The 46,142-nt window shown below is 74.0% G+C and carries 28 protein-coding genes (1 of these 28 running past the window's edge); 4 read left to right on the plus strand and 24 right to left on the minus strand.

The annotated features are described in order from the left end of the window. From ACZ5Y0_RS27585 to ACZ5Y0_RS27605, 5 genes are all read right to left on the minus strand, one after another. A protein-coding gene (locus ACZ5Y0_RS27585) for an SIS domain-containing protein (RefSeq protein WP_469131379.1) crosses the window boundary here: on the minus strand, positions 1-138 show its beginning. The gene continues 981 nt to the left of window position 1, outside the view; only the first 138 of its 1,119 coding nucleotides appear in the window; its start codon is at positions 136-138; its stop codon lies off the left edge, out of view. A gap of 62 nt (positions 139-200) precedes the next feature. Continuing rightward, entirely contained in the window at positions 201-1,007 is an 807-nt protein-coding gene (locus ACZ5Y0_RS27590) for a BtpA/SgcQ family protein (protein WP_469131380.1), read from the minus strand. Between the two features lie 26 nt (positions 1,008-1,033). Beyond that, entirely contained in the window at positions 1,034-2,605 is a 1,572-nt protein-coding gene (locus ACZ5Y0_RS27595) for a pyridoxal phosphate-dependent aminotransferase (RefSeq protein WP_469131381.1), read from the minus strand. 56 nt (positions 2,606-2,661) lie between these two features. Next, a complete protein-coding gene (locus tag ACZ5Y0_RS27600) occupies positions 2,662-3,600 on the minus strand; it encodes a TauD/TfdA family dioxygenase (protein ID WP_469131382.1) in 939 nt (312 codons plus the stop codon). A gap of 20 nt (positions 3,601-3,620) precedes the next feature. Continuing rightward, positions 3,621-4,853 carry an MFS transporter gene (locus tag ACZ5Y0_RS27605; protein ID WP_469131383.1) on the minus strand — a complete coding sequence of 411 codons (1,233 nt, stop codon included), beginning with the start codon at positions 4,851-4,853 and terminating at the stop codon, positions 3,621-3,623. A gap of 374 nt (positions 4,854-5,227) precedes the next feature. Between ACZ5Y0_RS27605 and ACZ5Y0_RS27610 the strand changes: the two genes are divergently transcribed. Then, positions 5,228-5,830, plus strand: a complete 603-nt coding sequence (locus ACZ5Y0_RS27610; protein ID WP_469131384.1) for an NUDIX domain-containing protein — start codon at positions 5,228-5,230, stop codon at positions 5,828-5,830. On the opposite strand, the gene ACZ5Y0_RS27615 is transcribed toward ACZ5Y0_RS27610, so the two are convergent. From ACZ5Y0_RS27615 to ACZ5Y0_RS27655, 9 genes are all read right to left on the minus strand, one after another. After that, the gene (locus tag ACZ5Y0_RS27615) at positions 5,800-7,395 is read right to left on the minus strand and encodes a BTAD domain-containing putative transcriptional regulator (RefSeq protein WP_469131385.1); all 1,596 of its coding nucleotides are present in this window, start codon (positions 7,393-7,395) and stop codon (positions 5,800-5,802) included. The two genes, ACZ5Y0_RS27610 and ACZ5Y0_RS27615, sit on opposite strands and share 31 nt — an antisense overlap. Positions 7,396-7,401: 6 nt before the next feature. Next, complete coding sequence (locus ACZ5Y0_RS27620; RefSeq protein ID WP_469131386.1) at positions 7,402-7,782, minus strand: response regulator transcription factor; 381 nt, start codon at positions 7,780-7,782, stop codon at positions 7,402-7,404. Between the two features lie 37 nt (positions 7,783-7,819). Further along, the gene (locus ACZ5Y0_RS27625; protein WP_469131387.1) at positions 7,820-8,008 is read right to left on the minus strand and encodes a hypothetical protein; all 189 of its coding nucleotides are present in this window, start codon (positions 8,006-8,008) and stop codon (positions 7,820-7,822) included. 213 nt (positions 8,009-8,221) lie between these two features. Beyond that, positions 8,222-8,797 (minus strand): hypothetical protein, encoded by a 576-nt coding sequence (locus ACZ5Y0_RS27630; protein ID WP_469131388.1) that lies wholly within the window; start codon positions 8,795-8,797, stop codon positions 8,222-8,224. Between the two features lie 359 nt (positions 8,798-9,156). After that, complete coding sequence (locus ACZ5Y0_RS27635; protein WP_469131389.1) at positions 9,157-10,188, minus strand: helix-turn-helix transcriptional regulator; 1,032 nt, start codon at positions 10,186-10,188, stop codon at positions 9,157-9,159. Positions 10,189-11,510: 1,322 nt separating this feature from the next. Next, positions 11,511-12,524, minus strand: a complete 1,014-nt coding sequence (gene sbnB, locus ACZ5Y0_RS27640; protein WP_469131390.1) for a 2,3-diaminopropionate biosynthesis protein SbnB — start codon at positions 12,522-12,524, stop codon at positions 11,511-11,513. Beyond that, on the minus strand, positions 12,518-13,537 hold the full coding sequence (gene sbnA, locus ACZ5Y0_RS27645) for a 2,3-diaminopropionate biosynthesis protein SbnA (protein WP_469131391.1): 1,020 nt from the start codon (positions 13,535-13,537) through the stop codon (positions 12,518-12,520). The genes sbnB and sbnA overlap by 7 nt, the downstream gene beginning before the upstream one ends. A 152-nt stretch (positions 13,538-13,689) precedes the next feature. Next, positions 13,690-14,973, minus strand: a complete 1,284-nt coding sequence (locus ACZ5Y0_RS27650; RefSeq protein WP_469131392.1) for an MFS transporter — start codon at positions 14,971-14,973, stop codon at positions 13,690-13,692. Positions 14,974-15,006: 33 nt separating this feature from the next. Then, positions 15,007-15,225: an MbtH family protein gene (locus ACZ5Y0_RS27655; RefSeq protein ID WP_469131393.1), complete on the minus strand. Its 219-nt coding sequence runs from the start codon at positions 15,223-15,225 to the stop codon at positions 15,007-15,009. A 271-nt stretch (positions 15,226-15,496) separates the two neighbouring features. Here ACZ5Y0_RS27655 and ACZ5Y0_RS27660 point away from each other — a divergent pair, with 271 nt between their 5' ends. The 3 genes from ACZ5Y0_RS27660 to ACZ5Y0_RS27670 are packed head-to-tail and all read left to right on the plus strand — an operon-like array spanning position 15,497 to position 30,109. Continuing rightward, positions 15,497-16,447 (plus strand): TauD/TfdA family dioxygenase, encoded by a 951-nt coding sequence (locus ACZ5Y0_RS27660; RefSeq protein WP_469131417.1) that lies wholly within the window; start codon positions 15,497-15,499, stop codon positions 16,445-16,447. Beyond that, positions 16,434-22,895: an amino acid adenylation domain-containing protein gene (locus tag ACZ5Y0_RS27665; protein WP_469131394.1), complete on the plus strand. Its 6,462-nt coding sequence runs from the start codon at positions 16,434-16,436 to the stop codon at positions 22,893-22,895. The genes ACZ5Y0_RS27660 and ACZ5Y0_RS27665 overlap by 14 nt, the downstream gene beginning before the upstream one ends. After that, complete coding sequence (locus ACZ5Y0_RS27670; RefSeq protein ID WP_469131395.1) at positions 22,892-30,109, plus strand: amino acid adenylation domain-containing protein; 7,218 nt, start codon at positions 22,892-22,894, stop codon at positions 30,107-30,109. Before ACZ5Y0_RS27665 ends, ACZ5Y0_RS27670 begins: the two co-directional genes overlap by 4 nt. Before the next feature lie 878 nt (positions 30,110-30,987). On the opposite strand, the gene ACZ5Y0_RS27675 is transcribed toward ACZ5Y0_RS27670, so the two are convergent. The 10 genes from ACZ5Y0_RS27675 to ACZ5Y0_RS27720 form a co-directional block, all read right to left on the minus strand. Then, entirely contained in the window at positions 30,988-33,285 is a 2,298-nt protein-coding gene (locus ACZ5Y0_RS27675) for a lantibiotic dehydratase (RefSeq protein ID WP_469131396.1), read from the minus strand. Between the two features lie 11 nt (positions 33,286-33,296). Further along, positions 33,297-33,557 (minus strand): acyl carrier protein, encoded by a 261-nt coding sequence (locus tag ACZ5Y0_RS27680; RefSeq protein ID WP_469131397.1) that lies wholly within the window; start codon positions 33,555-33,557, stop codon positions 33,297-33,299. 97 nt (positions 33,558-33,654) lie between these two features. Beyond that, positions 33,655-34,602, minus strand: coding sequence for a threonine ammonia-lyase (locus tag ACZ5Y0_RS27685; RefSeq protein ID WP_469131398.1), 948 nt, complete (start codon positions 34,600-34,602; stop codon positions 33,655-33,657). Further along, positions 34,599-36,125, minus strand: a complete 1,527-nt coding sequence (locus tag ACZ5Y0_RS27690) for an amino acid adenylation domain-containing protein (RefSeq protein ID WP_469131399.1) — start codon at positions 36,123-36,125, stop codon at positions 34,599-34,601. The genes ACZ5Y0_RS27685 and ACZ5Y0_RS27690 overlap by 4 nt, the downstream gene beginning before the upstream one ends. Continuing rightward, the gene (locus tag ACZ5Y0_RS27695; RefSeq protein ID WP_469131400.1) at positions 36,122-38,452 is read right to left on the minus strand and encodes a lantibiotic dehydratase; all 2,331 of its coding nucleotides are present in this window, start codon (positions 38,450-38,452) and stop codon (positions 36,122-36,124) included. Before ACZ5Y0_RS27695 ends, ACZ5Y0_RS27690 begins: the two co-directional genes overlap by 4 nt. A 52-nt stretch (positions 38,453-38,504) precedes the next feature. Next, on the minus strand, positions 38,505-39,452 hold the full coding sequence (locus ACZ5Y0_RS27700; protein WP_469131401.1) for an ornithine carbamoyltransferase: 948 nt from the start codon (positions 39,450-39,452) through the stop codon (positions 38,505-38,507). A 27-nt stretch (positions 39,453-39,479) separates the two neighbouring features. Beyond that, a complete protein-coding gene (locus tag ACZ5Y0_RS27705; RefSeq protein WP_469131402.1) occupies positions 39,480-40,748 on the minus strand; it encodes a diaminobutyrate--2-oxoglutarate transaminase in 1,269 nt (422 codons plus the stop codon). Between the two features lie 30 nt (positions 40,749-40,778). Continuing rightward, on the minus strand, positions 40,779-43,970 hold the full coding sequence (locus tag ACZ5Y0_RS27710) for a non-ribosomal peptide synthetase (protein WP_469131403.1): 3,192 nt from the start codon (positions 43,968-43,970) through the stop codon (positions 40,779-40,781). A 172-nt stretch (positions 43,971-44,142) separates the two neighbouring features. Continuing rightward, positions 44,143-44,784, minus strand: a complete 642-nt coding sequence (locus ACZ5Y0_RS27715) for a helix-turn-helix transcriptional regulator (RefSeq protein WP_469131404.1) — start codon at positions 44,782-44,784, stop codon at positions 44,143-44,145. Continuing rightward, positions 44,781-45,404 carry a helix-turn-helix transcriptional regulator gene (locus ACZ5Y0_RS27720; RefSeq protein WP_469131405.1) on the minus strand — a complete coding sequence of 208 codons (624 nt, stop codon included), beginning with the start codon at positions 45,402-45,404 and terminating at the stop codon, positions 44,781-44,783. Before ACZ5Y0_RS27720 ends, ACZ5Y0_RS27715 begins: the two co-directional genes overlap by 4 nt. Positions 45,405-46,142: the final 738 nt, after the last annotated feature.

Raw genomic sequence — 46,142 nt, forward strand, 5'->3', positions numbered from 1 at the left:
GGAATCGCCGTCGCCCACTACGGAGACCGATCCGACCTCCGCCCACCGCTCGGGGGACGGCAGGGAGCGTACCTGCTCGTCGAACACGTCCAGGTGCAGGCGGATGTCGTCGGCGAGCGAGCCCGCCTGTCGGAGCATCACGTCGGCTGGTCCCGGGCGCACTTCGGCCGCCGTCGGCCCGGGGCGCCGGCTCACCCCGGTCATCGGGGAAGCCCCCGCACGATGTCGACGTAGCGGCGTACCCGGTCCGGGTCGATCGCGCCGCCCCAGCCACCCTGCTCCAGGCAGGTGCCGACGAACGCCCCGTCCGCCGCGGCCAGCAGCCGCGCGGCGTTGTCGTGGTCGGTGTGCCCGGCCAGGATGACGGGCATGTCGGGGACGGCGTCGCGTACTTCGGCGATCATCGCCAGTACCGTGCGCTCGTCGGGGTGCGACAGCGCCACCGACCCCGCTCCGGCGGTCCGGGCGGCGCGCGCGACCTCGCCGATGGTCCTGCCCCCGCCGAACCAGCTGAAGTGCATCGAGTCGATCTCGGCGACGATCCCGATGTCCTCGGCACCGATCCGGCGGCGATACGTCATCACGTCCAGCGGATCGGCTCGTACCATGCCGTCGGCCGTGAGGGTCTGGCCGACCAGGGCGCCGGCCCGGATGTAACTGCCGCCCGCCACCCGGACGACGGCGAGGGACGCCTTGAGCGCGTTGCGCATCATCTGGACGCCGATGCGGAAGCGCCCACCCGTCGCTTCGGTGACCGCCCGCACGATCAGGCCCGTCGCCACGGTGCGTGCCGGGTCGGACTCGTCCGCGGGACTGTAGACGCGGTCCGCCGTCTGGATCAGGCAGCCGTCCGCGCCGCCCTCGTAGAGGGCCCTCGCGGACGCGACCGCGGTGTCGAGGATGCGGGGGAAGGTGCCGTCCTCGTGGAAGGGGGTGCCGGGCAGCGGGGCCAGGTGCACCATGCCGAGGACCAGCTTGGGCCCTCCCGGCGTCGTCCAGGTCTCCATGTGTCTCCTTCTGCGTGGGGTGCCCGTCAGGTGCCGGCCGTGACGCCGAGGCCGGCGCCCAGACGGCCGATGGCGGGCGACAGTTCGTCCCAGGGCCGTGCGGTGGTGATCCGCATGACCCCGCCGGAGAAACAGAAGGTGAGGATGCCGGGGAAGACGGAGACCCCGGTCTCGCGCAGCAGGTCGCGAAAGCACCGGTAGGAGTCGTCCCATTCCGGGAAGTTCACCGTCGTGTTGATGGAGAACCGCGGCGGCAGCACCAGCCCGGAGGTCTCGGTCAGCCGGACCGTGGCCGCGTCGCGCAGCGTGGTCAGGTCCCGGGCACGCCGGATCCGCTCCGTGCGGTAGCCCTGGTAGGCGTTGCGCAGCCGCTCGACGTCCAGACCGTAGGACGCCTCGAACTCCTTGACCTCAGCCGGTCCCGGTTCCCGCACACCGGTGATGAGCCACCGCTCCATGCGCGCCAGCACCTCCACCACCGTGTAGAGGAAGGACGGCGGCCCTCCGAAGGACGAGGACGCGTACTCGTAGTACTCGTCGATGAAGGCGGGGGCGGCGAGGAACCATCCGGCCTTCAGGCCCGGCGCGGACCAGGTCTTGGCGAGGCTGGACACGCGGACCACGTTCGGGGCGGTGCGGGCGGGTGAGCGCTCCTGGTAGTCGCCCAGCCACTCGTGGCACTCGTCGAGCACGATGACGGTGGACGGGGAAGCGGCACGGATCAGTCGCGCGAGGCCGTCCTCGGTGACGGCCGCTCCGGTGGGATTGCCCACGGTCTGGAGCAGGACGAGCGGGGTGGTGGGGGTCAGGGCCGCGATGAGGGGCTCGACCGAGGTCGTACCGCCCTCACTCGCGAGCGGCACCAGCCGCACCGGGTGGCGACGGGCGACCGTCTCGACCAGGGGCGGGTAGTTGGGGATCGCGCACAACGCCGGGGACGCGGGCCGCCGGCCCCCGTGCAGCACGAAGTCCGCCAGCGTGCTGACGGCGAAGGTGCCGCCCATGGTCAGCGCGACGTGCTCCGCTCCGTACTGCGCACCGGCGATGCGGGCGTTCTCGTACGCGGCGATCGCCTCGCGGGCCGGGAAGCGGCCCCGCGAGTCGGAATAGCCGTACCAGTCCCGGTCGAGCGCGTAGCGCAGGCACTCCTTGAGGCTCTGCGGCAGCCCCCACCTCTCCTCGTCCACCGCTCCGCCGGAGAGGATGAAGCGGGCGTTGTCCCTCAGGCCGCCGTAGAGGTCGTCGCGGAAGAAGAAGTTGAACATCTCCTTGACGAAGCGGACCGTCGCCCGGGAGCCGAGCACCTCGTCCGCTCGGACCGGCCGCAGCGGGCGGCTCGCGCGCCATCTCTCGGCCAGCGCGAGGTGCCGGGCGTGACGTCCCAGTTCGTGCTCGACCCGGCCCAGCCACAGATCGCGCAGTTCCAGGGGGTCCTCGGGGTCGCGCGCCCGGGCGTAGACGTCGAGGACGCGCTCGTCGAGGGCGGGGACGAAGGCGTCGCGTATGCGCGTGGGGTCCGGTGGACGGGCCGCTGTGTCGCGGGCCTCCTGCGGCACGTGGGACGGCCGCAGGGGCGGGACTGAGTCGAAGAGTCTCATTCGCTTCTCGGGTAGAGGTCGCGGGAGGGGCGAAGCGGGGGTCGGGGCGCCGTGGATCACAGGATCCGCAGGCGCTTCAGGTGCCGCCGCCCGCTCACGGGCGCGGCCGGGCCGGCTGTTCTGCCGTGGAAGTGGTACGTGTTGTCGATGACGACGAGCAGTCCTCGCCGCCACACCACCCCTGTCGCCGCCTCGGGGGTGTACATGGCCGCGAGCAGCTCGCCGAGGGCGGCGTCCACCGCCGCCGGGTCGGTGTCCGGTCCCGTGTACGACCACCGCAGCTCCTGGTCGGCGAAGTCGCGGAAGGAGAAGACCCAGTGCCCGTCGACGCGTCGGGCGATCGGCGGTGCCTGCGGGCTGCGGAGGTAGCGCGTGTGCGAGAGCAGGTCGAGCGTCCGCGGCGCGAGCCTGCGCGCCACGTCCCTCATGGGGACGAGCACGGTCCTGGCGCCCTCGGCGTCGTCGCCGGGGGCCACGCACATGAGCACGATGTAGCGGGGTTGTCTCCCCGCGGGGGCACCGCTGCTCTCGGTGTGCAGGGACAGGTGGTTGCGGGCGAAGGGTTGGAGCGACACGTCCGTGGTGGGGGCGTGTTCGCTGACGAGGTTGAGGACCACCTCCTGCTCCACGTACCGCATCACCGCTGGGTCCGTCTCGGGGACGGCCGTCCCGAGGAAGGCGCCGAGAGCGGTGAACCGGTCGTTGTCCAGCGGCTCTTCGAGCTGGACGGCGGCCACACCCCGGTGCCACAGCTGTTCGCTCACCGCCCGGCGCAGGGTGTCGCGGACGTCGGGGCCGGGGCTCGGCGCGGGCCCGGGGAGCAGCGGCCGCAGGGGGGTGCCGTTGCCGAGCAGTCGCTCGCGTGGCCCGAGGTGGGGGGCCTGTGGTGACGCCAGGAAGGTTCCGTGGATCTGGGCCTCCTTCGCCTGGTGACCGTCCTGCGGAGGCCGTGCGGTGCCGTCCGTACCGGGACGCACGAGGGCCGGCTGTTCCATGGCTCGCTCCTTTCGAAGAGTCAACCGCGTGCTGTCAGGGGGGCGGTGGCACGGGTGCGTTCGGCCCAGGCGACCGCCGGCCGCAGGGCGAGGCCGGCGGCGGCGAACAGGGCGCCGAGCACCAGCCACCCGAGGGCACCGCCCTCGATGACGAGGAAGGTCAGAAGAGTGGGAGCGACCATGGCCGCGGCCCCGTAACCGGTGAAGAAGAAGCCCTGGTACTGACCCTGCCGGTGCGGCGGGGCGAGGCCGAACCCGATGGTCCAGGCAGCCGCTGAGAACACCATCTCGCCGTAGGCGTGCACGGCCCCGGCCAGCAGGAGGAGCACCGCCGAGACCGCCGCCGCGTGTTCGGCGGAGGCGGCGAACAGGACGCACGCGGCGGTCAGCGCGAACCCGGCCCACCGCATGGCGCGGACGGCACGCGGCAGGTCGGGCACGCCCTTGGCGATCCGCACCTGGCAGGCGACCACACTGGCCGTGTTCAGCAGGAACAGCACCGTCACCATCCACCGGGGTGCGCCGGTGTGCCGGGCGATCCACAACGGGACCGCCACCTCCAGCAGCAGCGCGTGCAGGGACAGGACCGCGCTCACCATGGTGACCAGGGCGAAGGGCCGGTCCCGCAGCACGGCCCACCGGTGCTCACCGGCGGTGTCGCCGCCGTCGGTCGCGCTCACCACACGGGGCAGCGTGGTCAGTACGGCGGCCGAGGTGAGGAAGGCCAGGGTGTCCAGGACCAGGACGGTGCGCAGCGCCGAGGCGGTGCCCAGGTGCAGGGCCACGCCGGCCAGTCCGGCCCCCACCGCGACGCCGACGTTGGTGACGGACCGCAGGTAGGCCCGCGTGACCAGCAGGTCCGCGCCGTCCAGGGTGCCCGCGATCACGGCCTGGAGGGCGGCCCTGCTGCCCCTCTCCGTCACCACGAACGCACAGGCCACGAGGAGGAACTGGGCGAAGGAGCCGACCAGCAGATAAGCACCGGCCGCGGCCCCGTTCAGAGCGATCAGCACCGCCGTCGTCTCGCGCGGGCCGCGGCGGTCGGCCAGGTGTCCGAGCGGGACGCCGGCCGGCAGGCCCACGGCTCCGGCGACCGTCAGCCCCAGACCCCACTGCGTGACGGACAGCCCGGCCACCGTGGTGAAGTAGAGGGCCGAGCACGTCATGAACGCGCCCTGGCCCATGGTCATCAGCAGGGTCGCCACGGCCAGGACACGGCTCGGGCCCGCCGCCGGAACAATTCGACTCAGCACGCGGATCACGTTAGGGAAGCCGCGGGAAGCCACGGGGAATCGTGATCGCGGGCAGTGCGGCCAGGTTGATTGCCCATCGATTACCGGGCGTTTCCCCTGCCGATTGTTACCTTGCCCGTGTCGACGGAACTGTCTGGTCGCGGAATGTACGCGGGGTGCGGCTGCCCAGACCTTGCGGCCGTCCGGCTCATTGTTGTCGCTCTGCCCGTGTCCCCGGCGTGGCCTCTTCGGCGCTGGTGCGCGCGCCTGCCCGGGGCTCGGCGCCCGCGTCCGCCGTATTCCGTCCGGAGCGGGCGAGGAAAGGGGCTGCTCCCGTGCGCCGGTCGGGCGATGCCGGCAAGCCGACGGAAAAGGCTTCCGAAAAGAGGACGTTCATGGGATTCACGTACGGTCGCCGTATCACGCATTGTCCGTACTGCGGACACCCCTACCCGCCGCGTGCCGAATGGCCGCGGGACTGCCTCCGGTGCGGCGAGACCCAGTGGCGGAATCCGTTGCCGGCGGCCGTCGTCCTACAGCCTGTCGTCGACAGCTCCGGGGTGCTCGGCGTGGTCGTGGTCCACCGCACCGTCGCGCCGGGCAGCGGCCGGCCGGCGCTGCCCGGCGGCTACCTGGAGACCGGCGAGAGCTGGCAGGAGGGCGCCGTCCGCGAACTGCGCGAGGAGACCGGTCTGGTGGCCGACGCGCGGCAGGTGTCCCTCTTCGGGGCGAACAGCACCCGCGACACGCTGGAACTCTTCGCCCTGCTGCCGGCCCGCGGGGCGGACACGCTCCCGGAAGCGGCGCCGACGGCCGAGACGGCCGGATGGGTCGTGCTGACCGAGCCGGCCGAGCTCGCCTTCCCCGGGCACACCCGGGCTCTGGCCGCCGTCCTGCGTGGTCCCGGCCCGACCTGCCCGGCCGGGACCACGCGGCTGTCATCGTTCCCGCGCCGACCGCCGACGGCTCACAGGGCCGCCGAGGAGGGCAGGTCGTAGTGGTGACCGGGGAGACGTCCCCGCCCCCTGGTCGCGTTCGCCGTGCGGACGCTGAGCGCCTTCCAGCCCTCGGGCGGCTCCGGACCCACGTGGTAGGCGATGTCGGGTTCGGTCGCCCGGCGGGTGATCTCACAGACCCGTACCTGTCCCTCGGGGGCCATCGTGAGCAACCGGAAGCAGCGGTCCGACACCTCGCCGGTCACGACCGGGGATTCCGGCCGCCCGGGTCGGAAGGAGAGCCACGCGTCCCCGGTCGCCACGGCCACGTGCAGCCGCATGCGGGGCCCGTTCCCCGTGGGACGGTCGTGGAAGCGGTCACGGATGGCGAAGGCGGCCCGCACGGCCCGGTTCGCGGTGTCCCCGGGCAGATCGGTGACACCGAACAGGGCGGAGAAGACGGGCTCCATCGCGTTGCCCGGGACCCCTCCGAAGCGCTCGCTCTCCGTGGCGACGACCCGCTGGAGGTCCCGCATGAGGTCGTGAATCCTCGTCAGGTCCGGTTCGGCGTGCGAACACCGGGCCCAGACGAGCACCACGCTCATCCGCCTGTGTTCCGTCTCCGGCGGACGCTCGGGACCCGGCGCGCCACCGCCTGCCGCGGCGGCGCGTGCCTCCGGCAGGTCGTGTGCGGCCGCGTCGCGGACGTCGGCGTCCGCATGCGTCTCCCCAGCGGCCACGCTGGACTCGTCGGACTCGTCGGACTCCTCGCCGGGCTCCGGCTCGGCCGCCACCCCGTGGGGCGCGGTACCGACGGATCCCGCGGGCCGACCGCCGGTCGCCGCCCGGCCGGGTGCCGCCTGAGCCGGGACGTCGAGCTCCGGCGAGTGGTCGAGGATCGCACGCTCCAGTCTCTGCAACGCGCGGGAGGGCTCCAGACCGTAGACGTCGACCAGTTCACCTCGGATGCGCCGGTAGGCGGCGAGCGCGTCGGTCTGCCGGCCGCAGCGGTACAGCGTCAGCATCAGCTGCCCGCTCAGCCGCTCCCGTGTGGGCTCCGCCGCGGCGGCCGTGGACAACTCACCGAGCACCGCATGGTGGTTGCCGCGGGCGAGTTCGGCCTCGAAGAGATCCTCCAACGCCCCGAGGCGGTCGCTCTCCAGGCGGTCGATCTCCGGCCAGCGCAAGCCGTCCTCGGCGAGATCGGCGAGTGCCGCTCCCCGCCACATGGCCAGTGCCTCGCGCAGCACCCGCGCCGCCGAGTCGTAGGAGCCCGTGCCGAGATCGGCACGCCCCTGCCGCACGGCACTCGTGAAGCGGAACAGGTCGACGGAGGCGGGGTCGACGCGCAGCTGGTAGCCCGGCGGGCACGTCAGCAGGGTCGCCATGGGGTCCAGGCCCGCCGAGGACAGCGAGCGGCGGATGTCGCGCACCGCGTTCTGAAGCATCTTCCGGGCGGTGAGAGGGGTGTCGGCCGGCCACAGCGCACCGAGGAGCTTGCGGGTGGACACCACCCGGTTGGCGTGCAGCAGCAGGTAGGCGACGGTCCGTCGTTTGACCACCCCGCCCAGGGGCAGCGGTGCGCCGTCAACGGACGCCTGAAGGGGCCCCAGCAGGCGGAAGTCCACGGAACCTCACTTTCTGTCGGTCTGGCCGTGCGCCGGATCCTCGGCGGCGGAAAACTCGGGGAGGGCCGGGAACGAACCGGAGCTCACGGGCGCGCGCACCGCGACGCGGGGACCGGCCGTGCCGACAGTGGTGACGGCGGCCGCGTCCGCGGGTCTGTCCTGGCGGGCGTGGCCGGTCACGGCGAGGCCCGCGAGCTGCATCCGGTTGTCGACGCCGGTCTTCGCGCGGATGCGGCGCATGTACGTGTCCACGGTGTGCCGGCTGATGCCCAGCAGTCGGGCGATGGACGGGTAGGTCTCGCCCTGGAGCACGTGGGCCAGCACCTCGCGTTCGCGGAGGCTGAGCGTCACCAGGTGCTCCAGGGGCTGCCGGTCAAGGGGCCTCATCGGCTCCGGTCACTTCTCCTGCTCGAGCGGTGCGGGCTCAAGGGCGCCGTCCCCACCCGGTGTCCGAGTCGTCCGTGTCCGCGACGAGGGCCACGACGGCCGAGGGCGCGGTCGCGGAGAGGGATGTGGAACCGGTCCGGGCGGACGTGTCCTGCGCGTGCGCACCATTGAGGAGGGGAAGCACCGTGGCGATACAGGCAGCCGTGAACAGCAGGGTCTTGCTCATCGAATGGTCTCCAAAGGGCACGATGTCCCGGTGGTGATCAGTGCACCGGGGCTGATCTGGACTGCCCCGAGTATCTCCGCGGACGCCGCTCGGGAGGGCTCGTGGAGGTGCTCACCAACATGCAGACAGCAAGGAGAGGGGGGGACGAATGACGCGAACCAACACCGTGGGGCACACAATTGCGCGGCACGTCGAGATCGCGAGCGACCGGGCTCAGGACCTCCGGAGCGACAGCAGGAGCAGCGGGCAGGAGACGGCGGCTCCGTACAACCGGCACGCGTAGCCCCGCGGTACGTAGGAGACCTCGCCGGCTCGCAGCCTCAGCTCGACACCGGCGGCCGAGGGCGCGACGGGTCCGCCTCGCCGCGCGTCCTTTGACGCCGTGCCCACGGGTGGCCCGTCGGGTCCCGGTCGCCCGATGGCGCACCAGACTCCCCCGCGAAGGGGCAGAAGCAGGGCGCCCCCGTCAGGGTGCTCGCTGGTGACGAAGTCACCGGCGGGCAGGATCCGTTGGTGTGCGTGCACGGCGTGTCCCAGCAGGATCCCCAGATCCCGGGCCAGGCGGTCGGCCGTGGAACCGGCCGGCGCGGGAGACCAGCCCGACCGGCGGGAGCCTCCGGGCACGGGTGCCGCGCGGTCGCGCTGCCGCCCGGCGTCGTAGTCGGCGCCCAGCCGGCCGAGTACGGCCCGGTCGCCCCGTGGCCAGACCAGCGCGGGGTCGCCGCCCCGGTACGCGGTCAGGCACAGCGCGATGTCCTGGAGGAAGGAGTACCAGTCCTTGTCGGGCACCGCTGTCTCTCCCTGTCGACTCGGTCGTCCGCCACCCGCCGACGGCTGTCGGACCGAGCGGGGCGTTCGGCCTCGGCCTCGAAGGCCCGGACACAGGGCACAGGGCTGGACGCTGCCCTGTGCCCTGTGCCCTTGTGCCCGCAGAACCGGGGCGCCTGGAGACCCGGCGGATACGCGTGAACGGGCGGTCCCATGACGGACGCCGGCCCGCGACGCAGCGTGGCCCGCGACGGACGGTGCCCCATCATCCCGCCGCGCCCGGGCGGGCACCAGTCCCGTGCCGACGGTCCCGGAAAGACGGGACACAGGATGCCACCGCCCCGGGCGCCGGGATGTTCCGCAGGAGGTCGGCGCCGGGGCTATTCGGCGTTCCGGGCATCTCCCTCATCCGGCGGCGGGGCCTCCTGCCCCATGAGCTTGTCCGGGGACAGCAGACCGGCGCGGACGGCGAGGACTCCGGCCTGGAACCGGCTCTCCGCACCGAGCCTGTGCATGATGTCGGCCACGTGCTTGCGCGTCGTGCGCAGCGACATGCCCAGCCGCCGGCCGATCGCGGCGTCCTTGTAACCCGCGGCCAGGAGGCGCAGTATCGTGGCGTCCAGTTCCTTGGCCACGGCTTCGAGACCGTCCGCGGCAGCGTCCGAGAAGGGCTGGGCATGGGCCCAGGCGTTCTCGAAGACCGAGCGCAGATAGTCCACCACGGCGGGCTCCCGGATCACGACCGCTCCGGGACCCCCCTCCCGATCGGGGACGAACGCGAGGGCGCGGTCGAAGACGATCAGCCGTCCGAAGGGGTCGTGAACCGTGCGGTACTCGGCGCCGAGCCTGGTCATCATGGCCACGTAGGTCTGGCTCGGCGCGTCGAAACGGGTCGTGTGGTTGTAGATCGCCCGCATGCGCACGCCACGCCCCAGCAGGACCGTGTCCCGGGCCATTGCCTCCTGTAGCACCGCCGGGCGCCGCCCGCCGCCCGGCTGGCTGGTCAGCACCTCCTCCTTGCACTCGGTCGCGGCCTGACTCAGGGCGGCACGGACCTCGTCCACGTGGGGCAGGACCTCGATGGCGGCGGTCTCCGGGCGCCTGCGCACCGTGAAGTGATCGTGCAGTCGGCCGAAGTCGGCGGTGAGCCGGTGCAGTTGCCGCTGATGCCGGTACAGCGAGGCGTGGATCGGAGCCGCGAGCGCGGCGGCGGCGAGACTCGGGTCCACGGGCACCAGGAGCCCGGGGTCCTCCGCGTGTCGACGCACCAGCCCGAGTTCCTCCAGGGTGGCGGCGGCGGCGGACAACTCCCGCTGACCTAGTCCCAGTTCGGAGGCCGACAGCAGGTCCTCCCTGCTTGCCTGTCCGCGTTCAACCAGCCATAAATAGACATTCACATCGTTTTCCGACATACCCCTACTGGAGCTGTAGGAATCGGCTGGCTCGGTCATTTTCACCGTACGTTCCTGTTCTCGCCACGAAGCGGTCCGGGACAGCGACGCCGCACGCACGACTCGAGACCGTTGCGCGCGATCTGACGTGGACGCTCCACCAGTCAAAATACCCCGCGAAGAGTGACGCCCGGCCGCTCGCCGCGGCAGGCCCGCGAGACCGGCCGGCCTCGCGGGTCGCCCGCCTGAGGCCTCATGACAGCCGCCGGCGTTCTTCGTCTCCGCGTTCACCACACTCATCGAGGTGCAAGAGGGCGTGGGCGGTTGCTCCGTTCCGGCGGCGGATGGCGATCCCGGGGGCATCGACGCCGGCCGGCGTCGACCGGCCCCTCGGTAGGGGCTCCCGATCGCCGGCGTGAGACCCCCGGGCCGCAGCGATGGCGTACGCGGACACGGACCTGCGCGGCGGTCTCCGGCAGCCCCCGGTCCCTTTCCAGGGACGTGCTGTCCGCCTGTCGCCGATGCCGTGGGAGCTCGGGCCATACCAGTCCGACGAGGTCCCGGGTCCTCGGAGGAGCAGCGGGGGTGTCCTCGGTTCTCGCGTACGCGCCGGTGGCGACGCGGGCGCGTTCGGGGCCGGTGAGATCGCGGTCGCCGGCGAGGTAGCGGCGGGGGCGGCGGCGGGATGGAAGCCGACGGAATCCTGGCGTGCGGCGGGCGTTGATGCGGTCGCCGCGGAGACATGTGGTGTGCTGCGCCCCTGTAGCCGCAGGTGCCGGAGAAGGCGTTGCCGACCTGCCTCGGCGGGGCCGCGAGCGCGCCTACCGGCCTCCGCACGTCCTCCACCGGATGATGCGGCCGCCAACCCGGCCCGATCCGGCCGTCGTCGGGGCCTGAACCGGGCTGCGAGGCTGGACGTCCCGCCGGGCGAGGGCGCACGGCCCGGCGCCGAGCCGGCCACTGCCGGTGGCGACGGCGGTCGGCTCGCCAGGCGGGACCGCGGTGGGAACGTCCCGCCCGAAGTCGGCTGCGCCGACGCCGGGATGGCGCCGTGGGGCGCGGCGAGGGCCGGCCTGACTCGGCCGCGGCCCCGCGCCGGCCGTCTGCGGGTCGTGACGGTCCGGTCGATGCTCCGTTCTCCGGAAACGGTCGGCTGTCCGCCGGGACCCCGGCGCGGGTGGCGGTGGGCGTCCTGGTGCTGCTGGGGCGGCAGCCGGCCGCCCTGCTGCAACGACCCGAGCGACAGGGTGCCCTCGGCCCGGCGGGCCTCCACCACTCCACGCGGCGCCGCCCCTGCCGGGTCGACGGCGGCCAGCGCCGGGCCGGTACCCCGGACGTTCCGATCAGCCGTGCAGGGTGCCTGCCGGTCCCGGCAGGAAGTCCGGTACCCGCACGCCCAGCCCCAGGGGCGCGGCCCGGCGGCGGACGAGGTCGGCGAGGGCGAGGTCCAGGGTGCCGAGGCCGAACGGGGAGAAGACGGTGACGCGGTCCTCGGGGCGTCGGAAGGGTCCTTCGGCGTTCAGAACGGAACCGATCGAGGTGGTGATGAAGTCCCGGTTGCCGCAGAGCTGTTCGGCCAGGTGCAGGGAGGTCGACTCGCGGCACACGTGGTCCGCGTCGTCGACCACGTTGACGACGGCCAGGATGCTCTCCGGGGCCAGGTCGCGCAGGGACACGTGCAGGACCAAGGTGCCGGGCCGGCAGGCGTCGGTCGTCAGGTGGGGGGTGGCGGCGGTGGTCGCCAGGCAGACCAGCCGGTGGGTGGCGAGCGCCTCCTCGGCGCTCCCGGCGATCTCCGTTTTCAACTCCGGCCAGCGGGCCTGACAGCGGGCGGCGAAGGCCCCCGCCCTGGAGCGGTCGAGGTCGAACACGGTGACTGCGGCGAGGTCGGGCAGGACGGCCCGGAGATAGGCCAGGATCTCGAGGCCGATGACACCGCAGCCGATCAGGGACACCCCGGTCTCGGGCACGGACGAGGTCAGCGTCGCCGCTGCGAGGGCGGCGCTCGCAGCGGTACGCCGCGCCGAGATCACCGAGCCTTCCAGCAACGCCTCCGGCTGCCCGGTGGCCATGGAGTTGAGGATCACCGCGGCGGAGGCGCGCTCCAGGCCGGACGCGGTGTTGCCGGGGAAGGAGGCGATCCACTTGATGCCCGCCACCGGCTCGTCCTCGCCGAGGTAGGCGGGCAGTCCGATGATCCGGTTGCGCGGGTCGCCGGGAAATCGGAGGAAGACCGAGTGCGGGAGGGCCGTCCGGCCCCGGTCGTGCAACCGGTAGGCGCGGCGTACCGCTGCGACGACCTCGGTCTCGGCCCCGTCGAGGACCTGGTGGACCTCCCCGGCTCCCAGGATCAGCATGGTGCCACCTTCATCGCCGGCTCCTTCTCCTTCCACAGGTGGGACACGTCGCCGAAGTGGCGGGCGACCCATGCGTCGTCGTAGATCGTGTCGAGGTACCGCTCCCCGCGGTCGGGCAGGACGACCGCGCAGCGCGCGCCCTCCGGAATGCGGTCGGCCATCTGATCGACCGCCGCCACCAGCGCCCCGGAGGAACCGCCCGCGAGGACGGCCTCCCGGGCGGCGAGCCGCCGGCAGCCGACCACGCAGTCGAGGTCCGTCACGTGGACGACCTCGTCGGCGAGCCCGTCGCGGTAGAGCGCCGGCCGTACGGCCGCACCGTGACCCGGGATCAGTCGGGACGTCGGGACGCCGCCGAAGATGGCGCTCCCCCTGGCGTCCACCGCGACCACGGTCACCGGCAGCCCCCGGTCGCGGACGTACTCCGCGCAGCCGCGCAGTGTGCCGCACGAACTCGTCGCGCAGAAGAGGTAGTCGATGCCGCCCGGCGCCGCCTCCAGGATCTCGCGCATCGTCTGCCGGTGTGCCTGGGGGTTCAGCGGGTTGGCGTACTGGTTGGGCCAGTAGGCGCCGGGGATGCGGGCGACCAGCGTGCTGATGCGGCGGATCCGGACGGGCAGGTACTCGCCGGTCACCGGATCGCACTCGGTCACCACCTCGACCTCCGCGCCGAGAGCCCGCATGACCGCGACGTTCTGCCGGTTGGTGCGGGGGTCCACGACGCAGATGAACCGGAGCCCGTAGTAGGCGCAGATCTGGGCGAGCCCGATGCCGAGGTTGCCGGAGCTCGATTCGACGACCACCGAGCGGCCGGGCACGAGGGTGCCGTCCCGAACCAGCGCGCGGAGCATCTCCAGGGCCGAGCGGTCCTTCATGCTGCCGCCGGGGTTGAAGGCCTCCAGCTTGGCGTAGGTGGTGAAGTGTCGCCCCGGAGCGAGCTTGGCGAGTTCGACCAGCGGGGTGCCGCCGATCGTGCCGAGAACGCCGGCCGGCCCGTCGTCAGGTTCCGGCATGGTGGCCTCGTCCCGTCGGATCGGGGCACGGCCCGAGCATGGTGCGGAACACGCTAGGTCCTCCTGTCAACACTGGATCGAGGGTTTGTGCGGCGGCCGCGCCCGGCCGGTCGCGGCGTTCGGAAGCCGCGGCCGGGCTGGGACCCGGCGGGTCACCGCGCCGTCGGGCCGGACGCGGCGCGTACGGAGGGGGCGACCGAGGCGGCGCCGGCGATGAGCACCATCCAGCCCGCCAGGGCCAGCGCGGTGGGCCGCGCGCCGACCGAGTCGAGCAGCAGACCGCCGAGCAGCGAGCCGATCGGCAGTGCCCCGTTGGACAGCGTGGTCATCGCCGCGAGCACCCGGCCCCGCAACCGGTCCGGTGTGATGCTCAGTTGGTGGCTGCCGAGCGCCACGTTCCACAGCGGTCCGACGAACCACATCGCGGCGTAGGCGGCGGTGAGCGTGAACGGGTCGCGGCTGAGGGCGATCACGGCCATCAGCACCGCCCACGCCCAGTTCGCCCCGATCACCAGGGCACCCAGCGCGACCCGGCGGGCGAACCACGGCGCCGCCAGCGAGCCGAGGACACCCCCGGCCCCCGCGAAGCCGACCATCAGGCCCACCCCCGCCGAGGACGCGCCGACGTCGGTGGCCAGCACGATGGCGACCAGGAACAGCGCCCGGAACATCAGGTTGCTGCCGGCCACCAGCAGAGTGGCGGTGCGCAGGAAGGGCTGCCGCCACAGCCACCTCAGGCCTTCGCGCACCTGCTCGCCCATGCTGCCGGTGCGGACGGACGGCTCCGCCTCGAACTCCTTGCGGATGAAGAGCAGTGCGGTCAGAGAGACCAGGTAGGTCAGCGCGTCGGCCAGGAACGGGACGGCCCGGCCGAGACCGAACAGCACACCGCCGAGCGGTGTCCCGAGCATCACGGCGGCCCGCCCCCGTGCCTCGTTGCGGGACAGGGCCAGCGAGAGCTGGCCCGGCGGCACGACGTTCGGGACGGCCGCGTGCGCGGCGAGCCCGTGGAACACCGTGAGCGCGCCCTCGGCGAAGCCCACGGCCAGCACCAGCGGCAGGCCCAGGACGTCGAGGGCGGAGGCGACCACGATGGTCGCCGCGCCGAGCGCCCGCAGCGCGTCGCACCAGATCATCAGCCGCCGGCGCGGCCAGCGGTCCACCAGGGCTCCGGCCGGCAGCGGGAGGAGCAGTGCGGGCAGCAGTGACACGAATCCGGCCAGTCCGGCGGCGAACGGCGAGCCGGTGATGGCCAGGACCAGCAGCGGGTAGGCGATGGTGGTCGCCGTCGAGCCGAGCAGGGAGACCGCTGAACCGCCCCACAGCAGCAGGAAGTCGCGGTTGCGATGCAGCGGGACCACCGGATCGGCGGTGGCCGTCTCCGGCGGGTCCGGCGGCCGCGCGTCCGCCGGCGCGCTCATGTCGGGGCTCGTCATCCGTCACACTCCTCGTCCGGCCCGGACCGGACGCTAGCCGCGCGCCGCCCGCTCCATCTGCCGACGCAGACTGAGCGGTCGCATGTCGGTCCAGACGGTGCCGATGTGGGCCAGGCATTCGGCTCGGGTGCCCTCGGTGCCCTCGGCGTGCCAGCCGAGCGGCAGCTCGCGATCGGCGAGCCAGACGGAGTACTGCTCCTCGTCGTTGAAGACGACGCGGTACGTACGCTCGTCGATGTCTTCCTCGGCCACGGTGCGCCCTCCCTCTGTGAACTGCCGCGTCACGAACGTCACGTGACCGGGGGCGGCGCCAGAGACCTTGCCGCAGCCGCCCGGTCGGGCTCCAGAGAAGGAGGCGCAGTCACCGCGGCACCAACGCTGCCGACGTGACTGCCGGTTGTTCTCTCGGAGCGGCGACGGCCGTGCGGCGACGCTGAGGCGCATGACTGCGAACCCCTCCATCCGGACCGCTCCGGCCGACCGCGTCCGGGAGCGCGACGCAAGCTCCGCCCTCCCCCTGACGATGCCGGCCGAGCCCCCCGGTACGTCCCTGTCCGAGTACCTGGCGGCCGCCCGACCGCTCGTCCGCGGCCGGCTGCTCGAACACGGCGCGGTGCTGCTGCGCGGTTTCGACGTCGGCGGCGTGGACGGCTTCGAGGCCGCGGTGCGGGCGGTGTCCGCGGAGCCACTGCCCTACGCGGAGCGGTCCTCGCCGCGCAGCACCATCAAGGGGCAGGTGTACACCTCGACCGACTACCCGCCGAACGAGGAGATCTTTCTCCACAACGAGAACTCCTACCAGGCGGATTGGCCGCTGCACCTGTTCTTCCACTGCGTGCGGCCACCGGACACCATGGGCGCCACGCCGCTGGCCGACACCCGCCGGGTGTACGCGGCGATCGACCCGTCCGTCCGGGAGGAGTTCGCCGCCCGGGGCTGGATGGTGGTGCGCAACTTCTCCGACGGCTTCGGTGTGCCGTGGCAGCAGGCCTTCAACACCGGCGACCGCAGCGAGGTCGAGGCGTACTGCGCCCGCAACGGCGTCGAGACCGAGTGGACCGCGGACGGCCTGCGGACCCGCGCGCGCCGCCGCGCGGTGCACCGCCACCCCGTGACCGGGGAGACGGTCTGGTTCAACCACCTCACCTTCTTCCACGTGACCACGCTGGCCGAGGAGGTGTGCGGCGCGCTGCGGGAGATGTACGACGACGCGCAGCTGCCGACCAACACCTACTTCGGCGACGGCCGGCCGATTCCGGACGAGGTCGTCGCGCATCTGCGGTCCTGCTATCGCGTCGAGCAGCGGCGCTTCGACTGGCAGCGGGACGACGTGCTGCTCGTGGACAACATGCTGTCTGCGCACGCCCGCGAGCCGTTCACCGGGCCGCGCCGGATCGCCGTGGCGATGGCCGAGACCTACTCCGCAGCCGTGAAGTCCGCTTCGTCCGTGGAGGTCCCCGATGCCCACCGGTGACAGCGGTCACCCGCTCTCGTTCGCCCAGGAGCAGCTGTGGTTCCTGGACCAGCTCCGCTCCGGCGCATCCACCGAGTACCTGATGTGCGAGGCGTTCCGCATCCGCGGCCCGCTCGACACGCGGGTGCTCGAGGCGGCGTTCACCGAGATCTCGGCGCGGCACGAGGTACTGCGCACCCGCTATGACAGCGCCGGAGGCGCCGGGGCGCAGTGCGTGGACGAGCCCGGTCCCGTCCGGCTCGCCCGGGTGGACCTGACCGGCGTGGCACCGGCGGACCGGGAGTCGCACCTGCGCGAGCTGCACGCGGCCGAGCTGCGCACCCCGATCGACCTGCGGAGCCGGGCACCCTGGCGGCTGACCCTGGTCCGGTGCGCCGAGGAGGAGGCCGTCCTGTTGGTGACGGTCCATCACATCGCCTTCGACGGATGGTCCTGGGGCGTCCTCGCCCGCGAACTGCACGACCTGTACACCGCGTTCGCAGCCGGCCGGCCTTCGCCGCTCGAGCCGGTACCGGTGCAGTACGCGGATTTCGCCCAGTGGCAGCGCGACACCTGGGCGGCCGCCCCCGGGCGGGCCGAGCAGCGGCGTGGCTACTGGAGGGAGCGCCTGGCGGGTCTGGAACCGCTGGAGCTGCCTGCCGACCGCCGGCGCCCGGCGCACTGGGACCCGGCCGGGGACAGTGTCCCTTTCACGGTGCCCGCGGGACTGGCTTGGCGGCTGGCCGTGCTCGGCCGGGACAGGGGTGCGACCCCGTTCATGGTGCACCTGGCCGCCTTCCAGCTGCTGCTCGCGCGCTGGTCCGGCCGGACCGACGTGGCGGTCGGTGTTTCGGTCTCGGACCGCAACGAGGTCGAGCTGGAGCCGCTGGTCGGCATGTTCCTCAACACCGTGGTGCTGCGGACCGACCTGTCCGGTCGGGGCTCGTTCCTCGACCTGCTGGCGCTGGTGCGCACCACCACTCTGGACGCCTACGAGCACCAGGACGTGCCGTTCGGCTGGGTGGTGGCCGACCTCGCACCCGAGAGGGACCCCTCCCGCAACCCGGTGTTCCAGGTCGGCTTCGCGCTGCACAACGCCGAGCGCCGACCGCTGCGGCTGCCCGGGCTCGACGTCGCGAAGGTCGAGTCGGCCGCCGATCGCTCCGCCTTCGACCTGTCACTGCACCTGTCCGAACTCCCGGACGGCTCCATGGCGGCCCGGCTGATCTTCCCCACCGCGCTGTTCGACCGCGCGCGGGTCGAGCGGATGGCGGCGAGCCTGCTGCGACTGCTCGCGAGTATCGCCGAGCACCCGGACAGCGCCGCGCACGCGCTGGAGACCGTCCCCGACGCGGAGCTGGCGGCCTTCGCGGAGTGGAACCGTACCGAGACGGAGCGCCCGCGGCAGTCGCTCGCCGAGCTGTTCTTCGCCCAGGCCCTGGCCACCCCTGAGGCGGTGGCCGTGGTGTCCGGGGCGCGGGAGACCGGTTACGCCGACCTCGCCGACCGGGTGCGGCGGCTCGCCGGACTGCTGCGCTCGCGCGGCGTGGGCCCGGAGAGCGCGGTGGGCGTCGCGCTGCACCGCGGCACCGACCTGGTCGCCACCGTCCTCGCGGTGCTCACCGCGGGCGGGGTGTACGTGCCGCTGGCCCCGGAACACCCGTCGGAGCGGCTGGCTCACCTGGTGGCCGACGCGGGCGTGGCCCTGCTGGTCACCGAGGAGGCGCTGCGCGGGCGGCTGCCGGTCCATCCGAACATCCTGGTGCTCGACGCCGTCCGGCCGGAGGAGGACGGGGAGGCGCCGGTCCTCGAACCGGTGGGCGCGGTCGGTACGGAGGCGGCGTACGTGATGTACACCTCCGGTTCGACGGGCGGACCCAAGGGGGTCGTCGTACCGGAAGCCGCGATCCGCAACCGCGTCCTCTGGTCGGTGGAGCGCTTCGGCCTGGGTCCTGGTGACCGGGTGTTGCAGAAGACCACCATCGGTTTCGACGCCGCCCTGTGGGAGTTCCTCTCCCCGCTGGTGTGCGGTGCCACGGTGGTGACGGGCCCGCAGGACGCCCACCGTGACCCGGCGGTGATGGTCCGCGCCGTGGTGGACCACCGGGTCACCGTGCTCCAGGGCGTGCCCTCGATGCTGCGCCTGCTGCTGGACGAGCCGGCACTGGCCGGCTGCGCCTCGCTGCGTCTGGTCTGCTCGGCGGGCGAGCCGCTGCCCGTCGAACTGTCCGCCCGGCTGCGCCGCACGCTCGACGCCGAGGTGGTCAACACCTACGGCCCCACCGAGTGCGCCGTGGACTCCACCGCCTGGCGGTTCGACCCCGACGAGCCCGGCGACCTGGTACCGATAGGCCTGCCGCTGCCCAATGTGCGCACCTACGTGGTGGACGGCGAGGACCGGCAGGTGCCCGTCGGGGTGACCGGTGAGCTGTGCGTCGGCGGCCTCGGGCTCGCCCGCGGGTACGCCGGCCGGGGCGCCCTCACCGCGGACCGGTTCGTCCCCGACCCCTACGCGACCGTGCCCGGCGCGCGACGGTACCGCACCGGAGACCTGGTGCGGCGCCGCCCGGACGGCGCGCTGGAGTACGTCGGGAGGGTCGACGACCAGGTCAAGATCGGCGGAGTGCGGATCGAGCCCGGTGAGATCGAAGTCCTGCTGGCGGCCCACCCGTCGGTGGCCACCGCCGTGGTGGCCGCGCACCGGTCCGCCGCCGGTGACGCGCGGCTGACCGCGTACGCGGTGCCCGTCGCGGGGAAGCGGATCGACGCGGAGGTGCTGCGCGTCCACCTGTCTGCCGCACTGCCGGAGGCGATGCTGCCGTCCGCCTTCGTCGAGCTCACCGAGGTGCCGCTCACGCCGAACGGGAAGGTGGACCGCCGCCGGCTGTCCACCGCCGCCGAACCGGACCGGCCCGCCGGACCGGATCGGCCGACGGCGGCTCGGGACGCCCCGCGCACCGTCGCCGAGCGGACCGTCGCCGAGCTGATGGCCGAGGTCCTCGACGTCGAACGGGTCGGCACGCAGGACGACTTCTTCCTGCTCGGCGGCTACTCCCTGCTCGCGATCAAGCTCGTGCTGCGACTGCGGCGCGCCTTCGGTATCGAGCTGACCGTCGGCGAGCTGTTCCACGCGCGGACGGTCGCCGCGCTGGCCGCCCGGGTCACCGAGGCCGGCGCCGGCCCGGATCCCCACCCGGACACCGATCCGGACGCCGTCCGGCCGGCGGGCCGGGACCGCCCGCTGCCGCTCTCGTTCGGCCAGCAGCGCATGTGGTTCCTCGACCAGTTGGAACCCGGGACCCACGAGTACGTCGTCCCGCTGGCGCTGCGGCTGGCCGGACCACTCGACACCGTGGCCCTGCGCCACGCGCTGGACGCGCTGTCCGAACGGCACGAGGTGCTGCGGACCAGGTACCGCTCCGAGGGCGGCGAGCCCGTCCAGATCGTCGACCCCGCCGGGCCGGTGAATTTCACCCTGACCGACCTGGCGGGCGCACCCGACGCCGAGAACCGGGCCCGCGGCCTGGTCGGGGAACTGGCACGCCAACCGTTCGACCTCGCGCACGAGCACCCACTGCGGGCGAACCTGATCCGCACCGCCCCCGAGGACCACCTCCTCGTCCTGACCCTGCACCACATCGCCTTCGACGCCTGGTCGACCAACGTCTACCTGCGCGACCTGGACCTCTCCTACCGGGCCTTCGCCGCGGGCGAGCCCTCACCGCACGCCCCGCAGCCGGTCCACTACGCGGACTTCGCGGTGTGGCAGCGCGAGCAGCAGCAGGCCGGCCGACTGGAGCACCAGCTCGCCTACTGGCGCGACCGCCTGGGCGGCCTCACGCCCGTCGAACTGCCCGCCGACCGGGTTCGCGCGGCGCTCCGGGACGCCCGGGGCGCCAACGTCGTCGTCGAGGTGGCGCCGGAGGTCGGGCGGAACGTCGCCGAACTGGCCCGCCGTCACGGCGCGACCCCGTTCATGGTGATGCTCGCCGCGTTCCAGGTGCTGCTTCAGCGCTGGACCGGCCGCGACGACCTCGCGGTGGGGACCCCGGTCGCCGGGCGGACCCGCCAGGAGACGGAGGACATGGTCGGGTTCTTCACCAACAACCTGGTGATCCGCAGCGACCTCGGGGGCAACCCGGTCTTCACGCAGCTGTTGGAACAGGTCCGCGGCACCGTGCTCGACGCTTTCGCCCACCAGGACGTGCCGTTCGAACTCCTGGTCGACGCGCTGCGGCCGGAGCGGGACCTCTCCCGCAACCCGCTGTTCCAGGTCATGTTCGAGCACCAGCACCTGGCAGGCGTCCCCGACCGGATCGGCGGGGTCGCCGTGGAGCCGGTCCGCGCCGGACTGGAGGCCGCCAAGTTCGACCTCACCGTGACCGTCAAGGAGCGCGGCGGGCGCATGTACTGCTGGTTCGAGTACGCGACCGCACTCTTCGACCGGGAGACCGTCGAGCGGATGGCGGGCCACTACCTGACCCTGATCGGCAGCGTCGCGGCCGCCCCCGGCACGCGGATCAGCGACCTCGGGATGCTCACCGAGGACGAGCGGCACCGCGTCCTCACCGCCTGGGCCGACCCGCACTCCGGACGCACCGCCCTGCTCGACCCCTCCGGGGAACACGGGCTGTGCGTACCGGAACTCTTCGCCCGGCAGGTCCGGCGGGCACCGGACGCGATCGCCGTGGTCTTCGGCGACCAGCAGATCACCTACGCCGAACTCGACGCGCGCGCCGACCGCTTCGCCGCCCGGCTGTGCTCCCTCGGGGTCACCGCCGAGACGGTCGTCGGCTCCTGCCTGGAACGCGGCGTCGAGGCGGTGGTGGTGCTGCTCGCCGTGCTGAAGGCCGGCGGCGTGTATGTGCCGTTCGACCCGCGGCACCCCGCCGAGCGGCTGGAACTCATGCTCGCCGACGCCGGCCCGGAACTCGTGGTCACCACCCGCGCCTTCGCCGGCCGCCTGACCGGCCACCGGGTGGTCCTGGCCGACGCCGACGCCCAGGACGAGCCCGGCACCGCACCCGGGGGCCCGGCGCCCGTCCCGGCCCGGCCGGAGAACCTCGCCTACGTCATCTACACGTCCGGCTCGACCGGCCGCCCCAAGGGCGTGATGATCGAGCACCGCTCGTACGCCCACCACTGCCGCGTGATCGCCGACGCGTACGGCATCGTGCCCGGCGAACGGGTGGCACTGCTGTCCGCACTCACCTTCGACGTGGCGATGGACCAGATCGCGGCGACCCTGGTGGCCGGCGCCACCGTCGTGGTCGCCGACCCGGTGTTCTGGACCCCGGCCGAACTGCCCGCCCGGCTCGCCGAGCACGGGGTCACCGTCCTGGAGATCACCCCGTCCTACTACCGGGCCGTCCTTGACTCGCCCGACCTGCCCCTGCTGCGCTCCCTGAAGCTGATGAACGTCGGCAGCGACGTGGTCACCGGCCTGGACGCGCGGCGCTGGGCTGAAACCGGCCTGCCCGCCCGCTTCCTGTGCAACTACGGGCCGACCGAGGCCACCGTCACCTGCCTGCTGCACCCCGTCCCGGAGGCGCCCGCCGAGGGGGACGCGGCCGGCGCCCTGCCGCTCGGCCGACCCGTCCCCGGCACCCGGGCCTACGTCCTGGACGCGGACCTGCGCCCCGTCCCGGTCGGCGTGCCCGGCGAGCTGTACCTCGGTGGCGTCCGGCTGGCCCGCGGCTACCACCGGCGGCCCGACCTCACCGCGGAGCGGTTCGTCCCCGACCCGTTCGCCGCCGAGCCCGGCCGACGCCTCTACCGCACCGGCGACCTGACCCGCCACCGGCCGGACGGCACCCTCGAGTTCCTCGGCCGGATCGACCAGCAGGTCAAGGTCCGCGGCCTGCGCATCGAACTCGGCGAGATCGAGGCGGCGCTCGCCCGGCATCCCGCCCTCCGGGAGGCGGTGGTCACCGCCCCGCAAACGGCCCCCGGCGAACGCCGGCTCGTCGCCTACCTGGTGGCGCGCCCCGGCAGCCCGATGCCCGACGTGGCCGGGCTGCGCCGACACCTGGGCGCACTCCTGCCCGAGTACATGATCCCCTCGGTGTGGGTGCCGCTCGACGCGTTCCCGCTGACGGCCAGCAAGAAGATCGACCGCAAGGCCCTGCCGGACGCCTCGGCCGCCCTGGCCGGCGGCGCGCGCGAGCACCTGGCCCCGCGTGGCCCCGCCGAGGAGGCCGTCGCCGCGATCTGGTCCGAGGTTCTGGGCCTGGAGCGGATCGGCGCCCAGGACGACTTCTTCGCCCTGGGTGGGCACTCGCTGCTGGCCACCCGGGTGCTGGCCCGGCTCCGCGAGGCTTTCGCCGTCGAGCTGCCACTGCGCCTGCTGTTCGAGGCCACCACCGTGGCCCGGCTCTCCGAGGCGGTGTCCGAGGCCGTGGAGGCCGACATCACCGCGCTGACCGACCACGAAGTGGCGGGCCTGCTCGCCGAGGAAGGCCTCCGATGACCGACACCAGGGACCGCGCACGGCTGAGGCAGGAGCTGCTGCAACGGCGCCTCGCCGGGCGGGCGACCCCCTCCCCCGAGGAGGGCATCGCCCGCGTGCCGCGCGGCGGCCCGCTCCCGCTCTCCTTCGCCCAGCGCCGCCTGTGGATCCTCGACCGGCTCCAGCCCGGCGGCACCGAGTACCTGATGACCTGGGCGCTGCGGCTGCGCGGCCCCCTCGACCGGGCCGCGCTGCGCACCGCGCTGGACGGGATCCTCCAACGGCACGAGGTGTTGCGGACCCGCTACCCGGTGGTCGGCGGTGAGCCCGTACAGGTCGTCGACGGGCCGGGAAGCGTCCGCCTCGACGAGGAGGACCTCGGTGCCCTCGACCGGGAGGCCGCGGACGCCCGGATCGCCGCCCTGGCCACCGGCGCGCGCCGGCCGGTCGACCTCGCCGAGGGCCCGGTGTTCTCCGCCGTGCTGGCCCGGCTGGCTCCGCGGGAGCACGTCGTCCTGCTGACCGTCCACCACATCGCCTGCGACGGACGGTCCGAGGACATCCTGGTCGCCGAGTTCGCGGAGCGGTACGAGGACGCGGTCGCCGGGCGGGCGACCCGTTCCCCGGAACCACCGGTGCAGTACGCCGACTTCGCGCTGTGGCAGCGCGAACGGCTCTCCGGCCCGGCGCTGCGCCGCCGACTCGACCACTGGTGCGAGCGGCTGGCCGGGCTGCCGCCTCTGGAGCTGCCCACCGACCGACCCCGCCCGGCCGTGCGCGATTCGGCGGGCCGGCTGGTGCCGCTCGCCGTCCCGGCCGGCACCGCCCGGCAGTTGACGGCACTCGCCCGGGAGCACGGCGCCACCCCGTTCATGGCGCTGCTGGCCGCGCACGCCGTCCTGCTCGGCCGCTGGAGCGGGCAACGCGACCTGGCCGTGGGCTTCCCCGTGGCCGGACGGGACCGGGCGCCCCTCCAGGACCTGGTCGGCCTCTTCCTCAACACGCTGGTCCTGCGGGTCGACCTGTCCGGGGCGCCGTCTTTCGCGGACCTGCTGCGGCAGGTCCGCGAGAGCGCGCTCGACGCCTACACCCACCAGGAAGTGCCCTTCGAGCGGCTGGTCGAGGAACTGGCACCGGAGCGGGACCCGTCCCGAACGCCGCTCTTCTCCTCCATGCTGCTGTGGCAGGACACGGCCGGTTCGACGGCGCCGGCGACGATGGGCGCCCTGACGGCCGAGCGGCTGCCGGTCGGTGAGAGCAGCGCCAAGTTCGACCTCACCGTGGGCCTCGCCGAGCAGCCGGACGGCTCGCTGTCCGGCGGCGTCAACTACGCCTCGGCGTTGTTCGACCGAGCGACGGCCGAGCGGTTCGCCGCGCAGTTCGCCCGCCTGCTTCAGAGCGCCGTCGCCTCGCCCGACACCCCGGTGGACGAGCTGGAGATCCTGCCCGCGGCCGAGCGCGACCGCCAGCTCCTCAGCTGGAACGCGACCGGCCGGCGCTACCCGGCCGGCACCCTCCCGCTGCTGTTCGAGAAGCAGGCCGCCCGCACCCCCGACGCCGAGGCGGTGCGCTTCGAGGGCGTCGGCCTCAGCTACCGGGAGCTGGACGACCGCGCCGACCGGCTCGCCCAGCACCTGCGGACCCTCGGCGTCGGACCCGAGTCCGTGGTCGGCGTCTGCCTGCACCGGGGCACCGACCTCGTGGTGGCGCTGCTGGCGGTGCTCAAGGCCGGCGGCGCCTACCTGCCGCTCGACCCGGACTATCCGGCCGACCGGCTCGCCTTCATGCTGGAGGACTCCGGCGCCCGCGCCGTGGTCACCGACCCGGGGCTCGCCCCTCTGGTGGGCGACCGCACGCCGCACCTGGTCGACATCACCGGCGAGATCCCCCGCAGCCGGTCCCACGGCCCGGTCGTCGCGGTGGCCCCCGGGCACCCGGCGTACCTGATCTACACATCGGGCTCCACCGGCCGCCCCAAGGGCGTACTGATCGAACACCGGGCGATCGTCAACCGGCTGCACTGGATGCAGGAGGCCTACGGGCTGGACACCGACGACCGGGTGCTCCAGAAGACGCCCTACGGTTTCGACGTCTCGGTCTGGGAGTTCTTCTGGCCGCTGATGACCGGCGCGACACTGGTGCTCGCCCGGCCCGGCGGCCACCGCGACCCGGCCTACCTGGCCGGACTGATCGGCACCGAGGCGATCACCACCGTCCATTTCGTGCCGTCGATGCTGCGCGCCTTCCTCGCCGAGCCGCTGCCGGCGCTGCCCTCGCTGCGCCGCATGGTGTGCAGCGGCGAGGCGCTGCCCGCCGACCTGGTCACCGCCGTGCACGAACGGATCGGCTGCGAGCTGCACAACCTGTACGGGCCGACCGAGGCCGCGGTGGACGTCACCGCGACCCGGTGTGAGCCGAGGCTTCCCGTCACCATCGGCCGCCCGATCGCCAACACCCGCACCTACATCCTGGACGCCTCCCTGCGGCCGGTGCCGATCGGGGTGCCGGGCGAACTCCTGCTCGGCGGCGTCCAGCTCGCCCGCGGCTACCTGAACCGGCCGCAGCAGACCGCCGACCGCTTCGTGCCCGACCCCTTCGCCACCGAGCCCGGCGGGCGGCTGTACCGCACCGGTGACCTGGCCCGGTACCGCGCGGACGGCGCCATCGAGTATCTCGGCCGGCTCGACCACCAGGTGAAGATCCGCGGCCAGCGGGTCGAACTGGGCGAGATCGAGGCGGTACTGGCAAAGGCCCCCGGCGTCGCGGCCGCGGCCGTCGCCGTGCACGACGAGCAGCTCGTGGGATACCTGGTGCCGCCCTCGGCCGACGTCGAGGCGGCCCGCGAGCATGTGCGCGGGCGGCTGCCGGAGCACATGCGTCCCGTTCACTGGACCCTGCTGGAGACGCTGCCCCTGACGCCCAGCGGCAAGACCGACCGCAAGGCGCTGCCCGCTCCCGACCGGGCCCGCTCCGCCCTGGTCGGCGCGTTCGTCGCCCCGCGCACGGATATCGAGCGGACCCTCGCGGACGCCTTCGCGACGGCTCTCGGCGTCGACGAGGTCGGGGTGCACGACGGCTTCTTCCAGCTCGGCGGGGACTCCATGCGCGCCATCCGGGCCGTCGGGGCACTGCGCGACCAGGGGCTGGCCGTCTCCGTGCAGGACGTCTTCGCCCGGCAGACCGTCGCCGAGCTGGCGCCGGTGGCGACCGGCCGGCCGGCGGCCGAGCCGCAGGAGACCGCCCTGGTCGGCCGTTTCGCGTTGCTGGCCCCGGGCGACCGGGACCGGCTCCCGGAAGGGCTGGTCGACGCATACCCCATGGGCCAGGTCCAGGTGGGCATGGTCTACGAGATGCTCGCGGACCCCGGGCGCAACACCTACCAGAACGTCAGTACCTTCCAGATGGTGGACGACGGCCCGTTCTCCGCCGAGGCGTTCGCGGGCGCGGTACGCCTGCTGATCGAGCGGCACGAGATCCTGCGCACCTCCTTCGACCTCTCCGGGTACTCCGAACCGCTCCAGTTGGTGCACGCAGCGGACGGCCTGGAGGTGGAAGCCGGTGTCACCGACCTGCGCGGCCTGCCGCCCGAGGAGCAGCAGGCGCGGGTGCGGGGCTTCCGCGCCGAGGCCCAGCGCACCCCGTTCGACGTCGGTCGCGCCCCGCTGCTGCGTTACCACGCCCACCTGATCGGCGACCGGGAGTGGCTGCTGACCCACGTCGAGTGCCACGCCATCCTGGACGGCTGGAGCCACCACTCGGTCATCGGTGAGCTGCGGGCCGCCTACCGCCAGCTGTCCGTAGGCACCGCAGCCCCGCCCACGGCCCCGCCCCGGGTCCGCTACGCCGACTTCGTCCGGCTGGAGAAGCGCGCCCTGGCCTCCGCGGCGGACCGGGATTTCTGGCGAGGACGGATCACCGGCCACGAGCGGCTCCGGCTGCCCGCCGACTGCGCCTCGGCCGAGGCCCACCTGCCGGCCCCCGAGGTACGGCTGCCCTGGGCGGACCTGGAGCCGCGGCTGCGCCGGCTCGCCGCCGACACCCAGACCTCGCTCAAGAGCGTTCTGTACACCGCGCACCTGAAGGTGCTCGGCCTGATCAGCGGCCAGTGCCGGTTCTTCGCCGGCGCCGTCACCAACGGCCGCCCCGAACTGCCGGGCGGCGACCGGGTGCGCGGCATGTACCTCAACACGGTGCCGTTCGCGGTCGACCTGCGGGCGCCGAGCTGGCGCGAGCTGGTGCGGTCGGTGTTCGCCGAGGAACTGGCCCTGTGGCCGCACCGGCGCTACCCGCTGCCCGCGATGCAGCGCGCATGGGGCGGCGGCGAACCGCTCGTCGAGGTGGTCTTCGCCTACCTGGACTTCCACGTGCTCGACGGGCAGCGCGCGGACATCGGCACGGTCGACGACCACAGTCCGAACGAGTTCACCTTCGACGTGTGGACCTTCCCCGGCGAGCTGCGGATGACCTGCCGGCCAGGCTGGGCCGACAGGGAGCGGCTGACGGCGATCGGCGAGGCGTTCCTGAGCGTCCTCACCGCCATGGCCGACGACGCCGACGCCGACCCACGGAGCTTCCGCGCACCCGGCCTCGAGCAGGTGGGCGGGACACCGGCCGCCACCCGGCCGCTGCCCGAGGTCTGCGTGCCCGAGCTGCTCGCTGCCCGCGGCCGGCCCGGGGCGACCGCGCTGGAGGACGGCCAGCGGCGTCTGACCTACCGGGAACTGGACGCCCGTTCCAACCAGCTGGCCCACCTGCTGCGCGGACTCGGCGTCGGCCCGGAGAAGCCGGTCGCGCTCTGCCTGGACCGCAGTATCGAGGCGGTGCTCGCCATGCTCGCCGTCCTCAAGGCCGGCGGGTACTACGTGCCGCTCGACCCCGCCTACCCGGACGCGCGCATCGGCTGCGTCCTGGACGACGTCCGTGCCGGGGTGGTCCTCTGCCGCCCGCAGGACACCCCCCGCCTGGCCGCGTTCGCCGGCATCCACGGCGTCCCCCTGGACGCCGGATCGGCCGTCCTCGACGGACTGCCGGAGACCCCCGTCGAGGCGGGCACAGGCCCCGACAACCTGGCGTACGTCACCTACACCTCCGGCTCCACCGGCCGGCCCAAGGGCGTCCAGGTCACGCACCGCGGGATCGTCCGGCTGGTGCACGACCCCAACTACGCCGACCTCGACCCGGACCAGGTGCTGCTGCTGCACGCGCCGCTCGCCTTCGACGCGTCCACGCTGGAGGTGTGGGGGGCGCTGGCCAACGGCGCCCGGCTCGCGGTCTGCCCACCCGGGGCGACCACGGCCGACGAGCTGGCCCAGGTGGTCCATCGGCACGGGGTGACGGTGCTCTGGCTCACCGCCGGCCTGTTCCAGCACATGGTGGAGACCCGCCCGAAGCTCCTGGCCGACGTACGGCAGGTCCTCGCCGGCGGCGACGCGCTCTCGCCCTCGCACGTGCGCACCGCCCTGGAGCACGGCGTGGCGCTGACCAACGGCTACGGCCCCACGGAGTGCACCACCTTCAGCACCGCGCTGCGCGGGGTGACCGAGGCCGACGTCGACCGCGGCGTGCCGATCGGCACGCCCATCACCGACACCAGGGTGCTGGTGGTCGACGAGAACCTCGACCCGGTGCCGTTCGGGGTGCCCGGCGAGCTCCTGGTCGGGGGCCCCGGGCTCGCCCGCGGCTACCTCGGCCGCCCCGATCTGACCGCGGACCGCTTTGTGCCGGACCCCTCCGGGGCCGTCCGCGGGGCGCGCCTCTACCGCACCGGGGACATCGTCCGCCGCGACCCCGACGGGACGCTGTCCTTCATCGGCCGGCACGACGGCCAGGTGAAGATCCGCGGCCACCGGGTCGAGCTGGCCGAGGTGGAGGCCGCGCTCGGCGGCCTCCCCTCCGTCCGGGCGGCGGCGGCCGCCGTGCACCCCGGACCGGACGGCCACAAGCGGCTGGCCGGCTATGTCGTCCTCGAACCCGGACACGCTCCGCCGGACGTCGCGGAACTGCGCGAGCAGCTCCGGCGGCGGGTGCCCGACTATCTGGTGCCCGGTGCCTGGGTGGAGTTGCCCGCCCTCCCGCTCACCGCCAACGGGAAGATCGACCGGGCCGCGCTGCCCGAGCCCGCCGGGCCCGCCCCGACGTCGGCGTTCACCGCCCCGCGCACGCCCGCCGAGCGGGCCGTGGCCGAGATCTGGGCCGAGGTGCTCGGTGTCGAGCGGGTCGGTGTCGACGACGACTTCCACGTCCTCGGCGGGCATTCGCTCGCCGTTTTGAGGATCACCGCCCTGCTGCGCGAACGGCACGGTATCGAGCTGACCGTCCGTTCGTTCCTGGAGCACTCCACCGTGGCCGGGCTCGTCGCGGCCGCCGAGGCCGGCGCTCCGGCGGCCCGGTCGCTGGTCTGGCTGCGGCGCGAGGGCACCCGGCCGCCGCTGTTCTGCGTGCACCCCGGCGGCGGCAGTGCCCACTGGTACCGCCCGCTGGTGCCCTACCTCGACCCCGACCAGCCGGTCGCGGCCTTCGCCTGGCCCGGCCTTCAGGCCGAGGACGGCCCTGTCCCCTCGACGGAGCAGATGGCGGAGCGTTACCTGGCCGAGTTGCGGGCCGAGGCACCGCACGGCCCCTACCGGTTGTTCGGCTGGTGCGGCGGCAGCGGCATCGCGAGCGAGCTGGCGCACCGGCTCACGGCCGAGGGCGAGGAGGTCACCTTCATCCTGCTCGATCCGGGGCTGGACAACCATGAGCGGCTCGAGCTGTGGCGGGAGTACTGGCTGATCGAGAGCTGTGTGGCGAAGCTGGCGGAACTGGCCGACGCCCCGCCCGAGCAGGACACCTCGGTGCTTCGGACGGAGGTCCTGGCGCTGCTGGAGCATCTGGTGGACGACGTCGACCCCGAGGTGGGGATAGTGCTGCCGGAGCAGGGGGCCGACGAGGTCTGGCTGCCCTCGGCGAAGATGTGGCGGGAGGTCATGGAGATGTGCCTGACCTACCGGCACCGCCCGTACGCGGGCCGGCTGCATCTGATCGCCAGTGACGAACTGGCGGACGGCGAGCACGAGGTGGCCTCGGGGCAGTCGTTCCCTGACTACCTCGCCCGTTGGCGCGAGCTCACCGGGGACGTGACGCTGCACCGGATCCCCGGTGACCACTTCGGCGTGATGAAGCCGCCGCACCTCGGCCGCCTCGCCGAGGCCGTCACCGGCATCCTCGGCGGCGAGGGCGCGGAGGGCACCGGCTGACACCGGCGGGTGGGACGGCCGGGAGGGCGGGGGCGCACGGAGCGCCCCCGCCCTCCCGGCGCCGCCGCGTCCGGTCGGCGGCGGCCATGCGGGCCTGGCGGGTCGCCCCGCCTCGACGGGTGGGCTGACGGGAGTGGCCGTAGCGGTCGGCGAATCTGCGCAGGTGGGCGGTTTCCGGAGCGGTGACGTCGAAGCTGATCCCGAGGGGGCGGGGAGGGCCTGCCCCTCTGTCCGCGCCCTGGTCGGCACCCGGATGGCGACGTCGAGCCTCTCGGCCCTGCCGGCCGCGGGGTCGAGAGGCTCGGCCCTGCCGACCGCGGGCCACGCGCGTCCCGACCCTGCCGACCGCGGGGTCGATCCGCTCGATCACCTCCGCCGCCGGGGCGCGGACGGTGAAACCCGCGTTGAGGCGCGGGCCGTGCCGGGCACCCGGCGGGCGAACGTGCGCGGGGATGTCGCCGCCGGGAGGCTCACGCGGGGTGACCGGTCCGGTCGGGGGCCGGATCCGTTCGACTCCGGGTCCGTCGCGGTACCGGGGAAGGAGACGCCCGCGCGCTGGATCACCCCCCGGACGGAGCTGGAGCACGGCGACATCCCCTCGCGCCCGAGCGGCGGGAGCGGCCGGAGGCGGCCGGCACCGACGCCCGCGCCTTGTTCGCCGGGCCCGGTGCCTGGCACCTGGGGTGGGCGCTTTCACGGCACGGTCGTCGTGTCCCCCGGACCGCCGGGGACGACGGGAACCTGACCGTCCGCCCGGCGCCGCCGGGCCGGCCGTGGCCGGCACCGCGTGCGACCGGGCCGGGCTCCTGATGCGGAGCCCGGCCCGGTTCGGCGGTGCGGGGTGGACCGTGGCTCGAGAGCGCGGTCGGGTCGGCGGTTCAGTCGGTGACGGCGACGAGGCGTAGTTCGGAGGTGTAGCGCCGCCCCTGGTCGTCGGTGAGCCAGGCCTGTTCGGGCGTGGGGAGCATCTCGGTGACGGTGAGCCGGGCGTCGGGGTCCTTGCGGGCGAGCCGACGGGCGGCCTTGGCGAGGATGTTGACGTAGACGGGGCTGTCGAAGTCGACGAAGAACGGCCGCGGCTCGGTGGGCGAGACCACGAAGACGAAGCGGGGCAGCTCGTGCGTGTCCCGCCACTGCCGGGCCCGCACGAACCGCCGGGCCTCGCTCTTGTCGTCGGCGAAGGCCAGCCCCGAGCCCACGAACCGCCAGGTCTCCCGGGCCACCGTCATCCGGTCGATGGTGACCCGGGGGCAGTGGTCGGCTTCCGGCAGCAGCCGGAATCGGTCCGTCACCAGCGTGGTCAGCACGTGGGCGAAGACCTCGACGGCCGGGAACACGGCGCCGTCGGGCAGCACCACGCAGAGCCGGTCGTCACGGTGCTCCACCACGGCGTCGGCGCTCGGCACGGTCCGGTCGCGGTGCGGGTCCGCCGTGTTGTCGAGGAGGGCGACCTGGTAGTCCTGCGGCCGGACCAGCGCGTGCCGGATCCGGGCGGAGAGCCGGGACTTGTGCTCCTTCGGCAGCAGCGGCATGAGCCGTGGCGCCGGGTGGTCCCGGTCGGTCCGGTCGAACAGCTCGCGGGGATCGGGGTGCTGGTTGACGAACAGTTCGTTCCCCAGCGTGTTGGCGGCCAGGTGGAGTTCGCCGAGGGTGAGGTGGAACTCGCCGCGCTCGACGGCGGCGGCGTCCTGCGCGGCGATCATCACGTCCGGGCTGACGTACCGCGCCGCGGTCCAGCCCGGTGCGGTGGCCGGCCCGAAGGCCTCCGCCACCCGGTCGGCGATCTCCGTGCCGGCGACCGTGACCTGGCGCACCCCCTCCGACAACGGGAGGATCCGGTGCCAGCGGCGCTCGAACTCCGCCTGGAGGTCGGCGGCGTCGGTGACCGCGGCGCCGTGGAGGACCGGCATGCAGGCGAACCAGAAGGCGGCGAGGTCCACCGGCCGGCCGGGCTCGGTGTCGGCGCGCAGCCGCTCGTACACCTCGCTGACGCGCTCCGCCACACGGGCGGCCAGGGCGGACGCGAGCCAGGCGGCTCCGGACATCAGCAGGTCGAGCGGGGCGAGCGCGGCCAGCACGTGGCTGCCGAGCGTCACCCGGGCGGCGCGGCGGCTGTCCGCGTAGACCACGGCGCGGCCGGGCGCCGTGGTGGTGCTCTTCTCGCGTTTGGCGGCCGCATCGGTCACGTGTTGGAACGTCTGCTCGACGGAGGTGAGAGCGGCGACCAGGCGCTCGGGGTCCTCGGCTGCCGCCCCGACGGCCTCGATCGCGGTCCGCAGTTCGTCCAGCCGGGCGAGGGCGGCGGCGCGCAGGGCCGGCTCGCCGATCCGCTCCAGGCAGGCGCGCAGTCGGCGGTCGGGCCGGATGTCGGCGGGTACCTCGAGCCGCCAGGTGATCCAGCGCAGCCGGACCAGTTCGGCGAGCAGGGCGGGCACGTCCGTTCCCGGGCCGACCTCCTGCTGGAGGGCCGGGACGGAGCGGGTGCCGTCGCACAGGCCCAGCACCCGGAGCGTCTCCGGCGGCATCGGGTGCGGCGGCCTGGCGGGGGTCCGTACGACGTTCCCCTCCAGTCGTACGAACGGCACCCGGCGGGGTGCCGTCCAGGCGCGCACCGCCGGGTCCGCGTCGATCGCCCGGGCCAGGGCGTCGACCGACCAACTGGACCAGAACACCTCCGAGGACGCGGTCAGTCCGGTGCCCGGCTCGACGGCCATGCCCGGCCGGGAGGGGGCGAAGGTGCCCCAGCCGACCGGTCCGAAGAAGCCGATGGTGTCGTTCTTGACGCAGAACCGCTGCCAGTAGTGCGCGACCAGTTCCTCACGCTGGCGCTGCTTGAAGGTCCGGCCCTCGGTCGCCGGTCGCCAGTTGAGGAACGGTCGGATCGCCGAGTCGAGCACCCCCCGGTTCTGCCAGGCGACCGCTGCCCGGAACGGTCCGGAGGCGGCGATCTCCTGCGCGCTCGCGGCCGCTCGCACGGCGGCCTGTGCGAACTCCTCGTCGAAGGCCTTCCAGGCCGCGCCGGACAGGGCCTCCCCCGGCCCGAACTTGTCCGCGGCCGCGGCCAGGCCCTCCGGCGCGAGCCGGAGCACCCCGTCCGCCGGGAACCCCGCGCCGCGCACGGCGACCTGGTCCCACAGTCGCCAGCGGCCGCTCAGAGAGACGGATCCCTCGTGCATCCTGGTGCCTCCTAGGCCGACGCGTGTGCGAGGGACAGGTCGTCGAGGACGACCCCCGCCAGCTCGGCCGGGGTCGGATAGGTGAAGACCAGGGCGACGGCGATCTCGGCGTCGAGCAGTTCCTGGAGACGGTCGACGATCTGGAAGGCGGCGAGCGAGTCGCCGCCCGCCTCGAAGAAGTCGCTCGTCGCGTCGAGGGTGTCGTCCCCGAGCGTGTCGCGGTAGTAGCCGGTGATCAGCCCGGTGAGTTCGGCGGCGTCCATGAGATCCATGTCGTGTCCTTCTTCGAGGGGTTTGGGTGTGGACAAGGGAGGCGGGAGACGCGGCACGACGGGTGGGCACGGTGGCCGGTCGCCGAGCGGCATCCGGTCAGCGGCCGGTGCCGGCGTGCGCGGATGGGGCGGCGGCCAGGGCTGCGGCGCTGTTGCCGCCGGAGACGACGACGGCGCTGCGTCCCGGGAGCCCGAGCCGCAGGGCGCCGGCCAGGGCGACGGCGCCGCTCGGCTCGGCCGGAATGCCGGCGCGGTGCAGCAGGGCCATCGCGTGGAGCACGGCCCGGTCGCCGACACCGATCAGCTCGTCGACCCGGTGCCGGACGATCGGGAGGATCACCTCGCCGGGCCGCTGGCCGCGCAGCCCGTCGGCCACCGAGTCGCCGGGCGGCAGTTCGACCGGGCGACCGGCGGCGAGCGAGTGGGCGTAGCGCCGGGCCCGGTCGGGTTCCACGCCGACGATCCGAACCGGGCTCGGGAGGTGGGCGGCGGCGAGACAGACACCGGCCAGCAGGCCGCCGCCGCCCACCGGTACGAAGATCGCGTCGAGGTCGGGGGCGTCCCTGAACACCTCCAGACCGACGGTGCCCTGTCCGGCCACCACGAGTTCGTGGTCGGAGGAGGGCACCAGGGCGGCCCCGGTGCGGACGGCGAGGTCCTTGGCGTACCGGTCGCGTTCGGCCACCCCGCCGGACACCCGGACGACCCGGCCGCCGAGCGCCCGGATGGCCAGCTCCTTGGCCTCGGCCGCGCCGGCCGCCATCACCACGGTGACACGGACACCCAGGGTGCGGCCGAGCGTGGCCACCGCGATGCCGTGGTTGCCGGACGAGCCGGCGACGACCTCGTCGACGCCGAGCGCGAGCATCGCGTTGGCCGCGCCGCGGAGCTTGAACGACCCGCTGTGCTGGAGGTGTTCGGCCTTGACCAGCAGTCCGGGCAGGGAGTCGCGGCGCAGCAGCGGGGTGTGCCGGACGTGGAGGGCGATCCGGTCGGCGGCGGCCAGCACGGCGGCCGGTCCGATCCGGGTGCCGGAGGCCGTCATGACACGGTCTCGGGCACGGGGGGCCGCAGTGCCCGACGGTCGGCCTTGCCGCTGTGCGTGACGGGCAGGCGCTCCAGCCGGGTGAACCGCCTGGGCATCATGTGCGGCGGCAGGGTACGGGCCAGGTGCGCGCGCAGTTGGGCGTCGGTGGTGCCGTCGAGCGGGCCGGTGACATGGGCACCGAGCCAGGTCCGGCCCCGGTCGTCGGTCCCGGCGGTCACCACGGCGCCGGTGACCTCGGGGTGGGTGAGCAGAGCACCCTCGATCTCGGCCGGGTCCACCCGGTGGCCGCGGATCTTGACCTGGCGGTCGGCCCGGCCGAGGTACTCCAGGGTTCCGTCAGCGGCCCGCCGGGCGAGGTCGCCGGTCCGGTACAGCCGTGCGCCGGGCGGTCCGTACGGGTCGGGCGGGAACCGGTCGGCCGTCAGGCCGGGCTGCCCGCCGTAACCGCGGGCCACGCCCGCGCCGCCGATGTGCACCTCTCCGGTCGACCCGTCCGGGACTTCCCGCCCCCGCGGATCGAGCAGGCGTACGGCGGTGCCGTCGATGGCGGTGCCGACGGTGTCGGCGGAGGTGTCGGGGGCGGCGGGCACGTCGTAGCGGGTGGAGGTCATCGTGCACTCGCTGGGCCCGTACTGGTTGACCAGGCGGCCGCCGACCAGAGCGCGGCCACCGGCGGCGAGGAAGGGGCGCAGCGACTCGCCGCTGGAGCAGACCAGGCGCAGCGTGCGCAGCCGTTCGGCCGCGTAGGGAGACTGGAGGAGGAAGCTCAGGAAGGAGGGAGTGGTGCTGAGGACGGTGTCGACGCCGTACTCGGCGACGGTGTCGGCGAAGGCCTCGGCGCCCAGCAGGCGCGCGCGTTCGACCAGGACGACGCACCCGCCAGCGGCGAGCGGTGCGAAGGTGTCCCGGATGGACGCGTCGTAGCCGGGCGGGGCGAGCTGGAGGGCGACGGTGCCGGGGCCGAGGGCGTTGTCGCGGACGACGGCGCGAAGGTACGTGTCCAGGCTGCCGTGCTCGATCAGGACGGGATTGGGGGCACCGGTGGAGCCCGAGGTGTGGCTGACGTAGGCGAGCGAGCGCGGATGGGGGGCGGGGAAAGCGGTCAACGGCGGGGAGCCGGCGGGAATCCGGTCGAGCAGGACGGCGGGCGCGTCGACCAGCCGTCCGAGGCGGCCGGCGAGGGCGGCGGAGGTGAGCAGGTGGGCCGCGCCGCCGCCGGCGGCGAGCGCGGCGAGCCGCCGGTCGGGCAGGTCGGTGTCCAGGGTGAGGAACGCCCCGCCGGCCCGGACGACCGCGGCGGTCGCCACCACGGCGTCGGCGCCGGGAGGCAGGGCCACCACGCAGACCCGCTCCGGTCCCACGCCGTGGGCGGCGAGGTGGGCGGCGAGCCGGTCGACCCTGGCGGCGAGTTCGCCGTAGCCGATCGGACCGTCGGCGGTCAGCAGGGCGGGGGAACGCGGCGCCCGGTCGGCGTGCGCGCGGATGTCCTGGACGAAGGTCGTCGGTGCGGGGGCGGTCATGCCGGCTCCCCGGGGGCGGTTCTCCGGTCGACGGCGACGAGGCGTAGTTCGGAGGTGTAGCGCCGCCCCTGGTCGTCGGTGAGCCAGGCCTGTTCGGGCGTGGGGAGCATCTCGGTGACGGTGAGCCGGGCGTCGGGGTCCTTGCGGGCGAGCCGACGGGCGGCCTTGGCGAGGATGTTGACGTAGACGGGGCTGTCGAAGTCGACGAAGAACGGCCGCGGCTCGGTGGGCGAGACCACGAAGACGAAGCGGGGCAGCTCGTGCGTGTCCCGCCACTGCCGGGCCCGCACGAACCGCCGGGCCTCGCTCTTGTCGTCGGCGAAGGCCAGCCCGGAGCCCACGAACCGCCAGGTCTCCCGGGCGACGACGGTGGAGTCGATGGTGATCCGGGGCGAGTGGTCGCCGTCCGGACGCAGGGTGAAGCGGTCCATCACGCGGTTGGTGAGCGCGTGGCAGAACACGTCGAGCAGGTCGAAGACCGATCCGTCGGGCAGCACGGCCGACAGCCGGCCGTCACGCTCCTCCACCCGTACGTCGCCGGAGCGGACGGTACGCGGGCGGTGCGGGTCGGCGCTGTGGTCGGTGAGTGCGACGTAATGGTCCTCCGGCCGCTCCAGGGCTTGCCGGCTGCGGGCGGACCACTTGAGCGGAAGCTCCTTCGGCAGCATGGGGAGCAGCCGCGGGCCGGGGAAGTCGCGGGTGGTCTCGTCGATGAGCTGCCCCCGGTCGGGGTGCTGGTGGACGAAGAGCGACTGGCCGAGGGTGTTCATGGCGACGTGCAGCTCGCCGATGACGAGCTGGAACTCGCCGCGTTCGACGGCGCCCGGGTCCTCGGCGAGGATCAACAGGTCGGGGCTGATGTACCGGCTGAGCGACCAGCCGCGCCCGCTCTCGGGGAAGGCCTCACGAACCTGGTCGGCGATGGCGGCACTGGAGAGCGAGACCCGCCGGGCGCCGGCCGGGGCGTCGATGATCCGTCCCCAGCGCTCGCGCAGGTCGGCCTGGACGCGCTCGATGTCGGCGAAGGACTGCGGGTGCGGGGCGGGCAGGCAGGCGAACCAGAGCGAGCCGAGATCGACCTGCTCCTGCCGCTCCCGCAGCTCCAGGTAGGCCTCGTGGATGCGCGCGCCGACGGCCTCCGCGTACCGGTCGGTCATCCAGCGGGCGGCGGTCAGGCACAGCTCCAGCGGCGCGAGCCGCTCCAGGACGGCGGTGCCCACGGTCGCCGTGGCGGACCGGCGGCAGTCGGAGTACACGAGGGCGCGGTTGGGTGCGGTCCGGGCCCCCTTCTCGCGGACCGCCGAGGCCTCGGTGATCTCGGCGAAGTCGGCCTCCAGGGCGGCGAGCGCGGCGGTCAGCTCCTCGGGGTCGGTTCCGGCCCGCTCGACCCGGTCACGGCCGGCCTCCAGCACCGCCAGCTTGGCCAGGGCGGGTTCGCGTACCGCCGGGTCGCCGATGCGCTCCAGGAGGGTGCGCAGTTCCCGCTCGGGATAGGTGCCGGCGGGCACGTCGAGCTTCCAGCCGATGAGGCGGCCGGAGGCCAGCCGTTCCAAGGCCTCCGTCACCTCCCTGTCCGACAGGTCCCGGCCCAGCTCCCGGGCGGCCAGGTCGGTGATCTCGGCGGGCGTCCGGCGTCCGTCGCACAGGCGCAGGACGGTGAGCGCGGGTTCGGCAGTCGGCTGCGGCGGGCGACCGGGGAGGCGCACCGTGCCGTCGGCCACCCGGACGAACGGAACCTGGCGCGGGGGTGTCCATCCGCGCACCCGCGGGTCACGGTCGATCGCCTTCGCGAGGGCGTCCATCGACCAACTGGAGAAGTAGACGCGGGACTCGGCGACCAAGCCGGTGCCGGGGTGCACCTCGACGCCGCGCCGGAGGGTGTCGAAGGTGCCCCAGCCGACCGGGCCGAAGAAGCCGATGGTGTCGTTCTTGACGCAGAACCGCTGCCAGTAGTGCGCGACCAGCTCCTCGCGCTGGCGTGGCATGCTGCTGCGGTTCTCGGCGGACGGCGTCCAGTCGAGGAACGGCTTGATGCCGGTGCGCAGCACCGCACGGTTCTGCCAGGCGACCGCGGCCCGGAACGGCGCCGAGGCGGCGATCTCCTGGAGCTCACGTGCGGTCCGTACCGCGGCCACGGAGAAGGCCTCCTCGAACGCCTCCCAGTCCGCCCCCGCCGGCACCTCCTCGGGGGCGAACTTGTCCGCGGCCGAGGCCAGGCCCTCCGGGGCCAGCCGGAGTACTCCCGCGGCGGGGAAGCCGGGGCCGCGGAGCGCGAAGTGCGTCCACAGGCGCCACCCGTCTGCGGGCATGCGTATCGTGTCGGACATTGCTGTGCTACCTCCCTGGGTGATGTGCGCCGGGCCGGTGGCCGACCGGTCGTCAGGCCGGCTCTGCCGGGATGCCGCCGAGGCACCACTCCAGGACGGCGCGGGCGCTGTGGTACTTGTTCTCGGCCTGGTCGAACGCGATGCTCGAGGGGCCGTCCAGCACCTCGCCGGTCACCTCCTCGCCGCGATGCGCGGGCAGGTCGTGCATGAAGACGGCGCCGGGGCAGGCCGCCAGCACGGCGGCGTCCACCCGGAACGGGGCGAAGACGCGCCGCCAGTCCGGGTCGGGCTTGGTCGTGCCGGTCGTCTGCCAGCGCGTGGTGTAGACGATGTCGACCTCCGGCAGGTCGGCCATGTCGTGCCGTTCCTCGACCAGCGCGCCGGACTCCTTGGCGTGGCTGCCGGCCAGGTCGAGGAAGCACGGGTCGAGGCCGTAGCCGTCCGGGGTCCGCAGGTGCAGCTCGGTGCCGGGAAACCGGCTGAGGGCCAAGGCGAGCGCCGAGGCGGTGTTGTTGCCCTCGCCGGCGTACAGCACCCGCAGCCCTTCGATCCGTCCGAAGCGGCCGAGCATCGTGGTGAGGTCGGTGAGCGCCTGGGTGGGGTGCTCGGCGGCGCTCATCGCGTTGATCACGGCCATCCGCTGCTGGGCGGCGTAGGCGCGGAGTTCCTCGGTGCTGCCGGCGGTGCGCGCCACCAGCACGTCGAGCATGCGGGAGAGCACGGCGCCGGTGTCCTCGGAGCTCTCCCCGGTGTTCTCCTGGAGTTCGTCGGGACCGTAGGTGATCAGCCGCCCGCCGAGCCGGAGCGCGCCGGCCGAGAACGCGGTCCGGGTGCGGGTGGACGTCTTGCGGAACAGCACGCCGACGACCGCGTCGGCGAGCGGCCGCGCGTCGTCGCACTCGCCGGCGGCGTACTGGGCGCCGCGGCGCACGAGCCAGCGCAGCTCCCGATCGGTGAGGTCGTCGACGGAGATCAGGTGGTGGCGGTTGGGCCGGGCCATCAGGAGTTCCTCCTCGCGTGGCTGCCGTCAGTTCACGTGCAGGGCGTCGCGCAGGATGCCGAGCCCCTCGTCGAGCGGACCGGGCGCGACGGTCAGCGGGGGCATCACCTTGAGGACCTCGTCGTACCGGCCGCAGCGCTCGACGATCAGGCCGTGCTCGAAGGCGTGGCGCTGGACGCGCTCGGCCCGGTCGGCGCCGCCGGCCCGGGCGGTGTCGATGCCGAGCACCATGCCCCGGCCGCGCAGCACGAGATCCGGGTCCAGCGCGCCCACCTCGGCCCGGAACCGGGTGAGGCTCTCCGCATTCCGCCGAAGGCCGGTCAGGAAGTCGTCCTGCTGCCAGAGTTCGCAGGCCGCGGTGGCCGCGACGAAGGCGAGCTGGTTGCCGCGGAACGTGCCGGTGTGCTCACCGGGCTGCCACAGGTCCAGCTCGCGGCGGAACAGCGTGAGCGAGAGGGGAAGCCCGTAGCCGCTGAGGGACTTGGAGACGGTGACGATGTCCGGCACGATCCCGGAGTCCTCGAAGCCGAAGTACGTGCCGGTGCGGCCGCAGCCGGTCTGGATCTCGTCCAGGATCAGCAGCACCCCGTACCGTTCGGTGAGCTCGCGCAGCCGACGCATCCACTCCCGGCTCGCCGGGTGGACGCCGCCCTCCATCTGCACCGCTTCGACGACGACCGCCGCGGGCAGTTCGGTTCCGGAGGACGGGTCGGCCCACAGCCGCTCGATCAGGCCGATCGAGTCGAACGGGCCGAGCGGGCCGTCCTCGAAGGGTACGAAGGTCACGTCCCCGCCGGCGACCGCGCCCGCCCGGCGGGCGCGGCGGCTGCCAGTGATCTCCAACGAACCGCGCGACATGCCGTGGTAGGCGCCGGTGAACGCCGTCAGGCCGGTGCGACCGGTTGCCCGGCGGGCCAGCTTGAGGGCGGCCTCCACCGCGTCGGTCCCGGTCGGCCCGGTGAACTGCACCTTGAAGTCGAGGCCGCGGGGGTGCAGTACGACCTCCGTGAATCGGGTCAGGAAGTCGCGCTTGGCGACGGTGTGCATGTCCAGGCCGTGCATGAGGCCGTCGTCGGCGAGGTAGTCGAGGATCCGTCGCTTGACGGCGTCGTGGTTGTGCCCGTAGTTGAGGGTGCCGGCGCCGCAGAAGAAGTCGATGAAGACGCGGCCGTCGTCGGCGTGCAGCAGCGCGCCCTTGGCGCGTTCGAAGACCACGGGAAAAGTGCGGCAGTACATGCGCACCTCGGACTCGATTTTCTCGAAGACGGAGGTGTCGGTGGTCGCGGCGAGGGTCATGGCGGTCCTTGGGCGAGGGGGCGGTTTCGGTCAGCGGCCGGCGGTCGTGCGGTCGCCGCGCGGGCGGGCGGTCAGCCGTGGCAGGGGGCCGTCCGCGGCCGACTGCGGGTAACCGTCCAGAGCCGCGGTGAGGGCGGCGACGGTGGGGTGGTCGAACAGGGCGCGCACGGGGACGTCCACGGCGAGGGCGGCGCGCAGTCGCACGGACACCCGGGTGGCGAGCAGCGAGTGCCCGCCGAGCAGGAAGAAGTCGTCGTGGACTCCGATCCCGGTGGCGCCGAGGACCTCCTCCCAGACCCTGGCCACGGACCGTTCCCGAGGGGTGCGCGGAGCAGCGGCCGGGCCGACCGCCTGCGGCGCCGGCGCCGGCAGCGCGTGGCGGTCGACCTTCCCGCTGACCGCGGTCGGGATGGCGTCCAGCAGGACGAACGCGGCCGGGACCAGGTGGTGGGGCAGGGAGTCCAGCAGCTCGGCGCGTAGGGCGTCGGGCGTGGGTGGGTTCTCGGCGTCCTCCGCGACCAGGTACGCGGTGAGCTGTCGGTCGCCGCCGGCGTCCGGCGTCGGGTGCACCACGGCGGCGCGGACGCCGTCGAGGGCGAGCAGCGCCGCCTCGATCTCGCCCGGTTCGATCCGGTGACCGCGGATCTTCACCTGGTGGTCGCTGCGGCCGAGGATCTCCAGCGAACCGTCCGGGCGGAGCCGGCCGAGGTCGCCGGTGGCGTAGAGCCGGCCGCCGGGCGTGGTGGCGTGCGGGTCGGGGAGGAAGACGCCGGCGGTCTGGGCGGACCGGCCCCGGTAGCCCCAGGCGAGCCCTTCGCCGCCGATGCAGACCTGCCCGGTGCCGCCCTCGGCCACCGGCTCCAGCCGGTCGTCGAGCACCCGGACGGTGGTGTTGTCCACCGCGGCCCACTGCTGGACCTGCCCGTCGGCGCCGTGCCGGGCGACGCTGGTCCAGATCGTGGCCTCGGTCGGCCCGTACAGGTCCCAGACCTCGGCGCCACCGGCGGCGAGCGCCGCGGCCAGGTCGGTGTGGAGCTTCTCGCCACCGGACAGCACGGTGAGGCCGGGGCCGGGGGCCCAGCCGGTGTCGACCAGCATCCGCAGCATCGACGGGGTGGCCTGGAGCAGATCCGGGCGGGCCTCGCCGATCAGACGGATCAGGCGCTCCGGGTCACGAGCCTGCTCGGTGTCGGCCAGTACCAGCCGAGCGCCGGTCAGCAGCGGCAGGCAGAGCTCCAGCATCGAGGGGTCGAAGGAGGCGGTGGTGACGCCGAGGACGGTGGCCCCCGGCGCCGGCTCCAGCCGGGCCGTCATCGCGTGCAGGAAGTTGGTCAGGGCACTGTGCGGGATCTGCACGCCCTTGGGCGTGCCGGTCGAGCCGGAGGTGTGGAAGACGTACGCGAGGTCGTCCGGGCCGGTGGTCCGGTCGAGCCGGTGCGCGGGCACGGTCGGCGGCAGGGTGCCGTCGAGCAACAGGGTCCTCGCCTCCGTGCCTGCCACCCGTTCGGCCAGCGGGCCGGTGGTGACGACCACGGCGGCCCTGGTGTCATCGATCAGGTGGCCGATACGCCGCACGGGGTGCAGGGGGTCGAGCGGGACGTAGGCGCCGTCCGCCTTGAGGACGGCGAGCAGGGCCACGAGGAGCCCGGTGCCGCGCTCCAGCAGGACGCCCACCCGGGTGCCGCGGTCGACGCCGAGGGCGCGCAACCGGTGTGCCAGTGCGTCGGCCCGCTCGTCGAGTCCGGCGTAGCTCAGCTCGCCGTCCCAGGAGCGGACGGCGATGGCGTCCGGGGAGCGGCGCGCCTGCTGCTCGAACAGGTCGACAACGGTCTGCGCAGGCGTGGCACGGGCGCTGCCGAGGCCGAGCGCGAGCCGGCGGCGGCGCTCGCCACCGGGCAGCCGTTCGAGTTCGGAGGTGGCGTGGGCCAGCGGCTCGTCCGGGGCGGCGAGCAGGCCGCGCAACAGCCGGACGTAGTCCTCCGTGAGGCGGGCGGCCGTCTCGGGCGTGAACAGCGCGGTGGCGTAGTGCAGGCGCAGCCCCAGGCTGCCGTCGGGGCAGCCGAGCAGGTCGAGCGCCAGGTCGAACGGTGTCCCCGCGACCGGGGTGGGCACCAGCTCGGCCTCCAGGCCGGGCAGGTCGGGCGGTTCGGCCTGGGAGTCGAGGGTCAGGAAGGAGACCTGGAAGAGGGGGTTGCGGCTGAGGTCACGGGGTGGAGCCAGTTCGCCGACCACGCGTTCGAACGGGGTGGCGGCGTGCGTGAGGTCGGCCAGGGACGCGCCCCGGACCCGGTCCACCAGCTCGGCGAAGCTCGGTCGGCCGGACAGGTCGGCGCGCAGCACCACGGTGTTGACGAAGGGGCCGATGAGGTCCCTGGCAGCGGGGTGGCCGCGGCCCGCTACCGGGGTGCCGACGGCGAAGTCGCTCTGTCCGCTGTAGCGGCCCAGTTGGGCCTGGAAGGCCGCGAGCAGCACCATGAACCGGGTAGCGCGGTGGGAGCGGGCCAGCCGGTCGGCCTGTGCCACCAGGTCGGCGGGGAGGGTGCATCGGGCCACGGCGGCGGCGCCGTCGAACTCGGCGGGGCGGGGCCGGTCGGTCGGCAGGTCCAGCGGCGGCAGGCCCGCCAGCCGCGAGCGCCAGTAGTCGAGGCTGCGGGCGAGCCGGGGGCCGGCCGACCGCTCGCGCTGCCGGGCCGCGAGGTCGGCGTACTGCTGGGCCAGCGCCGGGAGCCCGTGGGGGACACCGGCGGTTCTCGCGCGGTAGGCCGCGGCCAGGTCGCGGGTGAAGATGTTCCAGGAGGAGAAGTCGAAGGCGATGTGGTGCACCACGACGGCCAGCAGGTGGTCGTCGGACGCGAGCCGCGCCAGGGTGGCCCGCAGCGGCGGCGCTGTCGACAGGTCGACCGGCCGTCGCAGCGCGCGGTCGAGGACCGCGGCGATGCCGGCCGCTCCGGCGGCGGGCGCCGCCACCCTGTCCAGCGGCACGTCGACCCGCGGGACCACGTGGGCCAGCGGCTCGCCGTCGGCGGCCGAGTACCGGGTGCGCAGTACCTCGTGCCGGTCGACCACGTCGGCCAGGGCGGCGGCGAGGGCCTCGGTGTCGAGGCTGCCGCGCAGGCGCAGCGCCAGCGGAAGCAGATGGTCCGCCGCGCCGGGTCGCAGTTGGTCGAGGAACCACAGCCGTTGCTGCGAGAAGGATGTCGTCCGGCCGTCACCGCGGTCCACCGGCTCACCTCCGAGAAGTGGGGTAGGTCGTCGCGCGCCTCGGGTGGTCGGGGCACGTCCGGAGCTTGCCGTTCGGGCGCGGCGGCGCAGTAGGGAAGGAGCGGCAGCGCGTGTCGCGGCTTTTGCTGCGTCAATGTCTCTGGTCGGGGCCGCGACCGGGACCGGACCCGGGTCAGATCAGCCCGGTGCGGACGCCGTGCGCCACCGCGTGGGCCCGGTTGCGGACCTGGAGGCGCATCATCAGGTCATACATGACGTTCTTCACGGTGTGCTGGGAACAGGAGAGTGCACGGGCGATGGCCGCGTTGCCGTGCCCCTCGGCGACCAGCGTGAGGACTGTCGTCTGTCGGGCCGTCAGCGGCGAGTCGGGGGTGGAGTGCCGACGCTCCGTGTCGCCGCCGCCCGCCTCGTCGAGGAGGCGGACCAGGACGCCGTAGGGCATCCGGCCCTCGCCGTACCGGGCGCCGTGGACGGCGGTGAGCAGGCGCTCCGGGGTGGCCTCGGCGGACTGGAGCATGGCCACCGCCCCGGCCCGGACGGCCCGCCGCACTCCTGCCGCGGTGAAGGTGTCGGCGACCAGCAGGAGGGGGCCGCCGCCGGGTTCCGGCAAGCCGTCGAGCGCCGCACCGGGGGTCCGGCCCGCGGCCACCCGGACGGCCCCGTCGGAACGTACGGCCGCCAACTCGACGCCGGCCCGGCGCAGGCTGGCGGCCACCGTGTCGCGGGCCGCCCCGCCCGCGGGGCCCAGGTACACGCGCAGTTCGCCGTCGCGCCGTCCCGCCTCCGGCGCCGCTTCGAGGATCAGGCCGGTCACAGCAGGCCCGTCCGCAGGGCGTAGGCCACCGCGTGGGCACGGTTGCGCAGCCGGAACCGCTGGGTGATGTCTCGGACGACGGTGGTCACGGTCCGCGCGGAGTAGCAGAGTTCCTTGGCTATCTCGTCGGTCTCCCGGCCGTCGGCCACCATCCGCAGGACCGCACGTTCCCGCTCGTCCAGGCCCCAGCCCGGTCCGTGCCCCCGCGCGCCGGGGGGCGCATCGCTCTCGGTGCCTTGGTCGAGGAGCCCGTCGATCAGGTCGGGTGGCACGGTGCAGTCGCCGCCGGCCACCGTCAGCACGGTCCGCGCCAGCCGGTCGGCGTTCACCTCGTGGCGGCGCAGGAGGCCGCGGGCGCCGGCGTTGATGGCGTCGGCGGCCTCGGCCGGGGACATGTCGGCGGCGATCACGATGACGGCGGGCCGGTGAGGGCCGGTGCCGGTCGCGTTCACCAGGTCGAGTTCCTTGCGGTCGAGTCGATCGAGGATCACGACCGCCACGTCGGCCTTCTCCTCCGGCTGGACCAGTGCGATGTCCGGGTTGCCGGACAGGGTGCTGACGGCGCCGGCTTCGAGCACCGGGTCCAGCGCCACGACGCAGAGCGGTAGGGGGGTGTCCATGTGCACTCCTCGGTCAGCGTGTGACGAACCTCTCGGCGAGGAGTCTGGGCAACCCGGGCGACACGCCGCATGGGGCGCGATCACCCGCATTCCCGCACCCCGCCGGGCCGCCCCGGTGCCGCCCGGCGCGACCGGTCCGCGCACGGCCGGACGCCGCCGGGGGGCACCGGCGGCCCGGCCTCCCGTCGCCGCGGACGGGGCGCCGTCGTGCCCGCTCGCGGACCTCGCCGGGCCGCCGGGCGGCGCAAAGGAGGGCACGGTGTTGACGGCGCCTGGGTAGTCGGCCGCGGAATATACGGGTGCTGCTCCCTGTACGGCGGGTGGCACCGCTGGAAGAGTCGCGGATGTGACGACAACCGACACCGGCTCCCCCGCCACGGGGGTGTCGCCCTCCTGGTGGGCACCGGCCGCGACACTGCGCGAGCGGCTGTCGGCCCCGCACCCGCCCGCGGCGCCGGCGGCGGGCCCGGCCGCCAGGCTGCGTACCCGCTCGGCGGTCGAGCTGGCCTGCGAGTCCCTGCGCTCGGCCCGACTGGGCGCCGACGTCCGGCTGGTGGCGGCGCTCGCCGCCGAACCGCCGGCGCGGCTGGCCGGCCGGCTCGCCAGGCCGCGGTGGGCGATGTTCGCGGAGAGGGCGGTGACCGCGGCAACGTCTCCCTCTACAACCAGACGGGCGAGGCGGCCATCCACCCCACCCCGGTCGTCGCGGTCCTGGGCGTCATCGACGACGTGGCCCGG

The organism is Streptomyces sp. NPDC033216 (assembly GCF_055577115.1).

Excerpts from the sequence above, each read along its gene's own strand:
- ACZ5Y0_RS27590 (WP_469131380.1), bottom strand. The coding sequence starts at position 1,007 with ATGGAGACCTGGACGACGCCGGGAGGGCCCAAGCTGGTCCTCGGCATG.
- ACZ5Y0_RS27595 (WP_469131381.1), bottom strand. The coding sequence starts at position 2,605 with ATGAGACTCTTCGACTCAGTCCCGCCCCTGCGGCCGTCCCACGTGCCG.
- ACZ5Y0_RS27600 (WP_469131382.1), bottom strand. The coding sequence starts at position 3,600 with ATGGAACAGCCGGCCCTCGTGCGTCCCGGTACGGACGGCACCGCACGG.
- ACZ5Y0_RS27610 (WP_469131384.1), top strand. The coding sequence starts at position 5,228 with ATGGGATTCACGTACGGTCGCCGTATCACGCATTGTCCGTACTGCGGA.
- ACZ5Y0_RS27620 (WP_469131386.1), bottom strand. The coding sequence starts at position 7,782 with ATGAGGCCCCTTGACCGGCAGCCCCTGGAGCACCTGGTGACGCTCAGC.
- ACZ5Y0_RS27625 (WP_469131387.1), bottom strand. The coding sequence starts at position 8,008 with ATGAGCAAGACCCTGCTGTTCACGGCTGCCTGTATCGCCACGGTGCTT.
- ACZ5Y0_RS27635 (WP_469131389.1), bottom strand. The coding sequence starts at position 10,188 with ATGTCGGAAAACGATGTGAATGTCTATTTATGGCTGGTTGAACGCGGA.
- sbnB (WP_469131390.1), bottom strand. The coding sequence starts at position 12,524 with ATGCTGATCCTGGGAGCCGGGGAGGTCCACCAGGTCCTCGACGGGGCC.
- sbnA (WP_469131391.1), bottom strand. The coding sequence starts at position 13,537 with ATGCCGGAACCTGACGACGGGCCGGCCGGCGTTCTCGGCACGATCGGC.
- ACZ5Y0_RS27650 (WP_469131392.1), bottom strand. The coding sequence starts at position 14,973 with ATGACGAGCCCCGACATGAGCGCGCCGGCGGACGCGCGGCCGCCGGAC.
- ACZ5Y0_RS27660 (WP_469131417.1), top strand. The coding sequence starts at position 15,497 with ATGCCGGCCGAGCCCCCCGGTACGTCCCTGTCCGAGTACCTGGCGGCC.
- ACZ5Y0_RS27665 (WP_469131394.1), top strand. The coding sequence starts at position 16,434 with ATGCCCACCGGTGACAGCGGTCACCCGCTCTCGTTCGCCCAGGAGCAG.
- ACZ5Y0_RS27670 (WP_469131395.1), top strand. The coding sequence starts at position 22,892 with ATGACCGACACCAGGGACCGCGCACGGCTGAGGCAGGAGCTGCTGCAA.
- ACZ5Y0_RS27675 (WP_469131396.1), bottom strand. The coding sequence starts at position 33,285 with ATGCACGAGGGATCCGTCTCTCTGAGCGGCCGCTGGCGACTGTGGGAC.
- ACZ5Y0_RS27680 (WP_469131397.1), bottom strand. The coding sequence starts at position 33,557 with ATGGATCTCATGGACGCCGCCGAACTCACCGGGCTGATCACCGGCTAC.
- ACZ5Y0_RS27685 (WP_469131398.1), bottom strand. The coding sequence starts at position 34,602 with ATGACGGCCTCCGGCACCCGGATCGGACCGGCCGCCGTGCTGGCCGCC.
- ACZ5Y0_RS27690 (WP_469131399.1), bottom strand. The coding sequence starts at position 36,125 with ATGACCGCCCCCGCACCGACGACCTTCGTCCAGGACATCCGCGCGCAC.
- ACZ5Y0_RS27695 (WP_469131400.1), bottom strand. The coding sequence starts at position 38,452 with ATGTCCGACACGATACGCATGCCCGCAGACGGGTGGCGCCTGTGGACG.
- ACZ5Y0_RS27700 (WP_469131401.1), bottom strand. The coding sequence starts at position 39,452 with ATGGCCCGGCCCAACCGCCACCACCTGATCTCCGTCGACGACCTCACC.
- ACZ5Y0_RS27705 (WP_469131402.1), bottom strand. The coding sequence starts at position 40,748 with ATGACCCTCGCCGCGACCACCGACACCTCCGTCTTCGAGAAAATCGAG.
- ACZ5Y0_RS27720 (WP_469131405.1), bottom strand. The coding sequence starts at position 45,404 with ATGGACACCCCCCTACCGCTCTGCGTCGTGGCGCTGGACCCGGTGCTC.